The sequence below is a fragment of the Microbacterium sp. KHB019 genome, assembly GCF_037285405.1.
GTDB lineage: Bacteria > Actinomycetota > Actinomycetes > Actinomycetales > Microbacteriaceae > Microbacterium.
Genome location: NZ_JBBDHF010000001.1, coordinates 564934 through 620314 on the forward strand (window position 1 = coordinate 564934; position 55381 = coordinate 620314).

General features: G+C 67.6%; 55 protein-coding genes, 2 tRNA genes and 1 pseudogene (2 of these 58 running past the window's edge). 17 read left to right on the forward strand and 41 right to left on the reverse strand.

The genetic code is table 11. The annotated features are described in order from the left end of the window. Positions 1-125 carry the end of an FtsX-like permease family protein gene (locus tag KHB019_RS02790; RefSeq protein ID WP_230103320.1) on the forward strand. 1195 nt of this gene lie to the left of the window's left edge, so only the last 125 of its 1320 coding nucleotides appear in the window; its start codon lies off the left edge, out of view; it ends in the stop codon at positions 123-125. 12 nt (positions 126-137) lie between these two features. On the opposite strand, the gene mutM is transcribed toward KHB019_RS02790, so the two are convergent. From mutM to KHB019_RS02820, 6 genes are all read right to left on the reverse strand, one after another. Next, positions 138-1004, reverse strand: a complete 867-nt coding sequence (mutM, locus tag KHB019_RS02795) for a bifunctional DNA-formamidopyrimidine glycosylase/DNA-(apurinic or apyrimidinic site) lyase (RefSeq protein ID WP_230103321.1) — start codon at positions 1002-1004, stop codon at positions 138-140. A gap of 8 nt (positions 1005-1012) precedes the next feature. After that, the gene (gene rnc / locus KHB019_RS02800; RefSeq protein ID WP_230103322.1) at positions 1013-1705 is read right to left on the reverse strand and encodes a ribonuclease III; all 693 of its coding nucleotides are present in this window, start codon (positions 1703-1705) and stop codon (positions 1013-1015) included. 16 nt (positions 1706-1721) lie between these two features. After that, entirely contained in the window at positions 1722-1931 is a 210-nt protein-coding gene (gene rpmF / locus KHB019_RS02805) for a 50S ribosomal protein L32 (protein ID WP_196323994.1), read from the reverse strand. 2 nt (positions 1932-1933) lie between these two features. Further along, positions 1934-2431 carry a YceD family protein gene (locus tag KHB019_RS02810; protein WP_325471549.1) on the reverse strand — a complete coding sequence of 166 codons (498 nt, stop codon included), beginning with the start codon at positions 2429-2431 and terminating at the stop codon, positions 1934-1936. A gap of 84 nt (positions 2432-2515) precedes the next feature. Next, a complete protein-coding gene (gene coaD, locus KHB019_RS02815; RefSeq protein WP_325471474.1) occupies positions 2516-3013 on the reverse strand; it encodes a pantetheine-phosphate adenylyltransferase in 498 nt (165 codons plus the stop codon). 27 nt (positions 3014-3040) lie between these two features. Next, a complete protein-coding gene (locus KHB019_RS02820; protein ID WP_337458042.1) occupies positions 3041-5224 on the reverse strand; it encodes an ATP-dependent DNA helicase RecG in 2184 nt (727 codons plus the stop codon). A gap of 39 nt (positions 5225-5263) precedes the next feature. Here KHB019_RS02820 and rsmD point away from each other — a divergent pair, with 39 nt between their 5' ends. Next, entirely contained in the window at positions 5264-5842 is a 579-nt protein-coding gene (rsmD, locus tag KHB019_RS02825) for a 16S rRNA (guanine(966)-N(2))-methyltransferase RsmD (protein ID WP_230103325.1), read from the forward strand. On the opposite strand, the gene thiL is transcribed toward rsmD, so the two are convergent. Beyond that, the gene (thiL, locus tag KHB019_RS02830; RefSeq protein WP_230103326.1) at positions 5812-6807 is read right to left on the reverse strand and encodes a thiamine-phosphate kinase; all 996 of its coding nucleotides are present in this window, start codon (positions 6805-6807) and stop codon (positions 5812-5814) included. The genes rsmD and thiL overlap by 31 nt on opposite strands. A gap of 23 nt (positions 6808-6830) precedes the next feature. Between thiL and KHB019_RS02835 the strand changes: the two genes are divergently transcribed. After that, positions 6831-7358: a DUF3515 family protein gene (locus tag KHB019_RS02835; protein ID WP_230103327.1), complete on the forward strand. Its 528-nt coding sequence runs from the start codon at positions 6831-6833 to the stop codon at positions 7356-7358. A gap of 7 nt (positions 7359-7365) precedes the next feature. Here KHB019_RS02835 and KHB019_RS02840 read toward each other — a convergent pair whose 3' ends face one another. The 7 genes from KHB019_RS02840 to KHB019_RS02870 form a co-directional block, all read right to left on the reverse strand. Continuing rightward, a complete protein-coding gene (locus KHB019_RS02840) occupies positions 7366-8448 on the reverse strand; it encodes a D-alanine--D-alanine ligase family protein (protein WP_230103328.1) in 1083 nt (360 codons plus the stop codon). Then, complete coding sequence (locus KHB019_RS02845; RefSeq protein WP_414684025.1) at positions 8354-9451, reverse strand: NAD(P)H-dependent glycerol-3-phosphate dehydrogenase; 1098 nt, start codon at positions 9449-9451, stop codon at positions 8354-8356. The genes KHB019_RS02840 and KHB019_RS02845 overlap by 95 nt, the downstream gene beginning before the upstream one ends. A gap of 40 nt (positions 9452-9491) precedes the next feature. Further along, positions 9492-10247 (reverse strand): lysophospholipid acyltransferase family protein, encoded by a 756-nt coding sequence (locus KHB019_RS02850; RefSeq protein WP_230103330.1) that lies wholly within the window; start codon positions 10245-10247, stop codon positions 9492-9494. A gap of 5 nt (positions 10248-10252) precedes the next feature. Then, positions 10253-11620 (reverse strand): UDP-N-acetylglucosamine 1-carboxyvinyltransferase, encoded by a 1368-nt coding sequence (gene murA, locus KHB019_RS02855; RefSeq protein WP_230103331.1) that lies wholly within the window; start codon positions 11618-11620, stop codon positions 10253-10255. 93 nt (positions 11621-11713) lie between these two features. Beyond that, positions 11714-12310 carry a 3-isopropylmalate dehydratase small subunit gene (gene leuD, locus KHB019_RS02860; protein WP_230103332.1) on the reverse strand — a complete coding sequence of 199 codons (597 nt, stop codon included), beginning with the start codon at positions 12308-12310 and terminating at the stop codon, positions 11714-11716. 2 nt (positions 12311-12312) lie between these two features. Next, positions 12313-13788, reverse strand: a complete 1476-nt coding sequence (leuC, locus tag KHB019_RS02865; protein ID WP_230103333.1) for a 3-isopropylmalate dehydratase large subunit — start codon at positions 13786-13788, stop codon at positions 12313-12315. Positions 13789-13936: 148 nt separating this feature from the next. Next, a complete protein-coding gene (locus KHB019_RS02870; RefSeq protein ID WP_230103334.1) occupies positions 13937-14929 on the reverse strand; it encodes a TerC/Alx family metal homeostasis membrane protein in 993 nt (330 codons plus the stop codon). 342 nt (positions 14930-15271) lie between these two features. On the opposite strand from KHB019_RS02870, the gene KHB019_RS02875 reads away from it, so the two are divergent. From KHB019_RS02875 to KHB019_RS02895, 5 genes are all read left to right on the forward strand, one after another. Further along, positions 15272-16303, forward strand: a complete 1032-nt coding sequence (locus tag KHB019_RS02875) for a TerC family protein (protein WP_325471469.1) — start codon at positions 15272-15274, stop codon at positions 16301-16303. Positions 16304-16364: 61 nt separating this feature from the next. Further along, complete coding sequence (locus KHB019_RS02880; protein ID WP_230103336.1) at positions 16365-16922, forward strand: RNA polymerase sigma factor; 558 nt, start codon at positions 16365-16367, stop codon at positions 16920-16922. Further along, the gene (locus tag KHB019_RS02885; protein WP_337458043.1) at positions 16919-18028 is read left to right on the forward strand and encodes a DUF4349 domain-containing protein; all 1110 of its coding nucleotides are present in this window, start codon (positions 16919-16921) and stop codon (positions 18026-18028) included. Before KHB019_RS02880 ends, KHB019_RS02885 begins: the two co-directional genes overlap by 4 nt. A gap of 59 nt (positions 18029-18087) precedes the next feature. Next, entirely contained in the window at positions 18088-18636 is a 549-nt protein-coding gene (locus KHB019_RS02890) for a winged helix-turn-helix domain-containing protein (protein ID WP_230103338.1), read from the forward strand. 10 nt (positions 18637-18646) lie between these two features. Beyond that, on the forward strand, positions 18647-19882 hold the full coding sequence (locus KHB019_RS02895) for an MFS transporter (RefSeq protein ID WP_230103339.1): 1236 nt from the start codon (positions 18647-18649) through the stop codon (positions 19880-19882). Between the two features lie 55 nt (positions 19883-19937). Here KHB019_RS02895 and KHB019_RS02900 read toward each other — a convergent pair. Continuing rightward, positions 19938-20010: transfer RNA gene (locus KHB019_RS02900), tRNA-Glu, on the reverse strand. Between the two features lie 154 nt (positions 20011-20164). Here KHB019_RS02900 and KHB019_RS02905 point away from each other — a divergent pair. Together KHB019_RS02905 and KHB019_RS02910 are read left to right on the forward strand one after the other, a co-directional pair. Beyond that, positions 20165-20803 carry an MBL fold metallo-hydrolase gene (locus KHB019_RS02905; RefSeq protein WP_230103340.1) on the forward strand — a complete coding sequence of 213 codons (639 nt, stop codon included), beginning with the start codon at positions 20165-20167 and terminating at the stop codon, positions 20801-20803. Between the two features lie 68 nt (positions 20804-20871). Continuing rightward, a pseudogene (locus KHB019_RS02910) lies at positions 20872-21186 on the forward strand (GNAT family N-acetyltransferase); the annotation flags it as partial. Here KHB019_RS02910 and KHB019_RS02915 read toward each other — a convergent pair. After that, complete coding sequence (locus KHB019_RS02915; protein ID WP_337458408.1) at positions 21145-21270, reverse strand: hypothetical protein; 126 nt, start codon at positions 21268-21270, stop codon at positions 21145-21147. The pseudogene KHB019_RS02910 and the gene KHB019_RS02915 overlap by 42 nt on opposite strands. Positions 21271-21311: 41 nt before the next feature. Beyond that, the gene (gene pepN / locus KHB019_RS02920; protein ID WP_337458044.1) at positions 21312-23801 is read right to left on the reverse strand and encodes an aminopeptidase N; all 2490 of its coding nucleotides are present in this window, start codon (positions 23799-23801) and stop codon (positions 21312-21314) included. A gap of 219 nt (positions 23802-24020) precedes the next feature. Between pepN and KHB019_RS02925 the strand changes: the two genes are divergently transcribed. Together KHB019_RS02925 and KHB019_RS02930 are read left to right on the forward strand one after the other, a co-directional pair. Next, positions 24021-24224 (forward strand): cold-shock protein, encoded by a 204-nt coding sequence (locus KHB019_RS02925; protein ID WP_175986543.1) that lies wholly within the window; start codon positions 24021-24023, stop codon positions 24222-24224. Positions 24225-24693: 469 nt separating this feature from the next. Further along, positions 24694-25362, forward strand: a complete 669-nt coding sequence (locus KHB019_RS02930; protein ID WP_230103342.1) for a M23 family metallopeptidase — start codon at positions 24694-24696, stop codon at positions 25360-25362. Between the two features lie 3 nt (positions 25363-25365). On the opposite strand, the gene KHB019_RS02935 is transcribed toward KHB019_RS02930, so the two are convergent. The 4 genes from KHB019_RS02935 to KHB019_RS02950 all read right to left on the reverse strand — a co-directional run bounded on the left by KHB019_RS02935 (position 25366) and on the right by KHB019_RS02950 (position 28901). After that, on the reverse strand, positions 25366-26349 hold the full coding sequence (locus KHB019_RS02935) for a DNA topoisomerase IB (protein ID WP_337458045.1): 984 nt from the start codon (positions 26347-26349) through the stop codon (positions 25366-25368). A 77-nt stretch (positions 26350-26426) separates the two neighbouring features. Beyond that, a tRNA-Gln gene (locus KHB019_RS02940) sits at positions 26427-26498 on the reverse strand. A gap of 94 nt (positions 26499-26592) precedes the next feature. After that, on the reverse strand, positions 26593-28098 hold the full coding sequence (gene gltX / locus KHB019_RS02945) for a glutamate--tRNA ligase (RefSeq protein WP_337458046.1): 1506 nt from the start codon (positions 28096-28098) through the stop codon (positions 26593-26595). A 32-nt stretch (positions 28099-28130) separates the two neighbouring features. Further along, positions 28131-28901, reverse strand: a complete 771-nt coding sequence (locus KHB019_RS02950; protein ID WP_337458047.1) for a class I SAM-dependent methyltransferase — start codon at positions 28899-28901, stop codon at positions 28131-28133. A gap of 274 nt (positions 28902-29175) precedes the next feature. Here KHB019_RS02950 and KHB019_RS02955 point away from each other — a divergent pair, with 274 nt between their 5' ends. Next, on the forward strand, positions 29176-30420 hold the full coding sequence (locus KHB019_RS02955; RefSeq protein WP_337458048.1) for an acyl-CoA dehydrogenase family protein: 1245 nt from the start codon (positions 29176-29178) through the stop codon (positions 30418-30420). Positions 30421-30476: 56 nt separating this feature from the next. Here KHB019_RS02955 and KHB019_RS02960 read toward each other — a convergent pair whose 3' ends face one another. The 6 genes from KHB019_RS02960 to KHB019_RS02985 all read right to left on the reverse strand — a co-directional run bounded on the left by KHB019_RS02960 (position 30477) and on the right by KHB019_RS02985 (position 37599). Continuing rightward, a complete protein-coding gene (locus KHB019_RS02960; RefSeq protein WP_230103347.1) occupies positions 30477-31733 on the reverse strand; it encodes an MFS transporter in 1257 nt (418 codons plus the stop codon). Then, entirely contained in the window at positions 31730-32512 is a 783-nt protein-coding gene (locus KHB019_RS02965; protein ID WP_337458049.1) for a fumarylacetoacetate hydrolase family protein, read from the reverse strand. Before KHB019_RS02965 ends, KHB019_RS02960 begins: the two co-directional genes overlap by 4 nt. Before the next feature lie 120 nt (positions 32513-32632). Further along, a complete protein-coding gene (locus KHB019_RS02970) occupies positions 32633-33607 on the reverse strand; it encodes a hypothetical protein (protein WP_337458050.1) in 975 nt (324 codons plus the stop codon). Between the two features lie 203 nt (positions 33608-33810). Further along, positions 33811-34905 (reverse strand): branched-chain amino acid aminotransferase, encoded by a 1095-nt coding sequence (locus KHB019_RS02975; protein WP_230103350.1) that lies wholly within the window; start codon positions 34903-34905, stop codon positions 33811-33813. A gap of 44 nt (positions 34906-34949) precedes the next feature. Continuing rightward, positions 34950-35999 carry a 3-isopropylmalate dehydrogenase gene (locus KHB019_RS02980; protein ID WP_230103351.1) on the reverse strand — a complete coding sequence of 350 codons (1050 nt, stop codon included), beginning with the start codon at positions 35997-35999 and terminating at the stop codon, positions 34950-34952. A gap of 64 nt (positions 36000-36063) precedes the next feature. Next, positions 36064-37599, reverse strand: a complete 1536-nt coding sequence (locus KHB019_RS02985) for an MFS transporter (protein ID WP_337458051.1) — start codon at positions 37597-37599, stop codon at positions 36064-36066. A gap of 58 nt (positions 37600-37657) precedes the next feature. Between KHB019_RS02985 and KHB019_RS02990 the strand changes: the two genes are divergently transcribed. After that, entirely contained in the window at positions 37658-38200 is a 543-nt protein-coding gene (locus KHB019_RS02990) for a TetR/AcrR family transcriptional regulator (RefSeq protein ID WP_230103353.1), read from the forward strand. A gap of 6 nt (positions 38201-38206) precedes the next feature. Here the strand turns inward: KHB019_RS02990 and serA are convergent, their stop codons facing one another. From serA to KHB019_RS03005, 3 genes are all read right to left on the reverse strand, one after another. Beyond that, complete coding sequence (gene serA / locus KHB019_RS02995; protein ID WP_230103354.1) at positions 38207-39811, reverse strand: phosphoglycerate dehydrogenase; 1605 nt, start codon at positions 39809-39811, stop codon at positions 38207-38209. A gap of 127 nt (positions 39812-39938) precedes the next feature. Then, on the reverse strand, positions 39939-40274 hold the full coding sequence (locus tag KHB019_RS03000) for a hypothetical protein (RefSeq protein ID WP_230103355.1): 336 nt from the start codon (positions 40272-40274) through the stop codon (positions 39939-39941). Then, entirely contained in the window at positions 40271-40765 is a 495-nt protein-coding gene (locus KHB019_RS03005; RefSeq protein WP_230103356.1) for a hypothetical protein, read from the reverse strand. The genes KHB019_RS03000 and KHB019_RS03005 overlap by 4 nt, the downstream gene beginning before the upstream one ends. 71 nt (positions 40766-40836) lie before the next feature. Between KHB019_RS03005 and KHB019_RS03010 the strand changes: the two genes are divergently transcribed. After that, positions 40837-41739: a hypothetical protein gene (locus KHB019_RS03010; RefSeq protein ID WP_325471458.1), complete on the forward strand. Its 903-nt coding sequence runs from the start codon at positions 40837-40839 to the stop codon at positions 41737-41739. A gap of 103 nt (positions 41740-41842) precedes the next feature. Here KHB019_RS03010 and ilvC read toward each other — a convergent pair whose 3' ends face one another. The 7 genes from ilvC to KHB019_RS03045 all read right to left on the reverse strand — a co-directional run bounded on the left by ilvC (position 41843) and on the right by KHB019_RS03045 (position 50537). Next, positions 41843-42871 (reverse strand): ketol-acid reductoisomerase, encoded by a 1029-nt coding sequence (gene ilvC, locus KHB019_RS03015; protein WP_230103358.1) that lies wholly within the window; start codon positions 42869-42871, stop codon positions 41843-41845. A gap of 39 nt (positions 42872-42910) precedes the next feature. Continuing rightward, the gene (gene ilvN, locus KHB019_RS03020) at positions 42911-43420 is read right to left on the reverse strand and encodes an acetolactate synthase small subunit (RefSeq protein WP_230103359.1); all 510 of its coding nucleotides are present in this window, start codon (positions 43418-43420) and stop codon (positions 42911-42913) included. Between the two features lie 3 nt (positions 43421-43423). Continuing rightward, the gene (locus KHB019_RS03025; RefSeq protein WP_325471456.1) at positions 43424-45226 is read right to left on the reverse strand and encodes an acetolactate synthase large subunit; all 1803 of its coding nucleotides are present in this window, start codon (positions 45224-45226) and stop codon (positions 43424-43426) included. A 24-nt stretch (positions 45227-45250) separates the two neighbouring features. Then, positions 45251-46969 (reverse strand): dihydroxy-acid dehydratase, encoded by a 1719-nt coding sequence (ilvD, locus tag KHB019_RS03030; RefSeq protein WP_230103361.1) that lies wholly within the window; start codon positions 46967-46969, stop codon positions 45251-45253. Between the two features lie 9 nt (positions 46970-46978). Continuing rightward, complete coding sequence (otsB, locus tag KHB019_RS03035; protein ID WP_230103362.1) at positions 46979-47776, reverse strand: trehalose-phosphatase; 798 nt, start codon at positions 47774-47776, stop codon at positions 46979-46981. A 79-nt stretch (positions 47777-47855) separates the two neighbouring features. Further along, positions 47856-49268, reverse strand: coding sequence for an alpha,alpha-trehalose-phosphate synthase (UDP-forming) (locus KHB019_RS03040; protein WP_337458052.1), 1413 nt, complete (start codon positions 49266-49268; stop codon positions 47856-47858). Between the two features lie 33 nt (positions 49269-49301). Further along, entirely contained in the window at positions 49302-50537 is a 1236-nt protein-coding gene (locus KHB019_RS03045) for an MFS transporter (RefSeq protein WP_230103364.1), read from the reverse strand. 172 nt (positions 50538-50709) lie between these two features. Here KHB019_RS03045 and KHB019_RS03050 point away from each other — a divergent pair, with 172 nt between their 5' ends. Continuing rightward, on the forward strand, positions 50710-51006 hold the full coding sequence (locus tag KHB019_RS03050) for a hypothetical protein (protein ID WP_230103365.1): 297 nt from the start codon (positions 50710-50712) through the stop codon (positions 51004-51006). Positions 51007-51015: 9 nt separating this feature from the next. Here KHB019_RS03050 and KHB019_RS03055 read toward each other — a convergent pair whose 3' ends face one another. From KHB019_RS03055 to KHB019_RS03065, 3 genes are read right to left on the reverse strand one after another with little or no spacing between them, the layout of a single operon-like run. Next, the gene (locus tag KHB019_RS03055) at positions 51016-52194 is read right to left on the reverse strand and encodes an acetyl-CoA C-acetyltransferase (RefSeq protein ID WP_337458053.1); all 1179 of its coding nucleotides are present in this window, start codon (positions 52192-52194) and stop codon (positions 51016-51018) included. Further along, positions 52191-52844 (reverse strand): 3-oxoacid CoA-transferase subunit B, encoded by a 654-nt coding sequence (locus KHB019_RS03060; RefSeq protein ID WP_230103367.1) that lies wholly within the window; start codon positions 52842-52844, stop codon positions 52191-52193. The genes KHB019_RS03055 and KHB019_RS03060 overlap by 4 nt, the downstream gene beginning before the upstream one ends. Positions 52845-52846: 2 nt before the next feature. Then, positions 52847-53635: a CoA transferase subunit A gene (locus KHB019_RS03065; protein ID WP_230103368.1), complete on the reverse strand. Its 789-nt coding sequence runs from the start codon at positions 53633-53635 to the stop codon at positions 52847-52849. Between the two features lie 104 nt (positions 53636-53739). Here KHB019_RS03065 and KHB019_RS03070 point away from each other — a divergent pair, with 104 nt between their 5' ends. Then, positions 53740-54531 carry an IclR family transcriptional regulator gene (locus KHB019_RS03070; RefSeq protein ID WP_230103369.1) on the forward strand — a complete coding sequence of 264 codons (792 nt, stop codon included), beginning with the start codon at positions 53740-53742 and terminating at the stop codon, positions 54529-54531. Here the strand turns inward: KHB019_RS03070 and KHB019_RS03075 are convergent. Beyond that, a protein-coding gene (locus KHB019_RS03075; protein ID WP_337458054.1) for an alpha/beta hydrolase crosses the window boundary here: on the reverse strand, positions 54525-55381 show its 3' portion. 79 nt of this gene lie beyond the right edge of the window; 857 of the gene's 936 nt are visible here — the last part of the coding sequence; the start codon falls outside the window, past its right edge — the gene reads right to left on this strand; the stop codon is at positions 54525-54527. The two genes, KHB019_RS03070 and KHB019_RS03075, sit on opposite strands and share 7 nt — an antisense overlap.

The window sequence follows — 55381 nt, forward strand, 5'->3', positions numbered from 1 at the left end:
CTCTGATCGTCCAACCCGTCTCGATCCTCACGATCGTCGCCGTGCTCGCCGCCGGCGTCGGGATCGTCTGGCTCAGCACCCGGCTCACCCGTCCGCTGCTGGGTCGAGCGTTCGTGGACGCCTGACCAGTCGCTCCGCTACCAGCGTCGTCTCTGGCACCGCGGACAGTAGTGCGAGCTGCGATTCATGAATGCGTCGCGGCGGATCTCGCCACCGCACCGAGGACACGGCTGACCGCCGCGACCATAGGCGTTGAGCGAATGGGCGAAGTACCCGGCCTGGCCGTTGACGTTCACGTACTGCGCATCGAAGCTCGTCCCGCCTTCAGCGAGGGCCTTCTCGAGAACGAAACGCGCTTCACCGAGCAGCCGGCGTACGGCCTGCGAAGACAGGGCACTGCCCTGGGTCTCCGGGTGGATGCGGGCCGCCCACAGAGCCTCGTCAGCGTAGATGTTGCCGACGCCGCTGATGACGGTCTGATCGAGGAGGATGCGCTTGATCGCACTCGAGCGCCGACGCACCGAGGCGATGAAGCCCGCATCGTCGAACGCAGGATCCAGGGGGTCGCGCGCGATGTGGCTGACCTGTGTCGGGACGAGATCCGCGCCGTCGGCGACGAGGATGTCGACGGCGAGAGAGCCGAACGTCCGCTGGTCGGCGAACACGACCGCGAGATCGCCGTGGCGCGGGTGCAGGATGCCGATGCGGATGCGCTCATGACGCTCGAGTGGAGCGTTCGGAGAACGCAGCAGGAGCTGGCCGCTCATGCCCAGATGTGCCGTGAGCGCAGCGGTGCCGCCCGCGAGCGGGAGCCAGAGGAACTTGCCGCGTCGCTCGGCGGCGATGATCGAAGCGCCTTCGAGACGTCCGACGAAGTCGGCCGCCCCTGCGGGGTGCCGCGTGAGCGCCCGCTCGTCGACGACGGAGACGCTGGTGATCCCGGCGCCGATGACAGCTGGGGCGAGGCCGGAGCGGACGACCTCGACTTCGGGAAGTTCAGGCACGGCGCTTTTCAGGCACGCTCGCTGAGCGCGCGCCAGACCGCCAGTGCGCCCGCCATCTCAGCGGTCTTCTTGCTGGTGCCGTCGCCGCGCATGCTGACGCCTGCCGCTGTGACCGTCGCGGTGAACCGTCGATCGTGGTCGGGACCGGATGCCGACACCGTGTACGCGGGCGGGGCTGCGCCCAATCGTGCGGCCAGCTCCTGCAGACTCGTCTTGGGATCCATGGCGGCACCGTAGCGCTCGGGGTCGGCGAGCAGAGGCGCGGTCAGCCGAAGCACGAGTTCGGTTGCGGCCTCCGGGCCCGCCGACAGATACGTGGCGCCGAAGACCGCCTCCATCGTGTCGGCGAGGATCGAATCCTTGTCGCGCCCACCCGTCTGCTCCTCGCCGCGTCCGAGCAGGAGGTGGTCCCCTAGGCCGATGCTGCGGGCGACCTCAGCGAGAGCGACCGTCGATACGACACTGGCACGTCGCTTGGCGAGCTGGCCCTCGTCGAGGTCAGGGTGCGTCGTGAACAGCATCACCGTCACGGCTTGACCCAGCACGGAGTCGCCGAGGAACTCGAGTCGCTCGTTGTGCGGGATGCCGCCGTGCTCATAGGCGTACGAGCGGTGGGTCAGCGCCAACGCAAGCAGCTCAGGGTCGATATCGACCCTGAGCTCAGCTGCGAGAGGCGCCGTCCCCCTGGGGACGTCTGTCACGATCGTGAGACCGTGATCAGATGTCGGCGACCTTGCGGCCCTTGTACTCGAGGAACAGCTCGGTGCCCTGCGAGTCGGTGACGACCTTCGCCTGGTGCGGGCGGCTGTAGACGACCTTGCCGTTCTCGACGGTCTTGACGAGCGGGGTGGGCTCGGCCTTCCACTGCGCGCGACGCGAGCGGGTGTTCGAACGGGAAACCTTGCGCTTCGGGGGGTTACCGGCCATGGCTAACTCTCTTCTGTGTTCTCGGGATCGCGGCCATCTGCCGCGCTCCCCTGGTCTGCGATCTGTCGGAGCGCACTCCATCGAGGATCGATGGGGGCGTCTTCCTCTGCCCTGGTGTCATCTGTCCGCCGCTCACCCGTATTCGGGTCGAGCCCGGGGCAATCCGGCTGACACACCGGCTGAAATGGAAGCGCCAGTACTGCCGCCTCCCTGACCAGAGTTTCAAGATCCACGTGGTCGTCTTGAACCTCGAAGTCAGTTTCTTCCTGTCCAGGATACGCGAAAAGCTCCTGGAACTCGACTTCGACAGGCTCAGAGATGTCCGTGAGGCATCTGCCACACACACCGGTGTACTCGGCATCCGCTGTTCCGGAGACGAGAATGCCCTCGTGCACGGACTCCAGACGGACCTCGAGATCGATCTCGGCGCCGGCGGGGTACGAGACGATCCCCTCACCCCACTGCTCGGCGATGGCGACGGAGAACTGGTGCTCGCGCATCTCGCCGGGGTGATGGACGATGTCGCGTACGGGCACCACGAAGGGTCCGTTGAGTCGAGTCTTCACACGACAATGCTACGCGTGTCAGAGGTTGCGGGCGCCCGTGTCGAGGAAAGCGGCGACCGCAGGCGGGACGAACGGAGCGATGTCGCCGCCGAGCCCGGCGACCTGCCGGACCAGCGAACTCGACACCATCGCATGCGAGGGATCCGGCAGCAGGAACACGGTCTCGATATCGGCGAGATGGCGGTTGACGATCGCCATCGGCGACTCGTAGGCGACGTCGATCTGCGAGCGGATGCCCTTGACCAGTACGCCGGCGTTCACATCGCGGGCGTAGTCGACCAGGAGTCCCATGCTCCATGACCCGACGACGACGTTGCCGTCGATGCCGTCCTCCTGGATGGACTGCTCGAGCAGCGACAGGCGCTGCGCGATCGGCAGCATCGCCTCCTTGCCGGGGTTGTGCACGACCAGCACGTGCAGCTCGTCGTACAGCTTCGCAGCGCGACGGATCACGTCGAGGTGACCGAGAGTGGGCGGGTCGAAAGAACCAGGGACGACGGCGATCCGGCTGCTCATGCCTTTCACCCTATTGCACGCATTCATCTAGTTCTTCGCGAGGGCTGCGCGGTCTTTCTCCGTCACCCGGCGCGCGATGACCTCTCGCAGGCCGGAGTGGTCGGCCAGCGTCGGATCGGCTTCCAGGATCCCCTCGGCGAGCTCACGGGCGCGGGCGATGAGCTTCGAATCCTTGACGACGCGCAGAAGGCGGAGCGAGGACCGAACGCCGGACTGCGTCGACCCGAGCACGTCGCCCTCCCCGCGCAGTTCGAGGTCGACCTCGGCCAGAGCGAAGCCGTCGAGGGTGGCCGCGACGGCTTCGACCCGTTCGCGCGCAAGGGTCCCTTCCTCCGCCTCGGTCACCAGCAGGCACAGTCCGGGGACGGAGCCTCGACCGACGCGGCCGCGCAGCTGGTGCAGTTGTGAGACGCCGAAGCGATCGGCATCCAGCACGATCATGGTGGACGCATTCGGCACGTCGACGCCGACCTCGATCACCGTCGTGGCGATGAGAACGTCGATCTCACCGCGTGCGAAGGCCTGCATCACGGCATCCTTCTCGTCCGAAGGCATCTTGCCGTGCAGAACGGCGCGGCGCAGCCCGCCGACAGTCGGGTGCGTCGCCAGCGCCTCGTCGAGTTGCACGACGCCCCAGCGCGGACCCGTCGCCCCCTCTTCCGTCGGCAGCAGGGCTGCTTGGTCCTCCTCGGCGGCGCCGCTCGTCTTCGTGGTGTCGATGGCGGCGCAGACGGCGAACACCTGACGGCCCTGCGCGACCTCTTCCGCCGCACGGTCCCACACGCGCTGGAACCAACCAGGATGCTCGGCGAGCGGTGCGACGAACGACTGGATGCCGGCGCGCCCTGCCGGCATCGTGCGGATCACCGAGGTGTCGAGGTCGCCGAATACCGTCATCGCCACGGTTCGAGGGATCGGCGTCGCCGTTAGCACGAGTGCGTGCGGGCTCGATCCCTTGGCACGCAGCGCCTCGCGCTGCTCGACGCCGAACCGATGCTGCTCGTCGACCACGACCAGTCCGAGTTCGGCGAACGTCGTCTTCTCCCCCAGCAGGGCGTGCGTGCCCACGACAATGAGGGCCTGGCCCGCCGCGACCCGCAGTGCGGCCTTCCGACGCTCGGGAGCAGACATCTGCCCGGTGAGCAGAGTCGGCATCAGTTCGGGCGCGAGCTGGGGTCCGAGCATCCTGGTGATCGATCGCAGGTGCTGCCCTGCAAGAACCTCGGTGGGTGCGATCAGCGCCGATTGTCCGCCTGACTCGGCGACCTGCAGCATCGCCCTGAGTGCCACGAGGGTCTTGCCGGAGCCGACCTCACCCTGCACGAGTCTGTTCATCGGCCACTCGCCGGTGAGGTCGGCCGCGACCCGGGCGCCGACGGACTGCTGATCGGGCGTGCGCGTGTACGGCAGCGTCGCATCGAACCGTTCGAGGAGTCCGCCGGGCTTCGCCGCCCGTGGGGTCGCCGTCAGCGCGCGCACGGCTGCGCGCTGCTGCAGCAGCGCCGTCTGGAGCACGAGCGCCTCGTGCATCCGCATCGTACGAACGGCGGGCGCGACGTCGCTCTTCGTCTCGGGCCGATGCACCTGAATGAGTGCGGTGCGCGCGTCGAGAAGACCCTCTGCGGCCCGCATCGAATCGGTGAGCGGATCCGGTACGTCGCCGAGCGCCGGCAGCACCTTCTCGACGAGCTCGCGGAACTGCCCGCTCTCCACCGCCGACGTCGCCGGATAGATCGGGATCGGCCGGTGCGCGCGCTCCTCGACTTGCGTTCTGCGGTCCTCGTCGTCGTCGAACAGCTCGTACTGAGGATGGGAGAACTGCGTGACCTCGTTGAACAGGCCGACTTTGCCGGAGAACACCCCGCGCCGCCCCGGGCGGAGCTGATCCCTGCGCCACTCAGCCTGTTTGATGCCCTTGGCGAAGAAGGTCAGCGACACCCGACCGTGGCCGTCGCCGATGATCACATCGGTCATCGCGCCGTTGCGGTTGCGCATCGGACGCGCAGACGATGAGAGCACTTCGGCGACGATCGTGACCGTCTCGCCGACGGGAAGATCGAGGATCGGCGTGAGCTCGGCGGGGTCGGCATAGCGACGGGGATAATGCGCGAGCATGTCGCCGACGGTGCGCATCTCGAATGCCCTCTCGAGTTTCTTCGCAGCCGTGCCGCCGACGGCCTCCGCCAGCGGCGTGTCGAACGAGAAGACCATGTCAGAAGTCTAGAGAACGCCACGGACTACGCTGATGAGGTGACGAGGATCATCGCCGGCGACGCGAGAGGACTGCGCCTGGAAGTGCCTGGCAGCGGGACCCGGCCCACCAGTGACCGCGTGCGCGAGTCGCTGTTCGGTGCGCTGGAATCCGCGGACGCCGTCTCCGGAGCCCGGGTGCTCGACCTCTACGCCGGCTCAGGAGCCCTCGGTCTCGAGGCGCTCAGCCGCGGCGCCGCGAGTGCGGATCTGGTCGAGCGGTCCCGCCCCGCGGCTGCGGTGGTGAGGCGCAATGCGGCAGCGGTCGCCAAGGCGCTGTCCGGCGCTGCGGCCCGTGTGCACGAGAGCGCCGTCCTGCCGTTCCTGAAGCGCGCCGGCGGACAGTGGGACCTCGTCTTCACCGACCCCCCGTACGACCTCGACGATGTCGCGATGACCGCTGACCTCGTGGCCCTCGGTCCGCTGCTGTCCGAGGATGCCGTGGTCGTCATCGAGCGCGCACGGCGTTCGACGCCACCCGATGTGTCCGCAGCCGGCCTGGAGGTCTTCCGCGAGAAGGCCTACGGCGACACGGCCGTGTGGTGGGCTCAGCCCGTCGCGGCATCCCAGTCGCGGTAAGGGTCCCATCCCGCAGCATCCACCGGCTGCCCGTCGCACAGCACGCCGTCCTCGGCACGCTCGCGCACGTCGCCGATGACGCGGAAGCCGGGAGGCAGCACGTCGGGCGGGAACGTCGCGAGCAGCGCATGGTCCTCGCCCCCTGTCAGCGCGCGCTGCGGATCGCTGCCCAGCGTCACGCGCGAGAGATCGATCGTGACGGCGGATGCCGATGCCATCCGGCCCGCATCGAGCGCCAGCCCGTCGGAGATGTCCATCATCGCGGTCGCGCCGGCCATCGCGGCGACGCCGCCGAGACCGATGGGCGGTGCGGGGCGCAGCTGCGCATCGACGGCTGCGCGCTCTCCATCCGCGAGTCGGGCCGCATCCACCGGGATCGGCGTGTCACCATCGCGGAATCGGCCGAACAGCACCGCGAGGCCGCGGGCTGCGAGCCCGAGCTCGCCAGCCACCGCGACGACGTCTCCGGGGCGTGCTCCTGCGCGCGTGACCGCACTCCTGCCCTCCAGATCGCCGAGCGCGGTCACGGCGATCGTCAGCACATCCGAGACGGTCAGGTCGCCGCCGATCACGGAGCATCCGGGGGCCAGCGCCTCGCACGCGGCGCGGAAGCCGTCCGCGAGCTGCTCGACGAACGACAGGCGCATGTCACGCGGAACGGCGAGGGCGACCAGCAGGCCGGTCGGCCGAGCGCCCATCGCCGCGATGTCCGCGAGGTTCACGGCAGCGGACTTCCACCCCAGGTCGTACCCGCTCGACCAGGCGAGACGGAAGTCGGGACCGTGCACGAGGGTGTCGGTGGTCGCCACCACGGAGCCGGACGGTGTCGCGAGCACTGCGGCGTCATCACCAGGGCCGAGGATCGCGTGAGAGGCGGGCGCTGTACGGGCGAGGATGGCACGCAGGACGGTGCCTTCCGAGACGTCGCCGAGGCGCGGATCGTCGTCGGCTGAGCGGGAGGGCATGCAGTCAAAGGTAGCCTGGAATCATGTCCCGTCGTCTTGCCGTCGCCGCCGTCCTGCTACTGGGAGCGACGCTTCTCGGCGGCTGCTCGAGCACGGTGCACCTGGAGCCTGCGGCCGACGCGAACAACCCGAAGTGCGCGGATGTCACGGTCGGGCTGAAGAACGCGAACAGCATCGCAGACCTCGATCGCCGCTGGACCGACGCCCAGGCGACAGCTGCGTGGGGCGCGCCGTCCGGCGACTCGGCGATCATCCTGCGATGCGGGGTCACTGTGCCGGGACCCACCGCCGATCTGCAGTGCGTGACCCTCGAAGGGGTCGATTGGCTCGTGGATGCGTCGGAGACGCCGTACCTGCGTCTGACGACATACGGGCGCGACCCCGCCGTGCAGATGTTCATCGACACCGGCGCCGTGAGCTCCAACGATGTCATCAGCAGTCGGGCGCTCGTCGGGGCGATCACCTCGATCCGCGCCGATGGCAAGTGCACGAAGCCGGACGAGCTCGATCAGGACGTGCAGGACCTGCTCGACAGCACGCCATCGAGCTAGGACCGGCTCAGCGCCGCAGCCCCGCCTCGATCAGCTCGCTGATCAGGTCGCCGTAGCCGAGTCCTGACGCGACCCAGCACTTCGGGAACATCGAGATCGGCGTGAACCCCGGCATCGTGTTCAGCTCGTTGACGATCAACTCGCCCTCGTCGGTCAAGAACATGTCCACGCGGGCGAGCCCGCGGCCGTCGACAGCCGCGAACGATCGAACGCCGACTTCCTGGATCGCGGCGATCTGGGCATCGCTGAGTTCGGCAGGGCACACGACGTCGACCCCGTCTCCGCCGAGATACTTGCCCTCGAAGTCGTAGAACCCGCGCGAGGTGAGCACGATCTCCCCCGGCAGCGAGGCCCTGACACCGTCGGCTGTCTCGAGGATGGCCACCTCGATCTCACGCCCGGTCACCCCGGTCTCGACGAGTACCTTCTCGTCTTCGGCGAAGGCGATCTCGAGCGCCGCGTCGAGTTCGGCGAGATCGGAGACCTTCGAGACGCCGACGCTGGAACCGGCGCGGGCGGGCTTGACGAACAGGGGCAGGCCGAGCTTCTCGATCCGCGTGCGCGACTGCGCAGCATCTTTCGCCCAGTCCGCACGGCGAACCGTCTCCCACGGAGCGACTGCGATCCCGGCGGACGCGAGCACGACCTTCATGAAGTGCTTGTCCATGCACAGCGCGGAGTCCAGCACGCCACCACCGGCGTACGGCACCTCCAGGGTGTCGAAGAAGCCCTGGATCGTGCCGTCCTCTCCGTGCGTTCCATGCAGGATCGGCAGCACGACGTCGATCGCACCATGATCGCGGATCGTCCCATCCGCGTCGACGACGCGCAGGGTCCGTGTTCCGCCCGGCTCCGGCCAGAGCACCCGTGATCCGTTGTCGACGACCTCGGGCAGGTGCGCGGCATCCAGCGCGAACTTCTTCGGGTCGTCAGACTCCAGGACGAACGCCCCGTCGCGCGTGATCCCGACCGGGATCACGTCGTAGCGCTCTCGATCAATCGCGTCCAGTACTCCGCCCGCCGTCGCGGAACTGATGGAATGCTCGCTGGAACGCCCGCCGAAGAGCACCACCACCGTCTGCTTGTCCATGATTGCTTCTCTCCTCCTGGGGAGTGTCGTCGTCCGTGGTGAGGTGGGGTGCGATGTCGCGGGGATTCATCCTGCCGTCGAGCACCATCTTCACCTGTTCCACGATGGGCATGTGCACGTCTGATTCGCGCGCCAGCTGCAGGATCGGCGCAACGGATGCCAGGCCCTCAGCGGTCTGGTTCATCTGCTTGACGACGTCCTGATAGCCGTATCCCTGTCCGAGGAGCCGCCCGGCGGTGTTGTTCCGGCTGAGCGGTGACTGGCAGGTCGCGATGAGGTCGCCGAGGCCGGCGAGACCCTGCAGCGTCTCGGGCTTGGCGCCGTTGGCGACGGCGAAGTCGGTCATCTCGACCAGGCCGCGCGTGATGATCGAGGCCTTGGTGTTCTCGCCGTATCCGACGCCGTCGACGATGCCGATGGCGACCGCGATGAGGTTCTTCAGGACGCCGCCGAACTCCGTGCCGATCACGTCGGTGTTCACGAAGGTGCGGAAGTACGAGTTGCGCGCGGCGCGTGCGATCGTCTCGGCCGTCTCTTGGCTGAGGGACGCGATCACGGCAGCCGTGGGCTGCTCTCGGGCGATCTCGAGGGCGAGGTTCGGACCGGATGCCACGGCGATCCGTGCAGGGTCGCAGGCGAGCTCCTGCTCGATGACCTGGCTCATGCGCAGCCCGCTGGCGCGTTCGACGCCCTTCATGAGGCTGACGACGGGGATCTCGGAGTTCTCGAGCAGCGGACGCACGGCCTTGAGGTTCTCGCGCAGCGACTGGCTCGGCACTGACAGGTAGACCTGATCCGCTCCGTCGATCGCCGTGGACAGGTCGTGCGTGGCGGTCATCGTCCGCGGCAGGTTGATGCCGGGGAGGTACTTCGAGTTGCGCTTGCCCTCGGCGATCTCGAGCGCCTGCTCTGGGCGGCGCGCCCACATGGTGACCTCTGCCCCGCCATCGGCGAGGATCTTGCCGAAGGTGGTGCCCCAGCTCCCGGCGCCGATGACCGTCACGCGGGGACCGTGGACGCTGGCGTTCTTACGAGTCGGCTTCCTAGACGTCAAGGCGACCGGTCTCCTTCTGCCCGTGGTCCGCAGGATTCCAGCGCTTGGCGGGTGCCTTCTCGTGTCTTACCTGTTCGAGCAGGGCGGTGATCGCGTTCATGAGACGGTCGGTGGCCTCGTTGATCGCCGCCGGCTCGTTCTGCCGATCCTTCAGATCGCTGAGGTCGACCGGGTCGCCGAAGATGATGTCCACGGGCTTGCGCGGCGGCCACAGCTTGAGGCCCTTCTGATAGCGCCCCATGATGTTCTGCGTGCCCCACTGCGCCATCGGGATCAGCGGGATGCCGCCGGCCATCGCGAGACGGACGGCGCCGGACTTGCCGCGCATGGGCCACAGCTCAGGGTCGCGGGTGAGCGTCCCCTCGGGGTAGACGATGACGCCGCGCCCGTTCTCGACGATCTCGCGCGACTGTGCGATCGTCTGAGCGGATGCCGTGCGCGATGACGACCGCGCGACGGGAACCATGCCCGTCCCGCGCAGAGCCGCGCCGACCACGGGGACACGGAACAGGCTCTCCTTCGCCATGAAGCGCGGGGCGCGGCCCAGCTTCCACACGGCGGCGGCGACGATCAGCGGATCGAACTCCGAGTAGTGGTTGGGTGCGAGAACGAACGAGCCGCTCATCGGCAGCTTCTCACGATCGGTGAAGCGCATCTTCGACAGATAGGAGACGAAGGGCACCACGATGACGGCGAGAAGCCAGAACAGGCTCGGCCGAGACTTCTCCGGCGACGCGGGGGCCATGCGGGTCAGCCGATGACGTCGAAGTCGGCGCCGAGGGCGTCGAGCTTGGCCAGGAACTTCTCGTAGCCGCGGCTGAGGATGTCGACACCGGACACCTTCGACTCGCCGGTCGCCGTGAGCGCCGCGATGACGTGGCTGTACCCACCGCGCAGGTCCGGCACGACGATGTCGGCGCCGTGCAGCGGCGTCGGGCCTGTGATGACCGCTGCCTGCTCGAGCTCGCGACGCGGCACGCGACGGGGCCCGTCCTGCAGCCCGTGCGGGTGGACGACGATGTCGGCGCCCATCTTCACGAGAGCCTGGGTGAAGCCCATCCGGTTCTCGTACACCGTTTCGTGGACGACGGAGCGGCCCTTCGCCTGGGTCAGAGCGACCACGAGCGGCTGCTGCCAGTCGGTCATGAACCCGGGGTGCACGTCGGTCTCGACGACGACGGGGCGCACGTCGCCGTCACGACGGAACAGGATGCCGTCCTCGCGGATATCGAACCATCCGCCTGCCTTGCGGAAAACGTTGAGGAACGTCAGCATCTCCTGCTGCTTCGCCCCGCCGACGAAGATCTCGCCGTCTGTGGCGAGGGCTGCGGAGGCCCACGACGCGGCCTCGTTGCGGTCGAAGATCGACCGGTGGTCGTAGCCGCGGAGCTTCTCGACACCCTCGATGAGGATGACGCGGTTCGGCTCGTACGAGATGATCGCGCCCATCTTCTGGAGCACGGCGATCAGGTCCATGATCTCGGGCTCGATGGCCGCGTTGCGCAGCTCGGTCGTGCCCTCGGCGCGGACGGCGGTCAGGAGCACCTGCTCCGTGGCTCCGACGCTCGGGTACGGCAGGTGGATGTTCGCACCGTGCAGGCGGCCGTCTCTCGTGGAGAGGCGGATGCCGCTGGGCAGCTTCTCGACGACGGCTCCGAACTTGCGGAGGGCGTCGAGGTGGAAGTCGATCGGGCGGTCGCCGATGCGGCAGCCGCCGAGATCGGGGATGAAGGCCTGGCCGAGACGGTGGAGCAGCGGTCCGCAGAACAGGATCGGAATGCGGGATGCACCGGCGTGCGCGTCGATCTCCTCCATGTGGGCGGACTCGACGTCGCTCGGGTCGAGGTGCAGAGTGCCCGGCTCGTCCCCCTCGGTGACGCGCACACCGTGCACCTCGAGGAGTGAGCGGACCACGGCGACGTCGCTGAGATCGGGGACGTCGCGGAGGATGCTGGGTTCTTCGCCGAGGAGCGCGGCGACCATCGCCTTGGTAGCGAGGTTCTTCGCGCCCTTCACGTCAACTCGTCCACGCAGCGGTCGTCCGCCGCGGATCGCCAGCACATCTCCGGTCAAAGCAGACACCCCATCCTGGAGGTCAGCGCGCACAGTAGCGGTCATTCGATGAGCCTCACTTCGTCTTCACGGTCGCGGCGGCAGCCGCCGGGGCGAGGATGCCCCAGGCTCACGATGCTCGGTGTCGGCGGACTGGTGTCAGCGAACAGGGAGCGTACGTGGCCGCCACGACTCGCGGCGGGCCTCGAACTGAGCGATCTTGTCTTCGTTGCGCAGCGTGAGCCCGATGTCATCGAGCCCTTCGAGGAGCCGCCATCTAGTGTAATCGTCGACGTCGATGGGGGCCTGGAAATCCGCGATCGCGGCGGTGCGCGCCTCGAGATCGACGGTGATGGACGTGCCCGGATTCGCATCGATGGCGGCCCAGATGCGCTCGAGGTCGTCTTCGGAGATGGTGGCCGCCAGCAGCCCCTGCTTGCCGGAGTTTCCGCGGAAGATATCGGCGAAACGAGGGCTCAGCACGACCTTGAAGCCGAAGTCGCGCAGCGCCCACACGGCGTGCTCACGGCTGGATCCCGTGCCGAAGTCGGAGCCGGCGACGAGTACGGACGCCCCCTGGAACGGCTCCTGGTTGAGCACGAAGTCCGGGTCCTGGCGCCAGGCGTGGAACAGCGCGTCGTCGAAGCCGGTCTTGGTGACCCGCTTGAGGAACACGGCGGGGATGATCTGGTCGGTGTCGACGTTCGAGCGCTTCAGGGGCGCGGCGACACCGGTGTGCGTCGTGAACTTCTCCATGCTCAGGCTCCCACCAGCTCGCGTGCGGTCTCGAGGTCGCTCGGGCTCGACAGCGTCCCCCGCACAGCGGTGGCTGCGGCCACCAGCGGCGACACGAGATGCGTTCGGCCGCCCTTGCCCTGTCGTCCCTCGAAGTTGCGGTTCGATGTGGAGGCGCAACGCTCGCCAGGGGCCAGCTGATCCGGATTCATCCCCAGGCACATCGAGCATCCGGCGAAGCGCCACTCGGCTCCGAAGTCCTTGACGATCTGGTCGATGCCCTCGGCCTCGGCCTCCAGCCGAACCCGCGCGGAGCCGGGCACGACCATGACGCGCACGCCCTCTGCCTTCGTGCGTCCCTTGATGATGGAGGCGAACGCCCTGAGGTCCTCGATGCGGCTGTTCGTGCACGAGCCCATGAAGACGGCATCCACCGGCACCTCCTTCAGAGGGGTGCCCGGTACGAGATCCATGTACTCCAGCGCACGCTCTGCAGCTGCCCGCTCGTTCGCGTCGGCGATCTCGGCGGGGTTCGGAACCGTCGAGGACAGCGAGCTGCCCTGTCCGGGGTTGGTACCCCACGTGACGAACGGCTCGAGCTCGTCCGCGTCGATGTCGACCTCGGCATCGAAGGTCGCGCCGTCGTCCGTCGGGAGCGTGCGCCAGTAGGCGACCGCGTCCTCCCAATCCTGGCCCTGCGGCGCGTGCGGCTTGTCCTGCACGTAGGCGAACGTCGTCTCGTCGGGGGCGACCATGCCAGCGCGCGCGCCGGCCTCGATCGACATGTTGCAGATCGTCATGCGCCCTTCCATCGACAGCGCGCGAATGGCGCTGCCGCGGAACTCCAGCACGTATCCCTGACCGCCACCGGTACCGATCTTCGCGATGACGGCGAGGATGATGTCCTTCGCCGAGACGCCGGGCTTCAGCTCGCCCTCGACGTTGATCGCCATGGTCTTGAACGGCTTCAGCGGCAGCGTCTGCGTCGCCATGACGTGCTCGACCTCGCTGGTGCCGATACCGAAGGCCATGGCGCCGAACGCACCGTGCGTCGAGGTGTGCGAATCGCCGCACACCACCGTGATGCCGGGCATCGTGAGCCCCAGCTGGGGGCCGACGACATGGACGATGCCCTGCTCGGCGTCGCCGAGCGAGTGCAGCCTGACACCGAACTCCTCGGCGTTGCGACGCAGCGTCTCGATCTGCGTGCGGCTGGTGAGATCCGCGATGGGCTTGTCGATCTCGAGGGTCGGCGTGTTGTGGTCCTCGGTCGCGATCGTCAGGTCGAGGCGTCGGAGCGGACGCCCCTCTGAGCGGAGCCCGTCGAACGCCTGCGGGCTGGTGACCTCGTGGACGAGGTGCAGATCGATGTAGATCAGGTCGGGCTCGCCGTTCTCGCCCTTTACGACGAGGTGGTCGTCCCAGACCTTTTCCGCCAGCGTGCGCTTGGCGGCCTTCTCGGCGAGGGTCCGCGGACGATTCGATGAAGCTTCGGTCATGTCGGTATCTCCAGTATTCGGCGGTTCGGCCACGCTGGACGCCGCGACGAGGAAGGCCTAGATCGAGGTCTCGTCGCGGCCGCTAAGGAGAAGAACCACCCGCCGCATGTCGGTCAGTTTACATGCTGAAGGCGGGTGGTCGGCACGGTCACTCGGTCAGTGCGGCCGCGCGCTTCTCGCGTGACGAAGCGATGAGGCTGGCGACGGTGGCTACCGCCATCGACGCGAAGATGACACCCAGCGAGACCCAGTTGTTGATGTCCGGAGCCCACTCGATCGGCTGGCCCCCGTTGATGAACGGCAACTCGTTCTCGTGCATCGCGTGCAGCACGAGCTTCACGCCGATGAAGCCCAGGATGAACGCGACTCCGTAGTGCAGGTACTTCAGCTTCTCGAGCAGACCGCCGAGCAGGAAGTAGAGCTGGCGCAGACCCATGAGCGCGAACAGGTTCGCGGTGAAGACGATGAACGGATCCTGTGTCACACCGAAGATCGCCGGGATCGAGTCGACCGCGAACATCAGGTCGGTGACGCCGAGAGACACGAACACGATGAGCATCGGCGTCCACATCTTCTTGCCGTTCACGACGGTGCGGATCTTCGGGCCGTCGTACTCGTCGCTGATGTCGATGCCGCGACGCAGCAGACGGATGATGAATCCCTCTGTCTTCTCGTCGTCCTCATGCTTCTCAGGCATCGCCTGTCGAATGGCGGTGTAAACGAGGAAGGCGCCGAACACGTAGAAGATCGGGCTGAGGTGCTCGACGGCGGCGCCCACGATCACGATGAAGATCGCGCGCAGCACCAGGGCGATGATGATGCCAACCATCAGTGCTTCCTGCTGGTAGCGCCGCGGCACCGAGAACTGGGTCATGATCAGCACGAACACGAACAGGTTGTCGATCGAGAGGCTGTACTCCATCGCCCAGCCGGTGAGGAAGTCGAGCGAGGTCTTCGAGTCGCCGATGAAGAACAGCACGGCCGCGAAGATCAGCGCCAGCGTCACGTAGAACGCGACCCAGAGCGCGGACTCCTTGGTCGACGGAATGTGTGGACGCTTCAGGATGAGGAGCAGGTCAGCGAGGAGGATGACGCTCAGGACCACGAGGGCTGTGATCTCGAACCACACGGGGATGTTCAAGGGCGTACTGCACCTTTCGAGAGGGTCGGCAATGGTTCGAAAGTCTCTCCCCCGCACGATACGCGGCCCGCGCCCGGAGCAACACCGTCGATGCTCGTGATGACGAACGCAGAGAATCGGGATACTCCCTCTCGCTCAGTAGATGCTAGCCGAGGAATCGCGGCGGGCTCACGTGCAGCCGACTCCTGGAGAGTTCGTGTAACCTTTCGGGTGCAAGGGGAGTACTCCGACACGGTCGGCTCGTCATTACGGATGCATGTCGCATCCCGGGTCACCGGTTCCCGATCGGGAATGGAGAAGACCTTGGCAGTGATTCCGTCACGCCAGGTATTGGAGCTTCTCTTGAACATCACCCCGCTCGTCTGGGGCGTCACGATCCTCATCACGGTCGCCTTCTTCGTCTACGAGTTCTTCGCTCACGTCCGCAAGCCGCATGAGCCGACCATCGCGGAATCCGCCCGCTGGTCGGTTTTCTACATCAGTCTCGCCCTGCTCTTCGGCGTCGGCATCGGCGTCGTGTCGGGGTGGACGTACGGCGGAGAGTACTTCGCCGGGTACCTCACCGAGAAGGCGCTGTCGATCGACAACCTCTTCGTCTTCCTGATCGTGATGACCGGGTTCGCTGTACCGAAGATCTATCAGCAGAAGGTGCTGATGATCGGCATCGTGATCGCGCTCATCATGCGCGGCGTGTTCATCGCCCTCGGCGCGGCGCTCATCGAGAGCGGTGCGTGGGTGTTCTATCTATTCGGCGCCCTGCTGCTGGCCCTGGCCTATCGTCAGGCCTTCAGTCACGGGGAGAGCGACCCGACGGACAGCTGGTTCGTCCGATCGGTCAGGCGCGTCCTGCCGGTGACCGACGAGTACCACGGCGACAAGCTCACGGTGAAGAAGAACGGCAAGCGCTGGGTCACGCCGATGCTGCTGACCATCGTCGCGATCGGGTTCATCGACCTCGTCTTCGCATTCGACTCGATCCCCGCGATCTACGGTCTCACCTCGGAGGCGTACATCGTCTTCACCGCGAACGCGTTCGCCCTGATGGGCCTGCGTCAGCTCTACTTCCTCGTCGGAGGCCTGCTCGAGCGTCTGGTGTATCTCGCGCAGGGCCTCGCCGTCATTCTCGCCTTCATCGGCGTGAAGCTGGTGCTGCACGCGATGCACGTCAACGAGGTGCCGTTCATCAACGGCGGAGAGCCGATTCTCTGGGCTCCGGAGATCCCCATCTGGTTCTCCCTGATGTTCATCGGCCTGACGATCGCCGTCGCGACCGCCGCCAGCCTGCTGAAGACCCGGGCGAACGGCCGTCGAAGCGGCGCCCCGATCGCATCATCCGCCGACGGCGCTCACGAGGAAGCCTCCATGCGCGACTGATCTTCTGAGACGATGAGGCATCGCGCGACACTCTCCAGTGAGAGACACCGAAAGGAACCGGATGTCGGAACGGTCCGAAGACCAGAACCTCACGTCGCGCGCTGCGGCAGGCGACGAGAGCGCCTTCCGCGAGCTGTACCGCGCACACGTGCGTCCGGTCTACTGGATCGCCCACGGCATCCTCCGCTCCTCCACTGATGCGGAGGATGTGACGCAGGAGACTTTCGTCACCGCGTGGCGGAAGCTCCCCGGCCTCCAGATCGCCGGCGACTCCCTGCTGCCGTGGCTGGCCACGATCTGCCGATTCCAGGCGGCCAATCGGCTGCGCAGGCGTCGCACCGATCAGGCGCACACGACGGATGCGGCCGATGAGAGCCTCCCGGACACCGTGAACGTCGAGGAGCAGGTGATCACAGCGGCGCTGGCCGAGCGCATCGCCGACGAGATCGGCACACTCGGCGAGCTCGACCGCGAGATCTTCCGGCTGTGCGCGGCTGAGGGGTACGCCTATCAGGCGGCAGCGGACGAGCTCGGCGTGTCGACCGGTGTGGTTCGGAACCGTCTCTCCCGTGTGCGCACGCAACTGCGGAGCGCCGTCGATGAAGTGAGAGACGCATGAACGATCAGATTCCAGCGGATGCCGCAGCAGAGCTGCCCGAGCTGCCACAGGCGAGCATCGACAGGATCGAGAAGGCGGTGCTCGCCGATATCGCCGCCGACCGCGCACCGGCTCTGGCATCCGCCGCCGTGCCCGCGAAGCGTCGCACACGTCGTCGTGGGTGGCTGACCGCGGTCGGCATCGCCGCGGCCTTCGTCGTCGGCGTCATGATCACCCCTCCGCTGTTGAACGTCACGAACACCACGGCAGGGAGCTCCGGCGATGTCGCGTTCGTCTCGGACGGCGCGGCCGGCGGAGCGGCCGACACTTCCGCGGGCGACAGCGCCGGCATGGCAGTACCGGAGGGCGCATCCATGGATGCCGCGGCCGAGGCGGACCAGAGCGGGCGGGAGATCATCTCCACTGCCGGGGCGACCGTCCGGGTGCGGGATATCGCGGCTGCCGCGGACGAGATCGCGGGCCTCGCGGACGAGCACGGCGGCTACGTCGAAGCCACGAACCTCTCGGCATCCGGCTTGTCGACCGACGGGAGCACGTCGACCGATGTGAGCATGCCGGCGCCCGAGGGCGTGTACGGGTGGGTCAGCGTCCGCGTGCCTGCGGACGATCTCACCGACGTGATCGCCGCTCTGGCCGACACGGGCACTGTGCTGTCGTCGTCCACCGCGAAGCAGGACGTCACGTCTTCGGCCATCGATCTCCGTGCTCGCGTCAAGGCGACTCAGGCTTCGGTCGATCGCCTGACGGAGCTGATGTCGCAGTCCGGCTCGGTCTCCGAGCTCATCGATGCCGAGGTGGCGCTCACCGACCGTCAGGCGGAGCTCGAGTCGTACACCCAGCAGCTCGTCGCCCTCGAGGATCAGGTGGCGATGTCGTCGCTGCAGGTGCAGCTGACCGAGGCGACGACAGTGGCACCGGCCGAGCCTGCCGGCTTCGCGGACGGACTGCTGGCGGGGTGGAACGGACTGATCGTCTCGCTCAACGCCCTGGTCATCGCTCTCGGGTTCCTGCTGCCGTGGCTCGCCGTCGCCGGAGTGATCGCGCTGATCGTGTGGTGGATCATCCGCAGGCGCCGTCGCACCGTCGCAGCATCCGATATTCCCTGATTTCTCGGGCTATACAAGAAGTCTTGTGAGAACTGTCTCCCGCGCTTAGCGTGGGTGCCATGGAACCCATCGAGGCGATAACGGCCGTGCATCACCCGATGCGCAGGCGCATCGTCGACTACCTCGGTCTGTACGGCGCGAGTCAGGTGACGACGCTGGCGCGCGCGCTCGAGCAGCAGGTCGGCAGCATCAGCCATCACCTGCGGATGCTGGAACGCGCGGGCATCATCGAGCGCGCGGACGATCCGACGGGCGACAAACGCACCAGCTGGTGGCAGCCGTCCAGGACGAGCTTCAGCTGGTCGGTCGACGACTTCGCCGACTCCCCCGCCGACGCGATGCTCGCTCGCGGGGCTGAGCGCGCCAACATCAACACGCAGATCGGAAGGCTGTCGGCCTGGCATCGCAGCGGGAACGCCGACCCGGCGTGGAGCCGAGCGGCCTTCAGCTCCGACACGCTGACCTGGGCGTCTTCCGACGAACTCGCGGCGCTGTCGGCAGCCGTGTCCGCGACGATCGAGACGTGGCGTCGCTCCATCGACAGTACGGATGGCGTCGAACGGCGCCCGGTGTTCGTCTTCGCACACGGATTCCCGACCGCACCGTGACCACCAAACCATGACCGCCACAGAACCGACCCTGCTGCGCGAGCCTCCTCGCTTCTCCCGCGACCTCACGGTCCACGCGTGGATCGTCGTGAAGGCGCTGTCCGACGCCGGCGATGCGATCTGGAGCATCGCGCTCGCGTGGACCGCGGTGCAGATCACCTCACCGGCGATCGCCGGCCTCATCGTCGCGGCAGGCACCGTGCCGCGCGCCGTCATCCTGCTCTTCGGCGGCGTCCTCGCCGATCGAGCCAATGCCCGCCACGTGATGATCGCGTTCAACGTGCTGCGGGTCGCGGTGCTGGTCGGCGTCGCCCTGTGGGTGCTCGGGCATCCGCCGACCGTGCTGGTGCTGCTGCTCGCCGCGATCGCCTTCGGCGCGTGCGACGCGTTCTACGAGCCGTCGGCGGCGACGATCGGTCGGCAGCTCGTCCGGGTGGAGGATCTGCCGTCATACAGCGCGGTGATGCAGACGGCCACCAGACTCGGGACAATGGGCGGCGCGGCGCTCGGCGGATTCCTCGTCGCGTACGCCGGCCTCGTCGGCAGCGCATCGATCAATGCCGTAACCTTCGCGCTCGTCATCGCCTTCATCGCGATCTGGCTTCGGCCCAGGTTCGCGCTGGCCAGGGCAGATCGGGAGTCGGCGCTGCGCGGCATAGCGCGCGGGTTCACACACCTGAAGGATGCTCCGACGACACGCACCCTCGTGATCGCACTGTCCGGTCTCAATCTCGCGGTCGGGCCGGCGACGGGCATCGGGATCGCACTGCGAGCGCACGACGAGGGCTGGGGAGCACAGGCGGTGGGCATCTTCGAGGCGCTGATCGGACTCGGCGCGGCTCTCGGTGCGATCACGGTCGCGAAGTGGCGGCCGCGTCACGAAGCCCTCGGCGGATTCTCGGCGCTCGTCGTGCAGGGCGTCGGGATCATCCTGATCGGAGTCGGGCCGCTGTGGCTGACCGGTGTCGGCAGTCTCGTCATCGGCCTCACTGCTGGTTTCGCATCCGTGCTGCTGAGCGCCACGTTCGCGGCGACGATCGACACCGCGTACCTGGGCCGGATGAGTGCGATCACCCGGCTCGGCGACGACGTGTTCATGCCACTGGCCATGGCAGCTTTCGGAGCGCTGGCTGCGGCGACCGCGACCTGGATCGCGTTCGTGGTGTTCGGCATCGCGCTGGTGGGCATGATGGTCTTCCCGCTGCGCAATCGGCAGTTCCGCGAGTTGACGCTGCGAGCGACCTGATCGCGGCCTCCGGATACGCGAAAACCCCCGGCAGAACCGGGGGTTTTCCGTGTTGTGACCCCAGCGGGATTCGAACCCGCGTTACCGCCGTGAGAGGGCGGCGTACTAGGCCGCTATACGATGGGGCCAGGCCTTGCGGAGCGTTTCCGTCCCGCGACAACCGTTCAAGTATGCCATGAGGTTTTCGAGTCCGCAAAATCGAGGCGAGAGGCTCGCGATTCCCGGGCGCGTCTCTCCCGAACCATGTTTGCCGCGGCCGCCGGAACGGAGTTGACTCTTGGCATGCGCGTAACGAAGCACGAACATGCCGCCCTCCGTCTCGATGAGAGCGGCGAAAGCCTGATCATCGACCCCGGCTCGTTCACCACACCGCTCGATGAGCTGTCCAGCGTGATCGGCGTGGTGCTCACGCACGAGCACCCGGACCACTGGACGCCTGAGCACCTCGACCGCATCCTGCGGGCGGCCCCCGGCACGCCGATCTTCGCTCCCGCAGGCGTGGCTGCGGCTGCGACCGACTACGAGATCACTGTCGTCGCCCCCGGCGACACTGTCACCGCAGGACGCTTCACGCTGCGCTTCTTCGGCGGCGAGCACGCTCTGATCCACTCTTCGATCCCGCTCGTGCAGAACGTCGGCGTGCTGGTGAACGACCAGCTGTATTACCCCGGCGACTCGTACGCCGTGCCTGAGGGAGTCGATGTCGACACTCTTGCAGCGCCGGCAGGGGCGCCGTGGCTCAAGATCGGCGAAGCCATGGACTTCGTCCTGGCGGTTCGGCCCCGTCGGGCCTTCGCCGTGCACGACATGACCCTGTCGGTCATCGGCCGCAACATGCACCGTCAGCGGCTGCAGTGGGCGACCGAGCAGAACGGCGGCGAGTTCTTCGAGCTCGACCCCGGCGATGCACTCGACCTGTGAACAGGCTGCTCCCCGCTCCCACCGCGCGGTTGCGGTTCCGCGAGATGACTCCTGCCGATCTCGACGACATGGCCGCGCTCCTCGGAGACCCGGAGGTCATGACGTTCTACCCGGCGCCGAAGACGCGCGATGAGAGCGTCGAGTGGATCGAACGCATGCAGGAGCGCTACGCGATCGACGGTCATGGCCTGTGGCTCGTCGAGACCCACGGCGGCGAGTTCGTCGGCGACTGCGGCATCACGTGGCAGTCGTACAACGAGACCCCGGTCCGCGAGATCGGGTACCACGTCCGCCGCGGCCTCCAGGGACGGGGCCTGGCGACCGAAGCCGCCCTTGCCTGCCTAGAGCTCGTCAGGGACGAGTTCGCGCCGACGCTTCTCACCGCGATCATCCACCCCGACAACACCGCGTCGCGACGCGTCGCAGAGCACCTCGGGATGACGCACATCGCCGATGACCATGCGCACCCGTGGATCGTGCGCACGGTCATGGGGATGACCGTCGAACCTCAGCCGTCGAGCTGCCCCTGCGCGGCACGCACTCGCAGGTCGCGGGCGAGGTTGTCCCGCTGTTCGATCACGAGGCGACGGAGCGCCGCGGGGGCCGATTCATTGGCCGAGAGCCAGCCGTCGACGAGGACGAGATCCTCGGAGGCCGGGAACAGTCCGAGCACGAGCCTGCGGGCGAGTTCGATGCTCCGGTTCTGCCACGCGCCGGCGATCCGCTCGAAGTAGCCCTCATCCAGTGATGCGATGAGATCACGGCGGCCACCGGCGCGCACGCCGCCGATCGTCGCGCTGAGATGATCGTTGCTGAGCGACTCGTCCTCCCAGGCCGCGTGCCAGGCGACCAGACGAGACTCGGCGATCGGCTGCGACCACAGCGCGCGCACGGCGGCGGTACGGCCGCTGGCCGTGCCGTCGCGCTCGAGCTCAGCGGAGACGTCGTCGGCATTCGCGTGACCTGTCGTGCACAGGGCGATCATCAGCTCCCAGCGGAGATCGGGATCGATGCGCAGACCGGCAGGGGCGTCGCCGTCGAGGATGCCTCGTACGTCTGCGGCTCTGCCGGCATCCATCGCCGCCGCGGCGGCGAACGCGCGCGCCCACGACAGCTGGGCATCGCTCCCCTGCTCGGCGTTCTGAAGCGACGCCCAGGTCGTCTCCAGCCAGGCGCGCCCGGCATCCTGGCGCGCAGCATCCGGCAGGTAATGTCCGATGGCATGCGCAGCGTTGGCGAGAACGCCCGCGAGGAGGCCGATGTTGTCCTCTGCCGGCGCGTGGGCGCCGACGATCGCCAGGTAGCGAGCGGTCGAGAGCTCGCCGTCGCGGGTGGCGTTCCACAGCGACGACCACACGAGGGCGCGCGGCAATGGTTCGAGTGTCGACAGCGCCTGTTCGACGGCGTCGAGGGAACGCGCATCGAGACGTGCCTTGGCATAGGTGAGGTCGTCGTCGTTGATGAGGACGAGGTCGGCGCCTCCGACGTCGATCGCTGCCCGCTCGTCGGACAGATCGACTTCGATCGTCTCCCGCCGTGTCAGGGTCCCCTCTGAGAGCTGGTAGCGGCCGACACGCAGCCGGTGCGACCGAGGGTCGCTCTGCACGAGGACCTGCCCGTCGCCGGCGTCCTCGAGCCGGATCGTCGACATGCCGGTGGTCTCCAACCAGGCCCGAGACCAGGCGCGCACATCGCGACCCGATGCCGCTTCGAGCTCGACCAGCAGGTCCTCGAGCGTCGTGTTGCCGTAGGCGTGAGCGGCGAAGTACCGACGAGCGCCCTCGAAGAAGTTCTCCTCGCCGACGAAGGCGACGAGCTGCTTGAGAACGGCGGCGCCCTTGGCGTAGGTGATGCCGTCGAAATTCAGTTTGGCCGCTTCGAGGTCGGTGATGTCAGCCACGATCGGATGCGTCGTCGGCAGCTGATCCTGCTGATACGCCCACGACTTGCGGTTCGCTGCGAAGCGGACCCAGGCGTCGGTGAAGCGCGTCGCGGCGGCCGAGGCGTGCGCGCCCATGTAGTCGGCGAACGACTCCTTGAGCCAGAGGTCGTCCCACCACCGCATCGTGACGAGGTCGCCGAACCACATGTGCGCCATCTCATGGAGGATCGTGTTGGCTCTGCCGCCGCGCTGCGCGTCGGTCGCGGCTCCGCGTGACAGGTACGCCTCGGTGAAGGTCACGAGCCCTGGGTTCTCCATCGCGCCGAGGTTGTACTCGGGCACGAAGATCTGGTCGTACTTGCCCCAGGGGTACGGGAACGCGAACGCGTCGGTGAAGAAGTCGAGGCCCTGCTTCGTCACCTCGATGATCTCGTCCGCTTCGAGGAACTCCGCGAGCGATGGCCGGCACAGCACTCCGAGGGCGACGACCTGGTCGCCGCGCGTCCATTCCGCGTCGACACGGTGATACGGCCCGGCTGCGACGGAGGTTATGTAGCTGGACAGCGGCAGCGTCGGCGCGAACTCGACGGTCTGCACCTCGCCCTGCTCGGAGACGCTGACGGCGCTCTGGTTCGACAGCACGTGCCAGCCGATCGGCGCGTGGACGACGAACGTGTATGCGGCCTTCATGTCCGGCTGCTCGAAGCAGGCCATGACGCGTCGCGCGTCGGCAGGCTCGTACTGCGTGTAGAGATACGTCTCGCCGTCGACGGGATCCACGAACCGGTGCAGACCCTCGCCGGATCGCGAGTAGCTGCCTGTGGCTTCGATCGTCACCGTGTTGGATGCCGCGAGGCCCCTGATCGTGACGCGAGCACCGTCGTACTCGACCGGCTGGTCCGCGCCGTTGACCGTGACCCGCTGGATGTCTTCGCCGATGAAGTCGATCCAGGTGTCCGGGGTCGTGGCGTCGAAGCTCAGCGTGGTGGTGGATCCGAAGCCCGTCCGCGCCAGGTCGCGTGCCTGACGGAGGTCGAGCTCGACGCGGATCTCGTGGACGGTGACGTGCGCAGATCGTGCAGCCGTCTCTTCCCTGGTCAGGTTCGCTGAGGTCATGGCACCATCGTTTCATGCCGGCCGAGAGAACCAGGGGCTGACGTTCAGCGGCGCATCCGTTAGGCTGGACGTGTTCGTCCGCCTTCATCTACCTCACCCTCTCGGGCATGCCACGCCGCTTCTACGCCGCTTCCCGGGAGTTTCTGACACCGCCGCACCAGTTCAACGCGCGGCTGACGGGTCGATGATCGGCCCACCGAACACCAAAGGAAACACAGCATGGCCACTGGCACTGTCAAATGGTTCAACTCCGACAAGGGCTACGGCTTCATCGCTCCCGATGACGGCTCTGCCGACGTCTTCGCGCACTTCAGCGCGATCCAGTCGTCCGGCTACCGCAACCTCGAGGAAGCGCAGAAGGTCGAGTTCGACACGGAGCAGGGCCCCAAGGGCCCCCAGGCGACGAACATTCGTCCGCTCTGATCCGAGCTTTTGAAGGCCCGGTGCCGCAGTTTCGCGGAACCGGGCCTTTGCCATGTCACGGCTCGACTTGACGATCGTCGACGGTAACGCGTACATTACAGAACGGTAACGGTCCCACCCGAAGGGATCGACGACGAGCAATCCTGCTCTGCCGGAAGGATCCCTCACGACTTCAGCACTACCCGAGCGCGCGCCCGAACTCGCCTCGGCCACCAGCCCCGTCACGCCTCGACCGCAGCTGCGGCGAGACCTGCGCCGCTCGTCGACCCCCGACGCGCAGCGGCCGGCAGCACCCACTGCCGCTTCTGAGCAGGACGCCTCCGCGGCAGCACCCACCGCACCGCGCGCAGCCGCTCGCACGGCGCCGTCGGCTCCTGCCTCGCGACAGCACAAGCCGCGCCGCACGGGCCATACGCATCGCCCGTGGGCCAAGACGAAGGCGCTGGGAGCAACGCTCGCCGTCGGCGCGATGATCACGGGTGCAGCGCTCCCCGCGCTCAACCCCGATGCCGATCCCGTGGCGGCGACCACCGGTCTCAACGTCACGACCGAAGCGGCCGCGAACCCCCAGTCGTACAGCTCGACGGACGAGATCCGCGCTGAGATCGCCCCTCGGGGCAACTTCTCGGCCACGACGCCGGCCGAGATCGAGGAGACGCGCTCGCAGGCGGTCGCCGCAGCGTTGTCGGCGGGCATGCCTCTGGCCAGTGCCGTGGACATTCCGATCGCCGATGAGGTTCTCATGCCGATGGCAGCGGGCACCTACTCGTTCACCGATGGCTTCGGCGCCTCGCGCCCCGGCCGGTCCCACCTCGGCCAGGACTTCGCAGCCCCGGTCGGCACTCCGATCCGTGCGGCGATGGACGGCTGTGTCTCGCGCTCCACCGAGAGCTACCAGGGCTACGGCGTGACGATCCAGATCGAGAGCATCCTCGACGGGCGTTCGGTCAGCACCGTTTACTCGCACATGACCAACGGCAGCCGCGCCGTCCAGGTCGGCGACTGCGTGCAGGCCGGCGACTACCTCGCCGACGTCGGCTCGACGGGATACGTCTTCGGCTCGTGCCTGCACTTCGAGGTGCATGTCGACAGCACGCCGGTCGACCCGATGCCCTGGCTCTCCGCCAACGTGCGCTGACGCTCAGCGCTTCTGCAGCACCTTCAGCACGCACTGCTCTTCGACGGTGAGGTGTTTGCGCGGCCGCATCCGCGACATCGCTCGGCGCACGGCTGGAATCGTGACGCCGTCCTCGAACGCGCCGAACACACGCGGATCGATGTAGGAGTCCCTCGTCACGGCCGGCGTGTTGCCCAGACGCTCAGCGACGTCAGCGATCACATCACGCACCACCGCGGCGCCCGCCGTGTCGTCGTCGCTCTCCAGCGCGAGCAGCGCCGACGTCGCGAGCAGCGTGCCGCCCCACGTGCGGAAGTCCTTCGCGGTGAATTCCTCCCCCATATGCCGCTTGACGTATGCGTTCACGCGCTTGCTGTCGACGTCGTGCAGGATGCCGTCCTCGTCGAAGAACCGGAAGATCTCGTGCCCGGGCATCTGCTCCAGCTGTGCGAGCACCCGGACGAGCTGCGGATCACGCACGGTCTTGACATGCCGCTTCCCGCTCTTACCTACGTAGTCGAACGTCACCTTCGTCGAGGAGACGTCCGTGTGCTTCCGCCGGAGCGTCGTGACACCGTAGTGGCCGTACGCACGCGCGTACTCGGCATTGCCGACGCGGAAGAACTCCTGGTCGATCAGCTTGACCACGCAGGCCACGACCTTGTCCTCGTCGAGCCGTCGACGCCGCAGATCCTTCTCGACCTGCTTGCGCAGCCGTGGCAGGCGCTCGGCGAAGAGCAGGACGCGTGCGAACTTCTTCTTCTCCTGCCGCCGGCGGTATGACGGTCCGTAGAGCGTCTGCGTGCGTCCTGCCGCGTCGATGCCCCTGGCGAGCACTTTGGACGACGATGAGCGCGATATCTCGACGTCCGTCCAGGCCGGCGGTATCGCGAGCTTCTCGATCCGCGCGATCTCGCGCGCGGCGGTGATCCGCCGGCGACCATCGCGATAGACGGTCTGTCCTGCAACGTCCTGCCGCGTGATCGGCAGCCGGGGTGTGCGGCTCATGGTTCCTGAATCATACCCGCGGCAGCGGGGCTTCCGAACAGCAGAAAACCCCCGCCTGAGCGGGGGTTCTTTCACTGCTGGGGTACCTGGACTCGAACCAAGAATGGCGGTACCAGAAACCGCTGTGTTGCCAATTACACCATACCCCAAGGGCGAAACCGGAGCCTCGCACCGAGGTACTACTCTACCCGACTTCGGCGGTGCCGCCAAAACGCGGCCGGGCTCTCGGGCGAGTCGTGCGGCTCAGCCGCGCAGGTGCTCGGCCAGCGCGACCAGGCGCCGGAGCGACTCGTCCTTCCCGAGCAGTTCCATCGACTCGAACAGGGGCGGCGAGACTCGACGACCGGTGATCGCGACACGGGGCGGGCCATAGGCGACACGCGGCTTGAGCTCGAGGTTCTCGACCAGAGCCGTGGCGAGAGCATCCTGGATCCTCTCCGGGGTGAACTCCGAGACGGGCTGCAGAGCCACCACGCACGCCTCCAGGACCTCGGCCGCGTTCGCCGGCAGACCCTTGAGCGCGTCCGCGTCGTACGAGACCTCGTCGACGAACAGGAACCCGACCATGCCCGGCACATCCCCGAGCAGCTGCACGCGCTCCTGCACGAGCGGCGCGACGCGGAACGCGAGCACCAGCTGCTCGTGCGTCGGCTCGTCGAAGAGACCGGCTGCGGCGAGGTACGGGATGGTCCGCTCGGCGAAGTCCTTCTCTCCCAGCATCCGGATGTGATCGCCGTTGATCGACTCGGCCTTCTTCTGGTCGAAACGTGCCGGGTTCGGGTTCACGTTCTCGATGTCGAAGGCGGCGATGAACTCGTCGAGCGAGAAGACGTCGCGGTCGGGGCCGATCGACCAGCCCAGAAGCGCGAGGTAGTTCAGCAGGCCCTCGTGGATGAATCCGCGGTCGCGGTGCAGGAACAGATCGGCCTGCGGATCGCGCTTGGAGAGCTTCTTGTTGCCGGTCTCGCCCAGCACGAGAGGCATGTGCGCGAAGCGCGGGACGAAGGTCGTGACGCCGGCGTCGACGAGCGCCGCGTACAGCGCGAGCTGGCGCGCCGTCGAGGGCATGAGGTCCTCGCCGCGCAGCACGTGGGTGATGCCCATGAGAGCGTCGTCCACCGGGTTGACGAAGGTGTAGAGCGGGATGCCGTTGGGCCGCACGACGACGAAGTCGGGGAAGGATCCGGCGGGGAATGTGACCTCGCCGCGGATCAGGTCGACGTAGGTGAGATCCTCGTCCGGCACGCGCAGGCGCAGCGCCGGCTGACGTCCTTCGGCGCGGAACGCCGCCTTCTGCTCGTCGGTGAGATCGCGGTCGTGGTTGTCGTAGCCGAGCTGCTTGGCGCGACCGTTCGCCTCGTTGCGGGCGTCGATCTCGTCCGCGTTGGAGAAGCTCTCGTAGATGGCCCCTGCGGCGAGCAGCTTGTCGATGACCTCACGATAGATGTCGTGGCGCTGCGACTGGCGGTACGGCGCGTGCGGGCCACCCACCTCGACGCCCTCGTCCCAGTCGATCTCCATCCAGCGCAGCGCGTCCAGCAGCTGCTGGTAGCTCTCCTCGCTGTCACGCGCTGCGTCGGTGTCTTCGATGCGGAACACGAGCTTGCCGCTGTTGTGGCGCGCGTACGCCCAGTTGAAGAGCGCCGTGCGGATCAGGCCGACGTGCGGCAGGCCCGTCGGCGACGGGCAGAAGCGGACGCGGACGTCCGAACCGGATGCGGTGGTGGTGAGGGGATGCGGGGTAGCCATAGCCCCTCAATCCTACGCGTGCGCGTGCCCCCTCAACGGGCCCGTCCGATGGCCAGGGCGGCCGTGTGGTCCAGGGCGATGACACCGCCCGAGGTCCGCTCGTCGCAGAGCTCGTCGAACGCGCGTCTGAAGAGCGGTCGATCGCTCGGATCGAGCGCCAGGTAGAACGCGCCGGCCGAGGCGACGCCGCCCTCGGCAGAGGCCCAGAGCGCGTCAGGATGCGCCTGCCAGGTCCACGTGATCTCGGAGATATCGACGGCATGCCACCCGCCGTCAGTCAGCATCCGTCCGAACCCGGGCGGAGTGCGCTCGAAGTCCTTGTCGGGTGGAAGCCGTTCGCCCGCGGCCGGCGTCAGGCCGGCGCGTTCGCAGACCCCGGCCCAGAACCATGACGGGGATACCGTCCAGATCGTTGCGACGAGCGGCGCGCCGGCCACCGCAACTCTGGCCATCTCGCGGGCGGCCGCACGCGGATCGGGCACGTGATTGAGTACGAAGTTCGCGGTGACCGCGTCGAATGCGGCATCCGGATACGGAAGCTCGGGCAGAGCGCCGGGAACGAATTCGAGGGTCGGATGCTGCGTAACGGCGATCTCGCGCATCGTCGGCTCCGGCTCGCAGCCGGTCACCGTCCACCCGGCACGGGCGAGGGCTGCGGCCAGAGTGCCAGTGCCGGAGCCGACGTCGATCAGACGGCGCGAATCCGACGGGCCCAGAGCGGACGCGATCCGGTCGACTGTGCCGGCGCAGAGCGCCGCGTAGGACGCCGCATAGGCCGCGCCGACGCCGCGCCAGGCCTTCATGACGCGAACTCCCCTGGCACGGGAGGTTCGACCCCGGATGCGGGGGTGGAGAGAGGATGCGGCGTCGCCATAGACCCTCGATCCTATCGAGGCGAGTTCGCCGCCAACGGCGTCATAGCCGGTAACACGCCCACACCTGGGGTAACACGCACACACCTGCGGTAACAACCGTCGCGTCAGCGAATCCGGCCCATAGTCTTGCCGCACTCGATCGCACTCCATCGGACTTCGGGCGATCAGTCCACCGATATCCACCAACCGAAAGGGCACGACCATGACAACCACCACCCCCGCTGCCACGGCGCTCGTCGATCGCTGGCGAGATGCACCACGGCCCGCGAAGAGCGACGAATGGCTGAGTCGCGCCCAGGAGGTGGCGGACATTCTCGCCGCCGATGCCGTAGAACGTGATCGCGTCGGCGCCACGCCGCGTGCTGAGGTCCAGCTGCTCAAGGACTCGGGCCTCGTGACGCTGCTGGGTCCAGCAGCCCACGGCGGAGCCGGCGAGAGCTGGGACGTCGCGTACAAGGTCATCCGCACCATCGCGCGCGGTGACGGCTCCATCGGTCAGCTGCTCGGCTATCACTACCTCTGGGCATGGGCTGCACGGCTGGTCGCAACCGATGAGCAGATCGCAGTGGTCGAAGAGCTGTACACGACGAACAACTACCTGTTCGGCGGCGCCGTCAACCCGCGCGATTCCGACCTGGTGATCCGCGAGGACGGCGACGACCTCGTCTTCTCGGGGCACAAGTCGTTCTCAACCGGCGGACAGATCTCTGACCTCACCGTCCTGGAGGGCGTGCTCGAGGGCACCGGGACGCACATCTTCGCGATCGTTCCGACAGCTCAGGAGGGCATCGTCTTCGCCGATGATTGGAACAGTCTCGGACAGCGTCTGACAGAATCCGGCTCGGTGGACATCCGCGACGTGCGGGTTCCCTGGGCATCGGCGGCAGGCTTCGTCGACAAGGTGTTTCAGCCGCTGACCTACAACACCCTCAATGTGCCGGCGATCCAATTGGTCTTCGCGAACTTCTACCTCGGCATCGCGCAGGGCGCGCTGGAGACGGCATCCGCATATACCCGCACCACCACCCGCGCGTGGCCCTACGGCGGCGACGACAAGAAGCACGCCAGCGAGGAGTGGTATCTGCTCGAGGGATACGGCACGCTGCAGTCGAAGCTGTGGGCGGATGAGGCTCTCCTCGATGCGGCCGGAGCGGAGATCAGCGCGGTGCTGCACGCACCCCGTGGCGAACTCACCGAGCGGCGACGGGGCGAGCTCGCCGTGCGGATCGCGGCCGGGAAACTGCGCATCGTCGACGACGGGCTCGAGGTCGCCACGAAGGTGTACGAGCTCACGGGCGCCCGCGCCTCTGCGAACTCCGTGGGCCTGGACATCTTCTGGCGCAATCTGCGCACGCACAGCCTGCACGACCCGATCGCCTACAAGAAGCGCGAGGTCGGCGAGTACGTGCTGCTGAACCAGGTGCCGGAACCCACCTGGTACACCTGAGCACTCAGCGAGGTGCGCGTGAGGCCGTCACTGCGAGGATCGGCGCGGAGACAGCCTCACGCCGCGCGCATCCGCCCCAGCGGGGATGCGACGACGATCGCGAGGACGAGGACGGATGCCGCGACAGCCAGCCCGCCGTACTGGAAGTTCGACAGGATGACGCCGGCAAGCACCGCTCCCCCCGCAGCGGAGAAGCTCATCAACGAGTCGCTGCGGCCTTGTCGACGGGTTCGGAGGGCGGGCATCGTGGCCTCGGTCAGGAGGGCAGCGCCCGATACCGTGGCCGCGCTCCAGCCGAGCCCGAGCAGGACCAGCGCAACCATCACGCCCCACGCCTGATCGTTCGCGAACATCGCGAACAGCAGCGACGCCGCGAGCAGGGCCTGACCGAGCAGCACGACCCTGAGCCGGCCCCACCGGTCGGCGAGGATGCCGAAGACCGGAGAGAGCGCGTACATCCCCGCGACGTGCATCGCGATCGTCACACCGACGAGCGACGAGATGTCGGCCGGCGTCGCATGCCCTCCGTGCGCTCCGTGGGCCATGTGTGCGAGATGGATCGGCGTCATCGCCATGACCGATGCCATCGTCACGTGCGATGCGGCGATGGCGAACATGGCGTAACGAGCGACGAGCGGATGGTCGCGCCGCTCCTCCACCGTGTTCTGGTCGGCGCCTGCGGCCATGATGCGCTGCGCGAGCAGCAGCGGATCGGGCCGCAGCGCCACGATGTACAGCACGAACGCCGCGACCTGAGCGACCAGCGAGAACAGGTACGAGCCGGTCTGCGGCGGCATCCCGATCGCTTGGCCTAGCACCTCACCCGGGCCGAGCAGTAGAGGGCCGGCGACTCCCCCCACGGTCGTCGCCCACACGACGATCGACAGATCCCGGCCGCGATGGTGAGAACTCGCGAGGTCTGTGGCAGCGAAACGGGACTGAAGGTTGCCGGCGTTGCCTGCGCCGATCAGCACGATGCCGACGAGCAGAAGCGGGAACACGCGCAGCGCCGCGGCGAGGATCACGATCCCGATCCCGATCAGGGCGAACAGGTTGCCGAGGGTCAGCGCCCGCCTGCGGCCGAGCTTCGTGGCCAGACGCGCGAGCGGTATCGCGCACAGCGCGGCGCCGAGCGTGACGGATGCTGTTGCCAGGCCCGAGAGCGCGTCGTCACCGGAGATGTCGGCGGCCAGCAGCGCACCGAGCGAAACGGTTGCGCCGAACGCGATGCCGCCGAGCACCTGTCCGGCCGAGAGGATGGCGACCGTGCGTCGCTGAACCGCCTGCTGCTGCGCGACGGTCGGCAGTGTCATGCGACCGGCAGCGCGTCGCGTACCGTGTTGCGCAGGATGCCGATGCCGGACACCTCGACCTCGATGGTGTCACCGGCGACGAACGGGCCGACACCGGCCGGTGTTCCGGTGAGGATGACGTCGCCCGGCAGCAGCGTGAACACGGCGGATGCGTACTCGATGATGTCGGCGACGGAGTGGATCATGTCGCTCAGCGGCGCGTGTTGGCGGACCTCGCCGTTCACGCGGGTCTCGATGCTGGCATCCTCATCGTCGAACTCGGTCTCGATGACGGGCCCGAGGGGGCAGAAGGTGTCGAAGCCCTTCCCGCGCGTCCACTGGCCGTCCTTCTTCTGAAGGTCGCGTGCGGTGACATCGTTCGCGACGGTGAAGCCGAGGACGTAATCGAGCGCGTCCTCCGCCTTGACGTTCTTCGCGATGCGGCCGATGACGACGGCGAGCTCGCCCTCGTGCTCTGTCCGTTCGGACAGCGTGGGACGCACGATGGTGTCACCCGGCCCGATGACCGACGTGTTCGGCTTCAGGAACAACAGCGGCTCCTCTGGTGCCACGCCGCCCATCTCGGCTGCGTGGTCGTGGTAGTTCTTTCCGACGCAGACGACCTTCGACCGAGGGATCACCGGGGCGAGCAGCGCGGCATCCGCCAGCGGAACCCGCTCCCCCGTCGTCTCGAAACCGGCGAACATCGGGTCGCCGGCGAGCACGACCAGCTCCTGCTCGTCGTCGTCGAGGATCCCGTACTGGATGGCGTCGTTGTGGCTGAACCGGGCGATCTTCACCCGCCCAGCCTAGCGCCGGCCGTCCCGCGCGCCGAGACCCCGTCTTCGTACCGAGCCCCCGTCGTAGGACGGTATCTACGACGGGGGCTCGCGAGAAAGACGGGGGCTCGGCGCGGAAGGTCAGCCGGGTGGAAGGACACCGAACGCGGCCAGGCGCCGTCCGAGGTTCTCGGGGGTGCGGATATCCTCATTGCCCCACCGCGCGAAGCCCCAGCCCGTGACGCCGCGAATGTCATCCTCGCGACGTTTCTCAGCGAGTACGACGTCGGCGGGAGTCTCCGCTCGACGCAGATCCGGTTCGAGGTACTTCCCATCACCGTCGAACTCCCCGAAGACGCGAGAACGCGTGAAGCCGAAGTCGAGGAAGTACTCATCGTCGGCTGCTCCGACCACCCGAACCTGAAGCGGCGGCGGCGCGAACCCGAGCCGATGCAGCTGGATGCGGCTGACGCTCTCACCGGGGAGTTGCGCACGACCGTCGATGAAATCCGTCACCCATCGCGCCTGGCGGATGCCGCGCAGACCCGGATCGCACATGCGCTCAAGATCGGTGCGCCACTCGTCAGCGATATTCGTGTCGTAGAGCTGGCCGTCGACAGCGACGAGACGCAGCGCCGCATCGCCTGCGCTGACCGCCGTTTCCAGACGCGTTGTCCGCGCGAGATCGAGGACCGTTCTGTGAAGCGTCGTGCACAGGATGCCGTGACGGACGGTGACGTCGTCATCGTCCACCACCATCTGATGACGAGCCACGCCTGCCGCGACACGGCTGTGCCGGGCACCGTTTATCAGCGCGTGGACCAGAACATCCCGATCGCCCCGTAGCGGCAGACCCCAGAGCACCGCAGCGGACTGATGCGTAAAGACCGTCACCGTCCCCGCACGCGCAACAGCGATGACGCGAAGCAGATGCTGCCCCTCAGGCCACAGCTTCGTCCAAGCCTGAGCGTCGACGAACCAGCCTCGATGCACTCGGACGAGCGCGCCGGAACGTTCATCCTCCTGCAGCCTCCGCGGGGTGCGACCGGCATCCAGCAGAGCAGTCCGCGATCTCAGCATCCTGTCGGCTTGATCGAAGGTGATCCTTGTGCGCATTGCGCCATCGTGCCGCGCGGCACCCGTCTCTCACAGCGCTCCACACGCCAAGCCGCACTTTCTCACCTGTGCAGAACAAGTGCCGGCGATGTGCCGGCGCGCTGCCAGCGCGCCGAGACCCCGTCTTCGTACCGAGCCCCCGTCGTAGAACGGCTTCTACGACGGGGGCTCGCGAGCAAGACGGGGGCTCGACGAAAGACGACTCAGGCGTCGAGGCGGTGCAGCCAGCCGTGCTTGTCCTCGCGGCGGCCGTACTGGATGTCGGTGAGCTCCTCGCGCAGCGACAGAGCGAGGTCACCCTCGGGCTGGGGCTCCTCGCCCGCAGCGGTCACGAGAGCGCCGATCGGGGTGACGACAGCAGCCGTGCCGCACGCGAACACCTCGACGATCTCGCCCGATGCCACGCCGTCGCGCCATTCCTGCAGCGAGAGGGGCCGACGCTCGACGGTGTGACCGCGGTCTTCGGCGAGCTGCAGCAGTGAATCGCGCGTGATGCCCTCGAGGATGCTGTCGGACTGCGGCGTGACGATCCGGCCGTCCTTGAACACGAACACGACGTTCATGCCGCCGAGCTCTTCGACGTTGCCGTCCTGGTCGAGGAAGACGACCTGGTCGCAGCCCTTCTCGTACGCCTCGGCCTGCGGCAGCAGACTCGAGGCGTAGTTGCCGCCGGTCTTCGCGGCGCCGGTGCCGCCCTTGCCGGCGCGAGCGTAGGTCTCGGAGAGCCAGATGCGCACAGGCTTCATGCCACCCTTGAAGTACGAGCCGGCCGGGCTCGCGATCAGGTAGTAGGCGACCTTCTCGGCGGGGCGAACGCCGAGGAACGCCTCCTTGGCGAACATGAACGGCCGAAGGTACAGGCTCTGATCGTCACCGGAGGGCACCCACGCCCCGTCGACGGCGACCAGTTCGCGCAGCGACTGCAGGAAGTACTCGACCGGCAGTTCGGGCAGCGCCATGCGACGCGCGCTGCGCTGCATCCGCTCGGCGTTCTTCTGCGGTCGGAACGTGTGGATGGAACCGTCGGCGTGACGGTAGGCCTTGATGCCCTCGAAGATCTCCTGACCGTAGTGCAGCACGGCGGCAGCCGGGTCGAGCGCGATCGGGCCGTAGGGCTGAACGCGAGGGCGGTGCCAGCCTCCGCGTGCCGACCAGCACACGTCGACCATGTGATCGGTGAAGACCGTGCCGAAGCCCGGGTTCTTCAGGATCTCCTCGCGCTCGGCAGCCGATTTCGCGGCGAGGTTCTTGGTCACGGCGAAGTCGAGCGGAGCGAGTTCGGTATCGATCGTTGTCATGTCACATCCTGCGTTCGTTGCGAAGGGCGGGCGCTGGGTCCAGGTTACGCCTGGAGCCCGGCGATGATGGCGTCGCCCACGTCGGTGGTGGTGCGAGAGCCCGACCTGGCGGCGATGTCCGCCTCGACCGCGCTGGTGACGCGAGCGGCTTCCTCGCTGAGCCCGAGGTGATCGAGCAGGAGGGCGACGGACAAGATCGCCGCGGTGGGGTCGGCTTTCTGCTGGCCTGCGATGTCGGGCGCCGAACCATGAACGGGCTCGAACATCGAGGGGAACGTGCCGTCGGGGTTGATGTTGCCCGAAGCGGCGAGGCCGATGCCACCGGTGACGGCGCCTGCCAGATCCGTGAGGATGTCACCGAAGAGGTTGTCGGTGACGATCACATCGAAACGGCTGGGGTTGCTGACCATGAAGATCGTCGCCGCATCGACGTGCAAGTAGTCTACGACCACGCCGGGGTACTCCTGCGCCACCTCGTTCACGATCCGCTGCCAGATGGAGCCCGCGTGGACGAGCACGTTCGTCTTGTGCACCAGAGTGAGCTTCTGACGGCGACGCTCGGCGAGCTGGAACGCGTAGCGGACGACCCGCTCGACGCCGTAGGCGGTGTTGACGCTCGTCTCGTTGGCGATCTCGTGAGGCGTGCCGACGCGGATGGCCCCGCCGTTGCCGACGTACGGGCCCTCGGTGCCCTCACGCACGACGACGAAGTCGATCTCTCCCGGGTCGCTGAGCGGACCGGGAGCGCCGGTGTACAGCTTCGATGGGCGCAGATTCACGTAGTGGTCGAGTGTGAAGCGGAGTTTGAGCAGCAGGCCGCGTTCGATGTTCGCGTCCTTCAGCCGCGGATCGCCCGGCGTGCCGCCGACCGCGCCCAGGAGGATCGCGTCGTTCGCTTTGATGGCGTCGAGGTCACCTTCAGTGAGCGTGTCCCCAGTCTCGAGGAAGCGTGCGGCTCCGAGGGAGAACCGCGTCTTGTCGAATGTGATGTCGGTGCCTGCCGTGACGGCGTCGAGCACCTTCTCCGCTTCGGCGACGACCTCAGGACCGATGCCGTCACCGGGGATGACGGCCAGTTTCACGACACGCGACATTCGCACTCCTAGCATCGGGATGCCCACGGCTCGGCGCAGGCGCGGGTCTCCCCCAGCGTACTGGTCAGTCCGAACGGGGCGTGCGCAGTGTGACGGCGGCGACGACACCGGCTGTGACAACGAGACCGGCGCCGATCAGCGAGGTCACGGCGACACCCGATTCGAATGCAGAGGTCGCAGCTTCCCACAGCTGGCCCGCCAACGGGCCGGTGAGTTCGTGGGCGGCCGCGTAAGCACCGGCCAGCGTCTCGCGCGCAGTCGCCGCCAGTTCTGCCGGCACACCGTCGGGGGTGACGAGCGCGCCCCGGTACAGAGCCGTGATGATCCCGCCCAGCACGGACGTCCCGAGGACGGCGCCGAGTTCGTACGCCGTCTCGGACACGGCACTCGCCGCGCCGGCCTTCGCCGGCGGAGCACTGGAGAGGATCAGTTCATTCGAGATCGTCTCGGCCGCGCCGATCCCGATGCCGAGAACCACGAACGCGATGACCAGCGTCAGGATGCTCCGGTCCTGGGAGGCGAAAGCGACGAGCAGGTAGCCGAGAACAGAGAAGACCAGCGCGGCCGGCACGACGATGTGCGGGCGGACTCGGCGCGAGATCGGCACGACGACGAGTCCGGCGATGATCATGACGACCATCCCGGGAACGAGCGCGAATCCGGCGACCATCGGCGACAGGCCGATCACCAGCTGCAGATGCTGCGACACGAAGTACAGGAATCCGACGAGCGCCACGACGCTGAGCAGGTTGACGAGGATCGCTCCGGAGAATGTGCCGAGACGGAACAGCGCCATGTCGAGCATCGGCGACTGCGACCGCAGCTGCCGACGGACGAAGAGCGCACCCAGCACGACACCGAGCATCGCCCACAGCAGGGCGCCGATCGTCGGGCCATCGACCGCGAACGACTTGATCGCGTACACGACCGGGATCATCGCCCCCATCGACAGGACGATGCTGATCGGATCGACCCGGCCCGGTGCGGGGTCGCGGCTCTCGGGAACCAGCAACGGTGCCGCGATGAGAAGCGGGATGAGCACCGGGACTGCGATGAGGAACACCGAGCCCCACCCGAAGTGCTCGAGCAGGAACCCGCCGACGATCGGGCCGAGGGCGGCGCCGGCCGAGAAGGCCGACGCCCACACCGCGATCGCCATCCGGCGCTGGTCGCGATTCTGGAAGATCGAACGCAGCAGCGAGAGCGTGGACGGCATCAGCATGGCTCCGAAGAATCCGAGCATGACGCGAGCGGCGATGAGCAGTCCGGCGGTGGGGGCGAACGCGGCCAGTGCCGAGACGACCGCGAACCCGGTCGCGCCGATGAGGAGCATCCGGCGGCGTCCGAATCTGTCGCCGAGGGTTCCCATCGTCACCAGGAGGCCCGCGAGCACGAGCGGGTAGGCGTCGATGATCCACAGTTGCTCCGCCCCCGACGGGTGGAGCGCGAGAGCGATCTCCGGCAGCGCGAAGCTCAGCACGGTGTTGTCCACCGAAACCAGAAGCACGGGGAGCATGAGGACGATCAGCGCCCACCAGGCGCGCGCCCCCGCGCGCGGGCCGTCGTTCGTGGCCACCGGAGCCGGTGCCGTCTGCGTCATCGTCTCTGCCTGTCGTCGAAGAAGTTATCTATACCGTCCGGCTGGTATAGTAACAGACATGGCGAGACCACCACTAGCCCGCGAACGAGTCCTCGATGCCTTCGAGGCGATACTCATCGACGACGGCGAGCGTGCCGCTACGCTCGAGGCCACCGCCGCCGCGGCCGGCGTCTCGAAGGGCGGCCTGCTGTATCACTTCGGCTCGAAGGACGACCTCGCCATGGGTATGACGGATCGACTGCTACGGCTCGTCGACGAGGATCTCGTCGAGATGGGCAAGGCGTCAGACGGCCCGATCGCGTACTACGTGCGCACCTCGGTCATGGAGAACGATCCGCTCGATCGTGCGATCATCGCCGTGTCGTGCCTGGCGCAGGGAGGGTCGACGACGGCCAAGGAAGCGCTGCGCGGCATCCACATGCGTTGGGGCGAGTCGATCCGTCCCCACGTGCGCGACCAGGCCGCATTCGACCTCGTCATGCTCGTCAGCGACGGGCTCTACTTCAACAACTCCCTGGGGCTGAACGGTCCCGAGCGGCCCGTCCCCCGTGACGCCGCGCTGCGCGCACTGGTGGATCTCGTCGTGCGCGCAGCGACCTGAGCCCGGTCAGACCTCTTCGATCTCGATCTGCTTCATGACGCTGGCCTCGATTGCGACGCCGACCTCGTCGAGCAGCTCCTCCGGCACGCGGGAGTCCACGGTGAGCACCGTGAGCGCCTCTCCTCCGGCTGCGCGACGAGCGACCTGCATGCCAGCGATGTTGATGCCGGCGTCGCCGAACTTCTGTCCGTAGACGGCGACGATGCCCGGCCGGTCGATGTACTGCATGACGATGTGGTTCGTCTCGATCGGGACCTCGATGTCGTGGCCGTTGATCCCCACGATCTTCTGCACCATCCGGGTGCCGGCCAGCGTGCCGGCGACCGTGAGCACCGTGCCGTCGGCGAGTGCGCCGCGCAGGGTGGTGAGGTTGCGGTACTCGGGGCTCTCCTTCTCGACGATCAGGCGGGCCTCGATCCCGCGCTGCTCGGCGAACAGCGGGGCGTTCACGTAGGAGACGTTCTCACTGATGACGTTCGAGAGGATGCCCTTGAGCGCTGCGAGCTTGTAGACGCTCACGTCGTAGTCGGCGAGCTCGCCGCGCACCTCGATGTCGAGCGCGGTGACCGCAGAGCCGGCCAGGCCGCTGAAGACCTGTCCGAGCTTCTCGACCAGGGCGATACCAGGGCGCACGAACGGGTCGATGATGCCACCGGCGACGTTCACGGCATCCGGGACGAGGTCGCCCTCGAGGGCGAGCTTGACCGAGCGCGCGACGGAGATGCCGGCCTTCTCCTGGGCCTCATCGGTCGACGCGCCGAGGTGCGGGGTCACGACGACGTTCGGCAGCTCGAGCAGGTCGCGAGCGGATCCGCCCTCCGCCGGCGGCTCTGAGGTGAAGACGTCGAGGCCTGCACCGGCGATCTCTCCGGCGACCAGAGCCTCGCGCAGGGCGACCTCGTCGATCAGGCCGCCGCGGGCGACGTTGACGACGTAGGCGGACTTCTTCATCGCCGCGAACTGCGCCGCACCGATCATCCCTGTCGTCTCGGGGGTCTTCGGCATGTGGATCGTGAGGAAGTCGACCTCGGCGACCAACTCGTCGAGGGACCGGAGCTCGACACCCAGCTGCTGGGCGCGGGCGCTGGTGACGTACGGATCGTAGGCGACGACTTTCATCCCGAAGCTCTGCATGCGCGCCGCGACAAGAGCGCCGATCCGGCCGAGGCCGACGATGCCGAGCGTCTTCTCGAACAGCTCGGTGCCCGTGTAGGCGCTGCGCTTCCACTGCCCTGCCGCGAGCGACGCGTGCGCAGCGGGCACGTGGCGGGCGAGGCTGATGATGTGCGCGCAGGTGAGTTCGGCCGCCGAGATGATGTTCGACGTCGGGGCGTTGACAACCATGACGCCGGCCTTGGTCGCTGCCGGGATGTCGACGTTGTCGAGACCGACGCCTGCGCGTGCGATGACTTTGAGCTTCGGAGCGTGGCCGAGCGCCTCGGCATCCACCTTCGTCGCCGAGCGCACCAGCACCGCGTCCGCGTCCGTCAGAGCCGAGAACAGCGCCTCGCGATCCGTTCCGTCCACCTGACGGACGTCGAAGTCGGGGCCGAGGGCCTCGATCGTGGCGGGCGAGAGAACTTCGGCAATGAGCACGACGGGCTTCGGCACAGGCGGATCCTTCGGGTTAGCGGCACAGCGCGGATTGGGGACCGATGCGCCGCACACCGTCGGGGGCGCGATCGAGACCAACCTTACCGGAGCAGGAACAGTGCCCCGCGCCGTGTGACGGGCACCGTCAGGTCGTCAGCGACGAGAAGTTCAAGCTGCTCAGGGCCACCACGTTCATCCAGAACACTGCGACCAGCGCTAGCCCCGCGAGCAGCACGACCGCGAACTCGAATGCGCTGCGTCGGCGCCCGAGAGCATACCCCGCCACGAATACGAGCACCGGGAAGAGCACCGAGAAGATCAGCACGAACCAGCCGTACGCGTTCAGTCCATACTGCGCGACCGTCACCAGATAGGCGATGGCGTTCCATACGGCGTAGGCGTAGAACAGGCCCGCCAGCCCCAGGATGATCGTCTTCACCACGCCGAGCGCCGGCCGAGCCAGAACCGACTGCTCGCTCATGCGCCCACCGCCCCTGTCATCACGAACGGCCACGGGACGAGGAGAGCCGCACCGGCCAGGAACCCGAGTACGCGCACCCACCCGGCAGAGCGACGCGTGAGCAGCCAGACGGCGGCGAACCACAGCGCAGGAGCGATGACCGCGGACCAGACCGCGACCTGGTACATCACGGACGGAACGAGGAACAGCGCACTCGCCTGCAGGTTCAGTCCGCCGATGATCCAGCCCACCGTGTAGAGCAGGTAGATGCCGCCGATGATGCCGACCAGCAGCAGCATCGGGGTGCTCAGATGACCGGGCTGCTCGGGATCGCTGATACGGCCGTCGGCTTCGATCCGGCCGACCGATTCGCTGTCCCTGCCGACCGCCTTCCACCCCTGGGGCAGTGCAGCGGCAGGTGCGGCAGCCGGCTCGTCGCGCTTGCCCGGTCGTTGCGGCGACGGGTCAGCGTCGCCCTCCCAGGACAGCGCGTCGTCTGCATCCGATGTCATGTGTCCAGCGTAGCGATGCCCACGAGCGCCGGATATGCTCAGGGAATTCACAGAACCACGAGGGGGACATCTTGTCGGAGTCGGAGAAGGACGTCGCAGAGAAGAACTGGACGCCCACAGCGGAGTCGAAGCGCAAGGCGACGATGTTCCGCTGGATCGCAGCCGTCCTCTGGGCAGTCGCGATCGCCGCAGAGGCAGTCGCCATCTTCTGGCTGCTGCGCCAGCGCGAGTTCGTAGGTGAGGACGGCGGTCTGGTAAGGAACTCGGAGACGGGCCTGCTCGAAGACCAGCAGGCCACAGCCCAGTTCCCGCAGTGGGCCTTCATCACGCTCATCGTGCTGCTCGTCGTGATCGCGGCGCTGTCGATCACCGGTTCCTTCCTCTGGAAGAAGGCGAACCGCCTGGATCCGGCGAAGAAGTCGGACACGCTGCGGTTCTTCGTCCAGAACCAGCTCGGCGCGATCATCGCGATCATCGCGTTCCTGCCGCTGATCATCCTGATCTTCCTGAACAAGGACATGGACAAGGGTCAGAAGACGACGGCCGGCATCATCGGCGTGGTCCTCGCGGTCGCCGCTGTGGCCCTCGGCATCGATTACAACCCGTCGTCCGTCGAGCAGTACACGGCAGATCAGTCAACCGTCATCCAACTGCTCGGCCAGGACGAGGTCGTCTGGGTCGACGGCGGCTCGGTCTATCACGTGTGCGAAGAGGTCTCCGACATCCAGACCGGCAGCGAGAAGCGCACCGGCACGACGGCCGAGGCGGTAGCGGCCGGCAAGACGCGCCTCACGCTCGAGTTCGCTTCGGAGATGCGCACCTGCGGGCTCGCGGTGCCCGAGAACTCTGACGAGATCGTCGAGGCGCTGCGGGCGATCCGCGACGGTCAGACCGACACACTGCTCCCGGCACCGGTCTGGACGGACGCTTCCGACGCACCGATCCAGATCCCGGATGCTGCGCCCGCCGAGTGATCGACACACGCCGAGACCCCGTCTCATTGCCGAGACCCCGTCGCAATCACGCGGATGCGACGGGGTCTCGGTGCGAAGACGGGGTCTCGGTGAGGGGTTGGGATCAGCGAGCGGCCGACCCGTCCACGTAGTCCTCGTCCTGCTGCTTCCAGGCGAACAGCGAGCGCAGCTCCTTGCCGGTCGTCTCGATGGGGTGCTGCTCCTCCTTGGCGCGAAGCTCCTGGAACTCCTTGGCACCGTTGTCCTGGTCATCGATGAAGCGCTTGGCGAAGGCACCGGACTGGATGTCGGCGAGCACGCCCTTCATGCTCTCCTTGACGGCGGAGTCGATGACGCGGGGGCCGGAGACGTAGTCGCCGTACTCTGCGGTGTCGGAGATCGACCAGCGCTGCTTGGCGATGCCGCCCTCCCACATGAGGTCGACGATGAGCTTGAGCTCGTGCAGGACCTCGAAGTATGCGATCTGCGGCTGGTATCCGGCCTCGGTCAGCGTCTCGAATCCGGCCTGGACGAGGTGGCTGACGCCACCGCAGAGAACGGCCTGCTCGCCGAACAGGTCGGTCTCGGTCTCTTCGGTGAAGGTCGTCTTGATGACGCCGGCACGGGTGCCGCCGATGGCCTTGGCGTACGAGAGGGCGAGCGCCCAGGCGCTGCCCGATGCGTCCTTCTCGACGGCGATGATGTCCGGGATGCCGCGGCCGGCGACGAACTCGCGACGCACAGTGTGGCCGGGAGCCTTCGGTGCGACGAGGATGACGTCGACGCCCTCGGGCGCGTCGATGTAGCCGAAGCGGATGTTGAAGCCGTGCGCGAACGCGAGGGTCTTGCCGGCGGCGAGGTTCGGGGCGATCGACTCGGAGTAGATCGTCCGCTGGTGCTGGTCCGGTGCGAGGATCATGATGACGTCGGCCCAGGCGGTGGCATCCGCCACGTTCTTGACCGGGAAGCCGGCCTCCTCGGCCTTCGCGGCCGACTTCGAGCCGTCCTTGAGGGCGATCGTGACCTCGACGCCCGAGTCGCGCAGGTTCTGCGCGTGGGCGTGGCCCTGCGAGCCGTAGCCCACAATGGCGACCTTCTTGCCCTGGATCAGGGAGAGGTCGGCGTCGTCGTCGTAGAAGATCTCAGTGCTCACGTTGTGTTTCTCTTTCCTATCGAGGTATATGGATGTCAGTCAGCCGCGCAGGACGCGTTCGGTGATGCTCTTGCCGCCGCGCCCGATGGCGAGAAGACCGGACTGCGCGATCTCCTTGATGCCGAAGGGCTCGAGGGCGCGCAGCAGTGCATCGATCTTGCCGCGGTCGCCGGTGACTTCGATCACCAGCGCGTCGGAGGCGTAGTCGACCACGGCGGCGCGGAAGAGGTTCACGACCTCGATCACGTTCGACCTGGTCGAGTTGTCGGTGCGCACCTTCACCAGCACGTGCTGGCGCTGCACTGATGAGGCGAAGTCGAGCTCGACGATCTTGATGACGTTCACGAGCTTGTTCAGCTGCTTGGTCACCTGCTCGAGCGGCAGTTCCTCGACGTCGACGACGACCGTGATGCGCGAGATGCCGGGCACCTCGGTGACGCCCACCGCGAGCGACTCGATGTTGAAGCCGCGTCGGGCGAAGAGACCGGCGACGCGGGTCAGCAGACCTGGCGTGTCCTCGACGAGGAGGCTCAGCACGTGCTTGGACATGGGTCAGACCTCCTCATCGAACGCGGGGGCGTGATCGCGCGCGTACTGGACGTAGTTGTTGCTGACGCCCTGCGGCACCATCGGCCACACCATCGCATCCGCCGAGACGACGAAATCGATGACGACGGGGCGATCGTTGGTCTCGAGCGCGAGCTGGATCGCCGCATCCACCTCTTCCTGCTTCTCGACGCGGATGGCCAGGCACCCGTACGCCTCGGCGAGCTTCACGAAGTCCGGGATGCGGACGGTGTCGTGCCCGGTGTTCAGGTCGGTGTTCGAGTAGCGGCCGTCGTAGAACAGCGTCTGCCACTGCCGCACCATGCCGAGCGACGAGTTGTTGATGATCGCGACCTTGATCGGGATGTTGTTGATCGCGCAGGTGGCGAGTTCCTGGTTGGTCATCTGGAAGCACCCGTCGCCGTCGATCGACCATACGACCCGGTCGGGTTCGGCGACCTTGGCGCCCATGGCGGCCGGGACGGAGTAGCCCATCGTCCCCGCTCCCCCGGAGTTCAGCCAGGCGTTGGGACGCTCGTACTTGATGAACTGCGCTGCCCACATCTGGTGCTGACCGACGCCGGCGGCGTAGATGCCCTCGGGTCCGGTCAGCTCGCCGATCCGCGAGATCACGTACTGCGGGGCGAGCAGACCGTCGCTGGGCTCTGTGTACCCGAGGGGGAACTCATCCCGCAGACCGTCGAGGTACGACCACCAGTCCGAGATGTCAGGCCGGTCTCCCCCGATGACACCGCGGTACGCGGCATCCAGGTCGATGAGCACGTCGCGCACATCACCGACGATCGGAACGTCCGCCGTGCGGATCTTTGAGATCTCGGCCGGATCGATGTCGACGTGCACGACCTTCGCGAACGGAGCGAAGAGCGCGGCCTTGCCGGTGACGCGGTCATCGAACCGGGCGCCGAGCGAGACGATGAGGTCCGCCTCCTGCAGTGCCAGCACAGCGGGAACCGTTCCGTGCATGCCCGGCATGCCGAGGTGCTGCTCGTGCGAGTCGGGGAACGCCCCGCGCGCCATCAGCGTGGTGACGACCGGCGCATTCGTCGATTCTGCGAGGTCCTTCAGCTCGGCGGACGCACGACCGCGCACGACGCCGCCGCCGACGTACAGCACGGGCTTCTTCGCCTCTGCCAGCAGCGCCGCGGCCGCCTGGATCTGCTTGCCGTGCGCCTTCGTGACGGGCCGGTAGCCCGGCAGGTCGATCTTGGGCGGCCAGATGAAGGGCACCGTGTCCTGCTGGGCGTCCTTCGTGATGTCCACGAGCACGGGCCCTGGACGACCGGTCGAGGCGATCTCGAACGCCGCCGCGATCGCGCCGGGGATGTCGCGAGCGTCCTTCACGAGGAAGGAGTGCTTGGTCACCGGCATCGTGATTCCGACGATGTCGGCCTCCTGGAAGGCATCCGTGCCCATCAGCGTCGAGAACACCTGGCCGGTGATCGCGACCATGGGCACCGAGTCCATGTACGCGTCGGCGATCGCCGTGACGAGGTTCGTCGCGCCGGGCCCGGAGGTGGCGATGCATACGCCGACCCTCCCGGACGCCGAGGCGTAGCCCTCGGCGGCGTGGCCTGCTCCCTGCTCATGACGGACGAGGATGTGGCGGAGCTCTGATGCGTCCATCAGCGGGTCGTAGACAGGGAGGATCGCGCCGCCGGGGAGACCGAACACGTCGGTCACTCCGAGCAGCTCGAGTGAGCGGACAACGGCCTCCGCGCCGGTGATCTCCGGCGCGGAGTTCTTCGGGGACGGCGGCCGTGGCACGGCCGATACAGCGTCAGCAGTCATGTCATTCCTTGGTGATCCGCAGGGTCAGCCCGTGGTCGCGCCTTCGGCGGCGGAGCGCACGAGCTTGGAGTACTTGGCAAGAACGCCACGGGTATAGCGCGGGGGAAGCGGCTCCCAGCCGGAACGGCGGGAGGCGAGCTCTGCGTCATCGACGAGTAAGTCGAGCGAGCGAGCTGCGATATCGACCCGTATCAGATCACCATCGCGCACGAAGGCGATAGGACCTTCGTCCACCGCTTCGGGTGCTATGTGGCCGATGCACAGGCCGGTTGTGCCGCCTGAGAATCGTCCGTCCGTCAAGAGTAGTACATCTTTTCCGAGCCCAGCGCCCTTGATGGCGGCGGTGATCGCGAGCATCTCCCGCATCCCGGGGCCGCCCTTCGGACCCTCGTAGCGGATCACGATGACTTCGCCGGCGTTGATCTCGCCGTTCGCGACAGCATCCATCGCGGCGCGCTCGCGCTCGAACACGCGAGCAGGGCCCTCGAACACCGTGGCGTCGAAGCCGGCGGTCTTGACGACCGCGCCCTCCGGGGCGAGCGAACCGTGCAGGATCGTCAGACCGCCGGTGGCGTGGATCGGGTTGTCGAACGTGTGGATGACCTCGCCGTCGATCGGGTCCGGGTCCAGGTCCGCCAGGTTCTCAGCGAGCGTCTTGCCGGTCACGGTGAGCGCGTCGCCGTGCAGCAGGCCCTCGTCGAGCATCGCCTTCATGATCACCGGGATGCCGCCGTGACGGTCGACGTCGTTCATGACGTACTTGCCGAACGGCTTCATGTCGGCCACGTGCGGGACCTTGTCGCCGATGCGGTTGAAGTCGTGCAGATTCAGTTCGACCTCGGCCTCGCGGGCGATGGCGAGCAGGTGCAGTACGACGTTGGTCGATCCGCCGAGCGCCATCGCGAGGGCGATCGCGTTCTCGAACGCCTCGGGGGTGAGGATGTCACGCGTGGTGATGCCCTGACGCAGCAGGTTCACCACGGCCTCACCTGAGCGGTGCGCGAAGTAGTCGCGGCGGCGGTCCGCGGCGGGCGGGGCTGCTGATCCGGGGAGGCTCAGTCCGAGCGCCTCGGCCACGGATGCCATCGTGTTGGCGGTGTACATGCCGCCACAGGCGCCTTCACCCGGAGCGATCGCGCACTCGATGCGCTTGAGGTCCTCTTCGCTCATGAGGCCCGCTCGGCACGCGCCGACGGCCTCGAACGAGTCGATGATCGTGACGTCCTTCTCGGTGCCGTCCGACAGCTTCACCCAGCCGGGGGCGATCGATCCGGCGTACAGGAACACGCTCGAAAGGTCGAGGCGCGCGCTGGCCATGAGCATGCCCGGAATCGACTTGTCGCAGCCGGCGAGCAGGACGCTGCCGTCCAGACGCTCGGCCATCATGACCGTCTCGACCGAGTCGGCGATGACCTCACGGGAGACTAGGGAGAAGTGCATTCCCTCGTGGCCCATCGAGATGCCGTCCGAGACGGAGATCGTGCCGAACTGCAGCGGGTATCCCCCGCCGGAGTGCACGCCCTCCTTCGCCCCCTGTGCAAGCCGGTCCAGGCTGAGGTTGCACGGCGTGATCTCGTTCCAACTGGAGGCGATGCCGATCTGCGGCTTGTCCCAGTCCGCATCGCCCATTCCGACGGCGCGGAGCATGCCTCGGGAGGTCGTGGCCTCGATGCCGTCGGTGACGACGCGGCTGCGGGGTTTGATGTCGATGGACGCGTTCGAAGAAGGATCTTGCGGGGACATGACGGCAGTCTATTCCCGTCCGGCGGAGCGCTCTGACGCCACCGCCTCCAGAAGCACGGCCATGTCTTGTGGGGTGTCCACACGCAGCGTCGCGGCGGAATCGCCCGGTCCGACGCGAACGCCCAGATCACCGGGGAGCAGCACCTGCATGGCGTCCTCGTCGGTCACGTCGTCGCCGGCGAACAGGATGCCGGTGGCGTCGAAGTGCTCGCGCAGCACGCGCATCGCCGTGTCCTTGCCCTCCACGCGGGAGGAGAACTCCAGGACGCGATGGCCGAGGCGGCGGCGCCAGTGCGGGAAGCGTTCGGCGACCAGGGCGTCGACGGCGGCGAACGCGGCGAGCTCGGTCTCGCGCGTGGCGCGGCGGCTGTGGATGCCCATGCCGAAGGTCTTCGGCTCGAGCCCGACGCCTTCGTAGCGGTCGACGATCGGCTGTGCCGCGGCCCACAGCTCCTCGCGCGCGCCGTCCTCGGTGGCCGCGCCAGGCGCATCCTCGTCACCGGTGCCGGGGAACCAGTACTGCGCCCCGTGCGATCCGGCCAGGGCGACGACCGAGTCGTCGGTGTGCTCGGTGATGATTCTGAGATCGTGCATGCTGCGCCCGGAGACGTAGGCGACGAGCGTGTCCGGGAGCGCGGCGAGGCGACTGACCTGCTCGGCGACGGCGGGGAGAGCCCGTGCGGCCATGGGGTCGGGCACGAGCGGGGATGCCGTCCCGTCGAAGTCGAGGGCGACGATCAGGCGCGGTGTCGCCGCGATGGCGGTCAGCGCGTCGTCTGCGGTTCCGGGGGTCCAGGTGCGGGTCACTGCGTGTCTCCTCGTCGGGGTCCGATTCCCGACCAGCCTCTCACGCGGGCGCGACGGCGAACCGCCACATGACGGGCGCTCAGGCGTGCCGTGAGCGGACCGCCGCCAGCGCGTCGAGGAACGAGGCCGACCAGGCCCTGACGTCGTGCTCGAGCACGCGCTTGCGCAACGATCGCATCCGCCTGCTCTGTTCGGCCGGGTCCATCTCGACCGCCGTCATGATCGCGTCCTTCAGGCCCTCGATGTCGTGCGGGTTGACCCGGATCGCCTGTCGCAGCTCGTCCGCGGCGCCGGTGAACTCGCTCAGCACCAGCGCACCCCTGTTGTCGGCCCTGCTGGCGATGTACTCCTTGGCGACGAGGTTCATGCCGTCGCGCAGGGCCGTGACGAGCATGACGTCCGCGGCCAGATAGAGGGCGACCATCTCCTCGCGCGGGAATCCCTGATGCAGGTACCGGATGGCCGTATGCCCCATGGTGTCGGTGTCGCCGTTGATGCGGCTGACGGACAGCTCGATCTCGTCCCGCAGGTGCACGTAGGCATCGACGCGCTCACGGCTCGGACTCGCGACCTGGATGAGCGTGACGTCCTCCACCTGCAGCCTGCCCTCGGCGAGCAGCTCGCCGTATGCCTTGATGCGGTGCCTGATCCCCTTGGTGTAGTCGAGTCGGTCGACGCCGAGCAGGATCCGCTTCGGGTTTCCGAGGCTCTGGCGGATCTCCGCCGCGCGCGCGCGCACTTCCGGCTTGGCGACCAGCTCGAGGTAGGGCGATGTGTCGATCGAGATCGGGAACGCCTTGGCGAGCACTGGCCTCGACCCGGTCTCGGCCGGCACATCGACCATCGAGCCCTTGACCCCGTACTGCAGACGTCGCCGGACGGCAGCGAGGAAGTAGGTGGCATCCTGCGCTCGCTGGAAGCCGATCACGTCGGCCCCGAGGAGTCCGCGGAGGACCTGATCGCGCCACGGCAGCTGGGCATAGAGGCCGTGCGCCGGGAACGGGATGTGATGGAAGTACCCGATCGTGACATCGGGCCGCAGCGCCCGCACCATCTCGGGGACGAGCTGCAGCTGGTAATCGTGCACCCACACCGTGCCCTTCGGCGCGACCGCATCGGCGGCGGCCTCGGCGAACCGTCGATTGACGGTGACGTACGAGTCCCACCACTCCCGGTGGTACTGGGGCGGCGCGATCACGTCGTGGTAGAGCGGCCAGATCGTGTCGTTCGCGAACCCCTCGTAGTACTCCGCGACCTCCTGCTCGCTGAGCGCGATGGGAATCAGCTTCAGATCGTTCGCCACGAACGGTTCGAGTTCCAGGTCGGCCTGCCCTGCCCAGCCGACCCAGGCGCCGTCGACCGATCTCATCACCGGTTCGAGGGCGGCGACGAGCCCGCCGGGCGACGTGCGCCAGGTCTCCTCACCGTCGTGGCTGACGACCCTGTCCACCGGAAGGCGGTTCGCGACGACGACGAATTCTGCGGCGGTCATGGGAGCTCCTCGCACCAGGGGTGAGCCTCCAGGTTATCGAGTGCGCGACCGCGTGCGGCTGGCGAACCAGTTCAGGATGCCGGTGACGAAGACGATCGCGGCTGCGCACGCCGGCAGCAGCAGCGCGGTCGTGGTGCCCAGGTTCTGCGCCACCTCGCCGGTGACGGCGGCTCCGATGGACTGGCCGACGATGACGGCCGATCCGAGCATCGTCATGACGGTCGCCGAGCGGCCGAGCGGGCTGCGCGCTGCGCCGAAGCTGTACTGGGTGACCAGCGTCGGGCCGATCCCGATCCCCATGATGGCGAGCACCGCGGTGATGCCGCCCGGCGAATCGACGAAGGCCAGCAGCAGCGCGCCGAGCAGCAGGATGCCGGCGAACACGAGCCATCGCGCGCGCAGCGAGAAGCGCGGGGGGAACCATGCGACGCCGAGTGCGAGTGCAGCAGAACCGATCCCCATGACGCCGTACAGCAGACCGGCCTGCTCCGGCGACCCTCGGTCCGCCATGAAGGCGGTGAGCGAGGTGAGGGTCGCACCGAAGAACAGCCCGACCCCCAGGATGCCGATGACCACGACGAGCAGCTGCGGACGGACGAGCTCGGACACGGAGGACGGCGCACGACCATCACTCCCCCGTTCAGCCGACACATGCCTGGCGCTGGGGTGCAGCGCGAAGGCGCCGACGAACGCGAGCGTGAGCACTGCGGCGCCGACCAGAGGCGCCCAGGGGGCGATGACGGATGCCGCGATGCCGACCAGGAACGGGCCGAAGACGAAGACAGTCTCGTCCGCTGCCGACTCGTACGCCATCGTGCCGGAGGTCGTCCGCACACGCTGGTCTTCCGGCATCCGCTCGTTGATGATCGTCACCAGACGGGAGCGGGACATCGGCGCCACCTGAGGAGCCGTCGCACCGATTCCGACGGCGGCGAGCAGCACGAGCGTGTCAGCGGCCGCACTGTAGACGACGAGCGTGAACACGATCAGCACCGCGCTGTTGGCGATCGTCAGAAGGATCAGCACCGGGCGCTGCCCGAACCGGTCGGCGGCCGCACCGAGCAGCGGGCCGAAACAGGCCGTGCCGAGGCCGACCGCTGCCGAGGTGAGTCCGCCGAGCGACAGCGACTCGCGTGCGGAGACGACGATCGTGAGGACGCCGACCACCATCATGGCGAACGGCAGCCGTGCCACGAAGGCGATCACGAAATAGGGAATCCCAGCCTGTCTGAGCAGGCTCGCAGGAGCAGATGCGTGTGTCTGTGTCATGACTCTCGCGCGCCCGAGGACGCGGGGATCAGGTGCCGCCGCTGTCCGTCGGGGCGCCGACGGCCGGTAGATACACAGCTTCAAGCGCTCACGCGCCGCACTGATCCTAGCGTCCGAGCCTGATGGTTTCCAGGGCCAGCTACCTCGCGGCTGGAAGGGGTAGCGTGGCTGCATGCGCTACCTCTTCAGCACCGGACTCGTCGCAGCGATCTCGGCGGGAGTATCGCTCCTGCGCGGAACGCGCGATGAACCGATCACGTGGCGCGCTGCCCTCTCGTGGGTCAGCTGGGGCATCACCCTCGCGCTCGCGGTCGGCGCTGTCGTCGACCTCAGGCGCGAGCGTCGCGGCGACCTCGTCGATGCCGACTCGCCCCAGTCAGTGAAGAAGGCGAAGAAGGCGCAGCGGCTCCAGTTCCGGTCTCAGAAGGCGCTGGCCGACGCGCAGGGACACGCCAAAGCCCGCCGTTGAACGGCTTGCTCAGCGCGTGAGGATCAGCGCCTCGCCCTGACCGCCGCCTCCGCAGAGACCGACGGCGACCGTACCTGTCCCCCGTCTGGCGAGCTCATGCGCCATGTGCACGACCAGACGGTTGCCCGATGCGCCGATCGGGTGGCCGATCGCGATCCCGCCGCCATGGATGTTCACGATGTCGCTCGAGATCCCGAGCTCGGTCTGCGACCGGGCGACGACGGCGCCGAAGGCCTCGTTGATCTCGACGAGGTCGAGGTCGGCCGCCGCGATCCCCTGCTTCTCGAGCGCGCGGGTGATCGCCTGCGCCGGCTGCGCCTGGAGCGAGTTGTCCGGGCCGGCGGTCTGACCGCTCGCGCCGATGACGGCGAGCACGGGCCAGCCCTGCGCTTCGGCGTTCTCACGAGTCGTGACGATGACAGCCGAGGCGCCGTCGGAGATCTGCGAGGAGTTGCCCGCCGTGATCGACCCGCCCTCGGCGAATGCGGCACGCAGTCTGCCGAGCGTTTCCACTGTGGTCTCCGGGCGCACGCCCTCGTCGCGGCTGACCACGACCGGCTCCCCGCGGCGCTGCGGAACCTCGACGGTGACGATCTCGTCGTCGAAGGCACCGGCGTCTGCGGCAGCGGCCGCTCGCTGATGGGACAGCGCAGCCACCTCGTCCTGCGCCTCACGGGTGAGCTCGAAGCGCGCATTGTGACGCTCGGTCGACGCCCCCATGCTCTCCCTGTCGTACGCGTCGGTGAGGCCGTCGTACGCCATGTGGTCGAGCACCTCGACGGTGCCGTAGGTCCAGCCGTCGCGCGAGCCCATGAGCAGGTGCGGGGCTCGTGTCATCGACTCCATGCCGGCAGCGACCACGGTCGTGGCATCCCCGGTTCGGATCATACGAGCGGCATCGATGATCGCCGTGAGGCCCGACAGACACACCTTGTTGACCGAGTGCGCTGGCACGTCCCACCCGATGCCGGCGCCGATCGACGCCTGGCGCGCGGCGTTCTGCCCTGAGCCGGCGGCGAGCACCTGCCCGACGATGACCGCGTCGATCGCCCCGGGGTCGACGGCCGCCTGCTCCAGCGCGCCCTTGATGGCGAGCGATCCCAGCTGGGGCGCCGTGAAAGATGCCAGCTGCCCCTTCAGACGGCCCTGCGGGGTACGGGCGGCGGCGACGATGACGACGTCGGTCATGACAGCTCCTTCAGTTCAGGCGACAGGATGAGTGCCGGCTCGGTCGCGTCGATCACGTCCTGCACGCTCACCCCCGGTGCGGTCTCGACCAGCACGAGTCCATCATCGGTCACGTCGATCACGGCGAGGTCGGTGATGATGCGATGCGCCACACCCTTGCCGGTGAGCGGCAGCGAGCACGCGTTCACGATCTTGGCGGAGCCGTCCTTCGCGACGTGCTCCATGAGGATGATGACGCGACCCGCCCCGTGGACGAGGTCCATCGCACCTCCGGGGCCCTTGACCATCTTCCCCGGGATCATCCAGTTCGCCAGGTCGCCTGAGGCCGAGACCTGCATGGCTCCGAGGATGGCGGCATCGATCTTGCCGCCGCGGATCATGCCGAAGCTCGTCGCCGAGTCGAAGAACGCGGTGCCAGGCAGAGTCGTGACCGTCTCCTTGCCGGCGTTGATGAGGTCGGGATCCACCGCATCCTCCGTCGGGTAGGGGCCGACGCCGAGGATGCCGTTCTCGGACTGCAGCACGAGGGTGACGCCCTCGGGGACGTAGTTCGGGACGAGCGTCGGCAGACCGATGCCGAGGTTGACGTAGGAGCCGTCTGTGAGCTCGGCGGCGGCGCGGGCGGCCATCTGCTCTCGGGTGCGTGCCATGGTCAGGCTCCTTCCGTGGCGGTGCTCGGCTGGGACACGGTGCGACGCTCGATGCGCTTCTCGATCTCGGTGCCGACCTCGATGATGCGGTGCACGAAGACCCCGGGCAGGTGGACGGAGTCCGGGTCGATCTCGCCCGGCTCGACGAGCCGTTCGACCTGTGCGATGCAGACGCGACCGGCCATCGCGGCGAGCGGGTTGAAGTTGCGGGCGGCCTTGTTGAAGACGAGGTTGCCGTGCCGGTCGCCGACCGCGGCGTGCACCAGCGAGAAATCGGTGGAGATCGCCTCCTCGAGAACGAAGTCCTTCGGCGTGCCGTTCAGATCGAAGGAACGAACTTCCTTCTTCGGCGATGCCACAGCGACCCCGCCGTCGGCGTCGTAGCGACGAGGCAGGCCGCCATCCGCGACCTGCGTTCCGACGCCGGTCTGCGTGAAGAACGCCGCGATGCCGGATCCTCCTGCACGCAGCTTCTCGGCGAGCGTCCCCTGCGGTGTGAGTTCGAGCTCGAGCTCACCGGAGAGGAACTGTCGCTCGAACTCCTTGTTCTCGCCGACGTACGACGACGTCATCTTGCGGATGCGCCGCGCGCCCAGCAGGATGCCGAGCCCCCAGTCGTCGACGCCGCAGTTGTTGCTGACGACGCTGAGGTCGGTCGTTCCCTGCGCGAGCAGGGCCTCGATGAGGGCGATCGGGTTGCCGGAGAGTCCGAAGCCTCCGACCGCCAGGGACGCCCCGTCGGGGATGTCGGCGACGGCGTCAGCAGCCGATGCCCATTGCTTGTCGATCACGCAGCACTCCTTCGTGTGAGGTCTTCCTCCAGCATCCGCCATCTGCGGCGCCGGGTGAAGCCGGGTCTTGCGATATGGGCGAATGGGAAGGTAGCGTCCACATTATGGACACCCCGGCTCGCTCCGTGCCCGGCGCTCAGGCCGTGGCGCGCGCTGCCAGGCTTCTGCGTCTGGTGACCGCCGGAGGCGACGACGGAGCCGCCCTGCAGGACCTCGCGAAGGCGGCCGACCTGACACGCTCGACTGCGCACCGTCTGCTCAGCGCGCTGCGCGCCGAAGGTCTCGTCGATCGCGACGAGGAGAGCGGCCGATGGATGCCTGGACCGGAGCTGTTCCTCATGGGATCAGTGGCCGCGGCGCGGTACGACGTCACGGCTCTGGCGCGTGACATCGTGCGGTCGCTGGCGGTGAAGACCGAGGAGAGTGCCTTCCTCTCGGTGCGCCGAGCCGACGAGACGGTGTGCCTGCTCCGCGAGGAGGGTGCCTTCCCGATTCGCTCGTTCGTACTCAGCGAAGGTGTGCGGTTCCCCCTGGGCGTCGCGAGCGCCGGGCTGGCGATTCTCTCGTTCCTCCCTGCCCACGATGTGGATGCCTATCTGGACAGGCATCCTGAGCTCAGCAGCCGATGGGGGCGCACGCACTCCGCGGCTCCCCTGCGCCGCCGCTTGGCCGAGACGAAGGAGCGCGGCTACGCCGTGAACCCCGGCCTCATCGTCGAGGGCAGCTGGGGCATGGGCGCCGCCGTGTTCGACCGCAGCGGGCGTCCGGAGTGGGCTCTGAGCCTCACCGGAGTCGAATTCCGCTTCGGCCCCGATCGGATCGCCGAGCTCGGTCGGACACTGATGGCGCACGCCCACCAGCTGTCGTCCCGAATCGCCAACCGGACCGGTCACTGAGCCTGTCGAAGTGCGTCCGGTTGCGCTCCCACGACGCCGACCTCGGCCTGCACGAGAGGAGCGAGCGCCAGGGCGCCGCGGTCGCTCATGACGACGGTGTAGTGGTTGAGTCCGTCCAGGTGGCGATGGCGGATGTCCGGGTGCTCGGCCAGCAGCTTCTCGCGGTGCCCGGCCGGGTAGAGGCCGGGCGTCTCGTTCTGCAGGCCGCGGGGCACGGTGATGAACAGCGTCGGAACGGTCAGCGCGGCCAGCGCCTCGGGCAGCGCCGATCCCAGATTCAGATCGATCGTGTCCTCGACGGTGGTCTGGTAGCTCGTGGCGGGACGGAGCCCATCACCATGGGGCACGAGGTCGTAGGCGATGTAGCGCTCGAGGTCGTCGCTCCAGTCCGCCTCGAAGGCGGGGTGGTGCCGCCAGAACACCTCGATGTACTCCTCGACGCTCGTCCAGCGCTTGGACAGGCGGTCGGCGGTCGGTCCGAGGATGATCGACACGAGCTGGTCCGGCTCGACCCCGGCCGGGACGTCCAGCGGTAGCCCGCCGTCGACCAGAACCAGCTGCTGCACCCGCGTCGGATGCAGGTGCGCGAGCACGACGGCGACGAATCCTCCCATCGAGTGTCCGATCACCGGTGCAGTGCTCACGCCGAACGCGTCGAGAACCGCGACCATGTCGGTCGCGTGGGCGACCATGCCGGCCGCGCCGGCGAGCTCGTTGCTCGCGCCGCGGCCGCGCAGATCCGGGGCGATGACGCGGACACCAGGCAGCTGCTCCACGAGGAACGGCCACGCCAGATGGGAGGAGGTGACACCGTGGATCGCGAGAACCGTGAGGATGTCGCCTACGGCAT

What these genes read in the sequence shown, in the direction of transcription:
- rpmF (WP_196323994.1), bottom strand. Translation starts at nt 1,931, where the DNA reads ATGGCCGGTAACCCCCCGAAGCGCAAGGTTTCCCGTTCGAACACCCGC.
- KHB019_RS02810 (WP_325471549.1), bottom strand. Translation starts at nt 2,431, where the DNA reads ATGCGCGAGCACCAGTTCTCCGTCGCCATCGCCGAGCAGTGGGGTGAG.
- coaD (WP_325471474.1), bottom strand. Translation starts at nt 3,013, where the DNA reads ATGAGCAGCCGGATCGCCGTCGTCCCTGGTTCTTTCGACCCGCCCACT.
- KHB019_RS02820 (WP_337458042.1), bottom strand. Translation starts at nt 5,224, where the DNA reads ATGGTCTTCTCGTTCGACACGCCGCTGGCGGAGGCCGTCGGCGGCACG.
- thiL (WP_230103326.1), bottom strand. Translation starts at nt 6,807, where the DNA reads ATGCCCTCCCGCTCAGCCGACGACGATCCGCGCCTCGGCGACGTCTCG.
- KHB019_RS02835 (WP_230103327.1), top strand. Translation starts at nt 6,831, where the DNA reads ATGTCCCGTCGTCTTGCCGTCGCCGCCGTCCTGCTACTGGGAGCGACG.
- KHB019_RS02840 (WP_230103328.1), bottom strand. Translation starts at nt 8,448, where the DNA reads ATGGACAAGCAGACGGTGGTGGTGCTCTTCGGCGGGCGTTCCAGCGAG.
- KHB019_RS02850 (WP_230103330.1), bottom strand. Translation starts at nt 10,247, where the DNA reads ATGGCCCCCGCGTCGCCGGAGAAGTCTCGGCCGAGCCTGTTCTGGCTT.
- murA (WP_230103331.1), bottom strand. Translation starts at nt 11,620, where the DNA reads ATGACCGCTACTGTGCGCGCTGACCTCCAGGATGGGGTGTCTGCTTTG.
- leuD (WP_230103332.1), bottom strand. Translation starts at nt 12,310, where the DNA reads ATGGAGAAGTTCACGACGCACACCGGTGTCGCCGCGCCCCTGAAGCGC.
- leuC (WP_230103333.1), bottom strand. Translation starts at nt 13,788, where the DNA reads ATGACCGAAGCTTCATCGAATCGTCCGCGGACCCTCGCCGAGAAGGCC.
- KHB019_RS02880 (WP_230103336.1), top strand. Translation starts at nt 16,365, where the DNA reads ATGTCGGAACGGTCCGAAGACCAGAACCTCACGTCGCGCGCTGCGGCA.
- KHB019_RS02885 (WP_337458043.1), top strand. Translation starts at nt 16,919, where the DNA reads ATGAACGATCAGATTCCAGCGGATGCCGCAGCAGAGCTGCCCGAGCTG.
- KHB019_RS02890 (WP_230103338.1), top strand. Translation starts at nt 18,088, where the DNA reads ATGGAACCCATCGAGGCGATAACGGCCGTGCATCACCCGATGCGCAGG.
- KHB019_RS02895 (WP_230103339.1), top strand. Translation starts at nt 18,647, where the DNA reads ATGACCGCCACAGAACCGACCCTGCTGCGCGAGCCTCCTCGCTTCTCC.
- KHB019_RS02905 (WP_230103340.1), top strand. Translation starts at nt 20,165, where the DNA reads ATGCGCGTAACGAAGCACGAACATGCCGCCCTCCGTCTCGATGAGAGC.
- pepN (WP_337458044.1), bottom strand. Translation starts at nt 23,801, where the DNA reads ATGACCTCAGCGAACCTGACCAGGGAAGAGACGGCTGCACGATCTGCG.
- KHB019_RS02925 (WP_175986543.1), top strand. Translation starts at nt 24,021, where the DNA reads ATGGCCACTGGCACTGTCAAATGGTTCAACTCCGACAAGGGCTACGGC.
- KHB019_RS02930 (WP_230103342.1), top strand. Translation starts at nt 24,694, where the DNA reads ATGATCACGGGTGCAGCGCTCCCCGCGCTCAACCCCGATGCCGATCCC.
- KHB019_RS02935 (WP_337458045.1), bottom strand. Translation starts at nt 26,349, where the DNA reads ATGAGCCGCACACCCCGGCTGCCGATCACGCGGCAGGACGTTGCAGGA.
- gltX (WP_337458046.1), bottom strand. Translation starts at nt 28,098, where the DNA reads ATGGCTACCCCGCATCCCCTCACCACCACCGCATCCGGTTCGGACGTC.
- KHB019_RS02950 (WP_337458047.1), bottom strand. Translation starts at nt 28,901, where the DNA reads ATGAAGGCCTGGCGCGGCGTCGGCGCGGCCTATGCGGCGTCCTACGCG.
- KHB019_RS02955 (WP_337458048.1), top strand. Translation starts at nt 29,176, where the DNA reads ATGACAACCACCACCCCCGCTGCCACGGCGCTCGTCGATCGCTGGCGA.
- KHB019_RS02960 (WP_230103347.1), bottom strand. Translation starts at nt 31,733, where the DNA reads ATGACACTGCCGACCGTCGCGCAGCAGCAGGCGGTTCAGCGACGCACG.
- KHB019_RS02970 (WP_337458050.1), bottom strand. Translation starts at nt 33,607, where the DNA reads ATGCGCACAAGGATCACCTTCGATCAAGCCGACAGGATGCTGAGATCG.
- KHB019_RS02975 (WP_230103350.1), bottom strand. Translation starts at nt 34,905, where the DNA reads ATGACAACGATCGATACCGAACTCGCTCCGCTCGACTTCGCCGTGACC.
- KHB019_RS02980 (WP_230103351.1), bottom strand. Translation starts at nt 35,999, where the DNA reads ATGTCGCGTGTCGTGAAACTGGCCGTCATCCCCGGTGACGGCATCGGT.
- KHB019_RS02985 (WP_337458051.1), bottom strand. Translation starts at nt 37,599, where the DNA reads ATGACGCAGACGGCACCGGCTCCGGTGGCCACGAACGACGGCCCGCGC.
- KHB019_RS02990 (WP_230103353.1), top strand. Translation starts at nt 37,658, where the DNA reads ATGGCGAGACCACCACTAGCCCGCGAACGAGTCCTCGATGCCTTCGAG.
- KHB019_RS03000 (WP_230103355.1), bottom strand. Translation starts at nt 40,274, where the DNA reads ATGAGCGAGCAGTCGGTTCTGGCTCGGCCGGCGCTCGGCGTGGTGAAG.
- KHB019_RS03005 (WP_230103356.1), bottom strand. Translation starts at nt 40,765, where the DNA reads ATGACATCGGATGCAGACGACGCGCTGTCCTGGGAGGGCGACGCTGAC.
- ilvN (WP_230103359.1), bottom strand. Translation starts at nt 43,420, where the DNA reads ATGTCCAAGCACGTGCTGAGCCTCCTCGTCGAGGACACGCCAGGTCTG.
- KHB019_RS03025 (WP_325471456.1), bottom strand. Translation starts at nt 45,226, where the DNA reads ATGACTGCTGACGCTGTATCGGCCGTGCCACGGCCGCCGTCCCCGAAG.
- ilvD (WP_230103361.1), bottom strand. Translation starts at nt 46,969, where the DNA reads ATGTCCCCGCAAGATCCTTCTTCGAACGCGTCCATCGACATCAAACCC.
- KHB019_RS03040 (WP_337458052.1), bottom strand. Translation starts at nt 49,268, where the DNA reads ATGACCGCCGCAGAATTCGTCGTCGTCGCGAACCGCCTTCCGGTGGAC.
- KHB019_RS03045 (WP_230103364.1), bottom strand. Translation starts at nt 50,537, where the DNA reads ATGACACAGACACACGCATCTGCTCCTGCGAGCCTGCTCAGACAGGCT.
- KHB019_RS03050 (WP_230103365.1), top strand. Translation starts at nt 50,710, where the DNA reads ATGCGCTACCTCTTCAGCACCGGACTCGTCGCAGCGATCTCGGCGGGA.
- KHB019_RS03055 (WP_337458053.1), bottom strand. Translation starts at nt 52,194, where the DNA reads ATGACCGACGTCGTCATCGTCGCCGCCGCCCGTACCCCGCAGGGCCGT.
- KHB019_RS03060 (WP_230103367.1), bottom strand. Translation starts at nt 52,844, where the DNA reads ATGGCACGCACCCGAGAGCAGATGGCCGCCCGCGCCGCCGCCGAGCTC.
- KHB019_RS03070 (WP_230103369.1), top strand. Translation starts at nt 53,740, where the DNA reads ATGGACACCCCGGCTCGCTCCGTGCCCGGCGCTCAGGCCGTGGCGCGC.